General features: G+C 73.1%; 35 protein-coding genes and 1 pseudogene (1 of these 36 running past the window's edge). 20 read left to right on the forward strand and 16 right to left on the reverse strand.

Annotation, left to right across the window (positions count from 1 at the left end):
• Nucleotides 1-262 precede the first annotated feature (262 nt).
• The 7 genes from ACFWRO_RS17575 (at nt 263) to ACFWRO_RS17605 (ending at nt 7572) form a co-directional block, all read left to right on the forward strand.
• Complete coding sequence (locus ACFWRO_RS17575) at nt 263-772, forward strand: GNAT family N-acetyltransferase (RefSeq protein ID WP_384510922.1); 510 nt, start codon at nt 263-265, stop codon at nt 770-772.
• 143 nt (nt 773-915) lie between these two features.
• Nucleotides 916-2259, forward strand: a complete 1344-nt coding sequence (locus tag ACFWRO_RS17580; RefSeq protein WP_384510925.1) for a hemolysin family protein — start codon at nt 916-918, stop codon at nt 2257-2259.
• Complete coding sequence (locus tag ACFWRO_RS17585) at nt 2256-3272, forward strand: hemolysin family protein (protein WP_384510928.1); 1017 nt, start codon at nt 2256-2258, stop codon at nt 3270-3272. Before ACFWRO_RS17580 ends, ACFWRO_RS17585 begins: the two co-directional genes overlap by 4 nt.
• A gap of 157 nt (nt 3273-3429) precedes the next feature.
• Nucleotides 3430-4230, forward strand: coding sequence for an SGNH/GDSL hydrolase family protein (locus tag ACFWRO_RS17590; protein ID WP_384510930.1), 801 nt, complete (start codon nt 3430-3432; stop codon nt 4228-4230).
• A 70-nt stretch (nt 4231-4300) separates the two neighbouring features.
• Nucleotides 4301-5743, forward strand: a complete 1443-nt coding sequence (gene purB / locus ACFWRO_RS17595) for an adenylosuccinate lyase (protein ID WP_384510933.1) — start codon at nt 4301-4303, stop codon at nt 5741-5743.
• Nucleotides 5740-6306 carry a G/U mismatch-specific DNA glycosylase gene (gene mug / locus ACFWRO_RS17600; protein WP_384511254.1) on the forward strand — a complete coding sequence of 189 codons (567 nt, stop codon included), beginning with the start codon at nt 5740-5742 and terminating at the stop codon, nt 6304-6306. Before purB ends, mug begins: the two co-directional genes overlap by 4 nt.
• A 108-nt stretch (nt 6307-6414) precedes the next feature.
• On the forward strand, nt 6415-7572 hold the full coding sequence (locus ACFWRO_RS17605; RefSeq protein ID WP_384510936.1) for an ROK family transcriptional regulator: 1158 nt from the start codon (nt 6415-6417) through the stop codon (nt 7570-7572).
• A 91-nt stretch (nt 7573-7663) separates the two neighbouring features.
• On the opposite strand, the gene ACFWRO_RS17610 is transcribed toward ACFWRO_RS17605, so the two are convergent.
• Together ACFWRO_RS17610 and ACFWRO_RS17615 are read right to left on the reverse strand one after the other, a co-directional pair.
• Nucleotides 7664-8404, reverse strand: a complete 741-nt coding sequence (locus ACFWRO_RS17610) for a GntR family transcriptional regulator (protein WP_384510939.1) — start codon at nt 8402-8404, stop codon at nt 7664-7666.
• 258 nt (nt 8405-8662) lie between these two features.
• Nucleotides 8663-9547, reverse strand: a complete 885-nt coding sequence (locus ACFWRO_RS17615) for an RNA polymerase sigma-70 factor (protein WP_384510942.1) — start codon at nt 9545-9547, stop codon at nt 8663-8665.
• Between the two features lie 130 nt (nt 9548-9677).
• Between ACFWRO_RS17615 and ACFWRO_RS17620 the strand changes: the two genes are divergently transcribed.
• Nucleotides 9678-10511, forward strand: coding sequence for an alpha/beta fold hydrolase (locus tag ACFWRO_RS17620; RefSeq protein ID WP_384510944.1), 834 nt, complete (start codon nt 9678-9680; stop codon nt 10509-10511).
• A gap of 42 nt (nt 10512-10553) precedes the next feature.
• Here ACFWRO_RS17620 and ACFWRO_RS17625 read toward each other — a convergent pair.
• Nucleotides 10554-11390 (reverse strand): annotated as a pseudogene (locus ACFWRO_RS17625) (EamA family transporter); the annotation flags it as partial.
• A 47-nt stretch (nt 11391-11437) separates the two neighbouring features.
• Here ACFWRO_RS17625 and ACFWRO_RS17630 point away from each other — a divergent pair.
• From ACFWRO_RS17630 to ACFWRO_RS17660, 7 genes are all read left to right on the forward strand, one after another.
• Nucleotides 11438-12967: a PLP-dependent aminotransferase family protein gene (locus ACFWRO_RS17630; RefSeq protein WP_384510947.1), complete on the forward strand. Its 1530-nt coding sequence runs from the start codon at nt 11438-11440 to the stop codon at nt 12965-12967.
• 112 nt (nt 12968-13079) lie between these two features.
• On the forward strand, nt 13080-14693 hold the full coding sequence (locus ACFWRO_RS17635) for an alkaline phosphatase D family protein (protein ID WP_384510950.1): 1614 nt from the start codon (nt 13080-13082) through the stop codon (nt 14691-14693).
• A 72-nt stretch (nt 14694-14765) separates the two neighbouring features.
• Nucleotides 14766-16199: an SWIM zinc finger family protein gene (locus ACFWRO_RS17640; RefSeq protein WP_384510952.1), complete on the forward strand. Its 1434-nt coding sequence runs from the start codon at nt 14766-14768 to the stop codon at nt 16197-16199.
• Nucleotides 16196-18928: a DUF6493 family protein gene (locus ACFWRO_RS17645; RefSeq protein ID WP_384510955.1), complete on the forward strand. Its 2733-nt coding sequence runs from the start codon at nt 16196-16198 to the stop codon at nt 18926-18928. The genes ACFWRO_RS17640 and ACFWRO_RS17645 overlap by 4 nt, the downstream gene beginning before the upstream one ends.
• 76 nt (nt 18929-19004) lie before the next feature.
• On the forward strand, nt 19005-20420 hold the full coding sequence (locus ACFWRO_RS17650; RefSeq protein ID WP_384510958.1) for a GNAT family N-acetyltransferase: 1416 nt from the start codon (nt 19005-19007) through the stop codon (nt 20418-20420).
• 475 nt (nt 20421-20895) lie between these two features.
• Entirely contained in the window at nt 20896-22602 is a 1707-nt protein-coding gene (locus tag ACFWRO_RS17655) for a DUF885 domain-containing protein (RefSeq protein WP_384510961.1), read from the forward strand.
• Nucleotides 22603-22697: 95 nt separating this feature from the next.
• Nucleotides 22698-23153, forward strand: coding sequence for an Lrp/AsnC family transcriptional regulator (locus ACFWRO_RS17660; RefSeq protein WP_384510963.1), 456 nt, complete (start codon nt 22698-22700; stop codon nt 23151-23153).
• Nucleotides 23154-23224: 71 nt separating this feature from the next.
• On the opposite strand, the gene ACFWRO_RS17665 is transcribed toward ACFWRO_RS17660, so the two are convergent.
• The 5 genes from ACFWRO_RS17665 to ACFWRO_RS17685 form a co-directional block, all read right to left on the reverse strand.
• Nucleotides 23225-23962 (reverse strand): hypothetical protein, encoded by a 738-nt coding sequence (locus ACFWRO_RS17665; RefSeq protein ID WP_384510965.1) that lies wholly within the window; start codon nt 23960-23962, stop codon nt 23225-23227.
• A gap of 41 nt (nt 23963-24003) precedes the next feature.
• Nucleotides 24004-27006 (reverse strand): AAA family ATPase, encoded by a 3003-nt coding sequence (locus tag ACFWRO_RS17670; protein WP_384510967.1) that lies wholly within the window; start codon nt 27004-27006, stop codon nt 24004-24006.
• The gene (locus tag ACFWRO_RS17675) at nt 27003-28181 is read right to left on the reverse strand and encodes an exonuclease SbcCD subunit D (protein WP_384510969.1); all 1179 of its coding nucleotides are present in this window, start codon (nt 28179-28181) and stop codon (nt 27003-27005) included. Before ACFWRO_RS17675 ends, ACFWRO_RS17670 begins: the two co-directional genes overlap by 4 nt.
• Before the next feature lie 138 nt (nt 28182-28319).
• Nucleotides 28320-28946 carry a YigZ family protein gene (locus tag ACFWRO_RS17680; RefSeq protein WP_384510972.1) on the reverse strand — a complete coding sequence of 209 codons (627 nt, stop codon included), beginning with the start codon at nt 28944-28946 and terminating at the stop codon, nt 28320-28322.
• 9 nt (nt 28947-28955) lie between these two features.
• Complete coding sequence (locus ACFWRO_RS17685) at nt 28956-30383, reverse strand: PucR family transcriptional regulator (RefSeq protein ID WP_384510975.1); 1428 nt, start codon at nt 30381-30383, stop codon at nt 28956-28958.
• A 173-nt stretch (nt 30384-30556) separates the two neighbouring features.
• Here ACFWRO_RS17685 and ACFWRO_RS17690 point away from each other — a divergent pair, with 173 nt between their 5' ends.
• Nucleotides 30557-32059 (forward strand): long-chain fatty acid--CoA ligase, encoded by a 1503-nt coding sequence (locus tag ACFWRO_RS17690; RefSeq protein ID WP_384510977.1) that lies wholly within the window; start codon nt 30557-30559, stop codon nt 32057-32059.
• A gap of 3 nt (nt 32060-32062) precedes the next feature.
• A complete protein-coding gene (locus tag ACFWRO_RS17695; protein WP_384510979.1) occupies nt 32063-33565 on the forward strand; it encodes a carboxylesterase/lipase family protein in 1503 nt (500 codons plus the stop codon).
• A gap of 11 nt (nt 33566-33576) precedes the next feature.
• Here ACFWRO_RS17695 and ACFWRO_RS17700 read toward each other — a convergent pair whose 3' ends face one another.
• From ACFWRO_RS17700 to ACFWRO_RS17710, 3 genes are all read right to left on the reverse strand, one after another.
• Nucleotides 33577-34692, reverse strand: a complete 1116-nt coding sequence (locus ACFWRO_RS17700) for an AI-2E family transporter (protein ID WP_384510982.1) — start codon at nt 34690-34692, stop codon at nt 33577-33579.
• A gap of 141 nt (nt 34693-34833) precedes the next feature.
• Nucleotides 34834-35904: a C40 family peptidase gene (locus ACFWRO_RS17705; RefSeq protein WP_384510984.1), complete on the reverse strand. Its 1071-nt coding sequence runs from the start codon at nt 35902-35904 to the stop codon at nt 34834-34836.
• 49 nt (nt 35905-35953) lie between these two features.
• Nucleotides 35954-37057, reverse strand: a complete 1104-nt coding sequence (locus tag ACFWRO_RS17710) for a hypothetical protein (RefSeq protein ID WP_384510987.1) — start codon at nt 37055-37057, stop codon at nt 35954-35956.
• 320 nt (nt 37058-37377) lie between these two features.
• On the opposite strand from ACFWRO_RS17710, the gene ACFWRO_RS17715 reads away from it, so the two are divergent.
• Both ACFWRO_RS17715 and ACFWRO_RS17720 read left to right on the forward strand, forming a co-directional pair.
• Nucleotides 37378-39633, forward strand: a complete 2256-nt coding sequence (locus ACFWRO_RS17715) for a BTAD domain-containing putative transcriptional regulator (RefSeq protein WP_384510990.1) — start codon at nt 37378-37380, stop codon at nt 39631-39633.
• Between the two features lie 56 nt (nt 39634-39689).
• Entirely contained in the window at nt 39690-40088 is a 399-nt protein-coding gene (locus ACFWRO_RS17720; protein WP_384510993.1) for a DUF3592 domain-containing protein, read from the forward strand.
• Here the strand turns inward: ACFWRO_RS17720 and ACFWRO_RS17725 are convergent.
• From ACFWRO_RS17725 to ACFWRO_RS17735, 3 genes are all read right to left on the reverse strand, one after another.
• Nucleotides 40081-41151: a hypothetical protein gene (locus ACFWRO_RS17725; protein ID WP_384510995.1), complete on the reverse strand. Its 1071-nt coding sequence runs from the start codon at nt 41149-41151 to the stop codon at nt 40081-40083. The genes ACFWRO_RS17720 and ACFWRO_RS17725 overlap by 8 nt on opposite strands.
• Before the next feature lie 82 nt (nt 41152-41233).
• Nucleotides 41234-41893, reverse strand: coding sequence for a sigma-70 family RNA polymerase sigma factor (locus tag ACFWRO_RS17730; protein ID WP_384510998.1), 660 nt, complete (start codon nt 41891-41893; stop codon nt 41234-41236).
• Nucleotides 41894-42118: 225 nt separating this feature from the next.
• Nucleotides 42119-43354 (reverse strand): cytochrome P450, encoded by a 1236-nt coding sequence (locus ACFWRO_RS17735; protein WP_384511001.1) that lies wholly within the window; start codon nt 43352-43354, stop codon nt 42119-42121.
• Nucleotides 43355-43735: 381 nt separating this feature from the next.
• Here ACFWRO_RS17735 and ACFWRO_RS17740 point away from each other — a divergent pair, with 381 nt between their 5' ends.
• A complete protein-coding gene (locus ACFWRO_RS17740; RefSeq protein WP_384511003.1) occupies nt 43736-46561 on the forward strand; it encodes an AAA family ATPase in 2826 nt (941 codons plus the stop codon).
• A gap of 19 nt (nt 46562-46580) precedes the next feature.
• Here ACFWRO_RS17740 and ACFWRO_RS17745 read toward each other — a convergent pair whose 3' ends face one another.
• Nucleotides 46581-47411 (reverse strand): type VII secretion system-associated protein, encoded by an 831-nt coding sequence (locus tag ACFWRO_RS17745; protein WP_384511006.1) that lies wholly within the window; start codon nt 47409-47411, stop codon nt 46581-46583.
• Nucleotides 47412-47440: 29 nt separating this feature from the next.
• Nucleotides 47441-57671 carry the end of a DUF3626 domain-containing protein gene (locus tag ACFWRO_RS17750; RefSeq protein ID WP_384511008.1) on the reverse strand. The gene runs 13826 nt beyond the window's last position, so the window shows 10231 of its 24057 coding nt (coding positions 13827-24057); its start codon lies beyond the right edge, outside the window; its stop codon occupies nt 47441-47443.

The following is a 57671-nucleotide window of genomic DNA, read 5'->3' on the forward strand; positions in this document are numbered from 1 at the left end:
GCCCATTACGGAGTCCCCGAGAAGACCATCCACCGCTGGCACCAGACGCAGGTCTGCGTCGGCCCGCTGATGTTCCGCGTCGGCAAATACCTGCGAGCCCGCTGGGATGACATCGACCGCTACGACGCCGAACAGGCGGGGAGGCGGCACGCAGCATGATCAAGAACGCAACGAATCCCGAGCAGGTCGTAACTGCTCGGTCCTGGCCCGCCCTCGGGGGGGGGCCTGGACGTCCGTCGTTCCGCGTCCTTCGTCGTTCCGCATGCCGAAACGCGGTCGACGCGCCGCGGAACCCGGTGGTGGGATTCCGGTCATGACCGCACCGCACATCCGGGCCGCCTCGCCGGCCGACCTCGACGCCGTCCTCGCCTTCTGGAAGTCCGCCGCCGAGGGCACGAGCATCAGCGACGACCGCGACGGGATCGAGCGCCTCGTCGCCCGTGACCCCGAGGCCCTGATCCTGGCCGAGCGCGACGGCGAGCTCGTCGGCACGGTGATCGCCGGCTTCGACGGGTGGCGCTGCCACCTCTACCGCCTCGCCGTGCACCCGGACCACCGTCGCCGGGGCGTCGGCGGCGCGCTGCTCGCGGCGGCGGAGGAACGTTTCGTACGCCTGGGCGGGCGGCGCGCGGACGCCATGGTGCTGGACCGCAACACGCTCGGGCAGCACGCCTGGCGGGCCGCCGCGTACGGCCCCGAGGAGCAGTGGACGCGCTGGGTGAAGCCGCTGACCAGCACCCCGGCGCCGCTGCCCGCCGCCCCTCGCCCGTAACCCCGCTTTTGCACGTCCTTTACGATGGGTCATCCCATACCCAGAACGATCGAAAGGTGTGAGCGTCCGCCCATGGGCGAGCCTCCCAGTACCAAGCGAGCGATCTCTCCGTCCCTGACTGATCATGGAACGGAGGTGAACCGATGATCGAAGTGCTTCTGCTCGTGGTGGCGCTCCTGCTCTCGCTCGCCTGCGGTGCCTTCGTCGCGGCCGAGTTCTCGCTCACCACCGTCGAGCGGTCCGATCTCGAACGGGCCGTCGAGCGCGGCGAGCGCGGCGCGGCGAGCGCCCTCAAGGCGGTCAAGTCGCTCACCTTCCAGCTCTCCGGCGCCCAGCTCGGCATCACGGTGACCAACCTGATCGTCGGCATGCTCGCCGAGCCCTCGATCGCCGCGATCCTGCGCGGCCCCTTCGAGGCCCTCGGCCTGTCCGCATCGGTGGCCTCCTCCGTGGCCCTGGTCGTCGGCACCGCCCTGTCGACCGTCGTCCTGATGGTCGTCGGCGAGCTGGTGCCCAAGAACTGGGCCATCTCCTCGCCGCTGGCGGTCGCCAAGCGGGTGGCGACCCCGCAGCGAGTCTTCACCGCCGCGTTCAAGCCGCTGATCAGCCACCTGAACAACACGGCCAACCGGATCCTGCGCCGGCTCGGCATGGAGCCGACCGAGGAGCTGGCGTCCGCCCGCTCCCCTCAGGAGCTGGTCGCCCTGGCGCGTCACTCCGCCAAGGTGGGCGCCCTGGAGGCGGACACCGCCGAGCTGTTCGTACGGACCCTCAACCTGGCCGAGCTGACCGCGGAGAACGTGATGACCCCGCGCGTGCAGGTCACCGCCCTCGAGGTACAGGCCACGGCCGAGGACGTCGCCAACGCGACCCGGGCGACCGGCCTGTCCCGCTTCCCCGTCTACCACGGCAACCTCGACACCGTCGTCGGCATCGCCCACATCAAGGACGTCCTGGCGATACCGGCCGACCAGCGGCGCCTGCGCCGCATCGGCGACATGCTCCGCGAGCCGCTGCTCGTCCCGGAGACGCTGACCGTGGACCGCCTCCTGGACCGGCTGTCCGGCAAGCAGACCATGGCCGTCGTCATCGACGAGTACGGCGGCACCGCCGGCGTCGCGACGCTGGAGGACATCATCGAGGAGGTCGTCGGCGAGGTGCGCGACGAGCACGATCCGCACGAGACCCCCGACCTCGCCAGGGCGGGCGTGGACGCGGACGGGCGCGAGCTCTGGTCCGCCGACGGCGCCGCCCGCACCGACCAGCTGGAGGCGATCGGGCTGCGCATCCCGGACGGCCCGTACGAGACGCTGGCCGGTGTCATCGCCAACGAACTGGGACGGATCCCGTCGGTCGGCGACCGCGTGGAGCTCGCCGACTGGCAGCTCGACGTCGTGGACGCCTCCGGGCGCCGGGCGGCGCGGGTGCTGATGCACATGCCGCCGCACGTCGAGGAGTCCGGTACGACCCCGGAGGCCGGCCGATGATCGCGATCCAGTTGCTGATCGGCGCGCTGACGCTGGTCGTGAACGCCTTCTTCGTCGGTGCCGAGTTCGCCATGATCTCCGTGCGCCGCAGCCAGATCGAGCCCGAGGCCGAGGCCGGGAACCGGCGGGCGCGCAGCGTCATCTGGGGCCTGGAGCACGTCTCGGCGCTGCTCGCCGCGGCCCAGCTCGGCATCACGCTGTGCACCCTGGTGCTCGGCATCGTCGCCGAGCCCGCCATCGCGCATCTGCTCGAACCGGTCTTCGACGCGGTCGGCGTGCCGCACGGTCTCGTGCACCCGATCTCGTTCGTCATCGCGCTGTCCCTGGCGACCTATCTGCACATGCTCCTTGGCGAAATGGTCCCGAAGAACATCGCGCTCGCCGAGCCGACCCGCTCGGCGCTCGCCCTCGGCCCGCCGCTGGTCGCGATCGCGCGGGCGCTGCGCCCGGTGATCTTCACGATCAACGCCTTCGCCAACACGCTCCTGAGGCTGATGAAGGTGGAGGTGAAGGACGAGGTCTCGGCCACGTACTCGGACGCCGAACTGGCCCGGATGGTGACCGACGCGGGCCTCGCCGGCCTGCTCGACGACCGGGCGGCGGAGCGGCTGAAGGACGCCCTGGAGCTCGGGCGCCGACCGGTGCGGGACGTCGTCATGCCGGTCGAGAAGGTCGTGTACGCGGCGGTCGGGACGACCCCTGAGGAGCTGGAGGCGCTCTCCGCCGAGTCGGGCTTCTCGCGCTTCCCGGTCGTCGACACGGGCCGCCGGATCCTGGGCTACCTCCATGTGAAGGACGCCCTGGACGTCACGCCGAGGGACCTGCCCTTCCCGGTCTCGGCGATGCGGCCGATCGCCCGCGTCCGGGCGGCCACGCCCATGGACGACGTCCTGACGGCGATGCGCCGCGGCCGTACGCACCTGGCGGCGGTCCTGGACGACGACGGCAAGCTGGCCGGCCTCGTCACCATGGAGGACGTGCTGCGAGAGCTGGTCGGCAGGCCGGCGACGTAACGTTTCGGAAGGACAGCCGGACGGACGGTCGAACGGACTGCCGGACGGGCGAGGGCCCCGGGGCGCGGTGTGCGCCCAGGGGCCCTCGTCGTCCCGCTCGGCCTCGACGGTCCCCCGCCACCCCACCCGCATACCGCGCGGTATGATCTCTTCCGCCATGCAGATGAATGCCACCTACACCAGTCTTGTCGCCGTCGGCGACAGCTTCACCGAGGGCATGTCGGACCGACTGCCCGACGGTACGTACCGGGGGTGGGCGGACGTCCTCGCGGCCCGCCTCGCCGCCCGCACCCCCGACTTCCGGTACGCGAACCTCGCCGTGCGCGGCAAGCTCATCGGCCAGATCGTCGAAGAACAGGTGCCCACGGCCGCCGCGATGAAGGCGGACGTGGTGACCCTGGTCGGCGGCCTCAACGACACGCTGCGGCCGAAGTGCGACATGGGGCGGGTACGGGACCTGCTCACCGAGGCCGTCGAGACCCTGGCGCCCTCCTGCGGGCAGCTGGTCCTGATGCGCAGCCCGGGCCGCAACGGCCCCGTCATGGAACGCTTCCGGCCGCGCATGGAGGAGCTCTTCGACCACGTCGAGCAGCTCGCCGCCCGCCACGGCGCCCTGGTGGCCGACCTGTACGGCGCGCCCGCGCTCGGCGACCCGCGCATGTGGGACGTCGACCGGCTCCACCTGACCGACGAGGGCCACCGGCGGGTGGCCGAAGCGGTGTGGCAGACGCTGGGCCTGGACCCGGAGCACGACTGGCGGACGCCGCTGCCGCCGAGCGCACCCCCGGGCTGGCTGGAACGCCGCCTCGGGGACGCCCGGTTCGCCAAGGAGTACCTCGGCCCGTGGATCGGCCGCCGCCTGACCGGGCGCTCCTCGGGGGACGGCCGGCCGGCCAAGCGCCCTGACCTGCTCCCGTACGAGCCTTCGGGGTCCGACCGCGTGACGGACGTCTCGTAGCGGTCTCGTAGTAAGAGACGAACCCGACCCTGGCGCTGGCCTGCAGAAATCGCCAGTAGAATTCGGTCACGTGACTGCTGTGACTGCGAAGCCCCGCATCCCCAACGTCCTGGCCGGCCGCTACGCCTCCGCGGAGCTCGCCGTCCTCTGGTCCCCCGAGCAGAAGGTGAAGCTGGAGCGCCGGCTGTGGCTCGCCGTGCTGCGTGCCCAGAAGGACCTCGGGATCGAGGTTCCGGACGCCGCCCTCGCCGACTACGAGCGCGTGCTCGACCAGGTCGACCTCGGCTCCATCGCCGAGCGTGAGAAGGTCACCCGGCACGACGTGAAGGCCCGGATCGAGGAGTTCAACGCCCTCGCCGGCCACGAGCACGTCCACAAGGGCATGACCTCGCGCGACCTCACCGAGAACGTCGAGCAGCTGCAGATCCGGCTCTCGCTCGAACTGATGCGGGACCGTACGGTCGCCGTCCTGGCCCGCCTCGGCAAGCTGTCCGGCGAGTACGCCGAGCTGGTCATGGCCGGCCGCTCGCACAACGTCGCCGCCCAGGCCACCACCCTCGGCAAGCGCTTCGCGACCGCCGCCGACGAGCTGCTCGTCGCCTACGGCCGTCTTGAGGAGCTGCTCGCCCGCTACCCGCTGCGCGGCATCAAGGGCCCGGTCGGCACCGCCCAGGACATGCTCGACCTGCTCGGCGGCGACGCCGGGAAGCTGGCCGACCTCGAGAACCGGATCGCCGGTCACCTCGGCTTCGCGCACGCCTTCACCTCGGTGGGCCAGGTCTACCCGCGCTCGCTCGACTACGACGTGGTCACCGCGCTCGTGCAGCTGGCCGCCGCGCCGTCCTCGGTCGCCAAGACCATCCGGCTCATGGCCGGTCACGAGCTCGTGACCGAGGGCTTCAAGCCGGGCCAGGTCGGCTCGTCCGCGATGCCGCACAAGATGAACACCCGCTCCTGCGAGCGCGTCAACGGCCTCATGGTCATCCTGCGCGGGTACGCGTCGATGACCGGCGAGCTGGCGGGCGACCAGTGGAACGAGGGCGACGTGTCGTGCTCGGTGGTCCGCCGGGTCGCGCTGCCGGACGCGTTCTTCGCCCTGGACGGCCTCCTGGAGACCTTCCTGACCGTGCTCGACGAGTTCGGCGCGTTCCCGGCGGTCGTCGCCCGCGAGCTGGACCGGTACCTGCCGTTCCTCGCCACCACCAAGGTCCTGATGGGCGCCGTACGCGCCGGTGTGGGCCGGGAGATCGCCCACGAGGCCATCAAGGAGAACGCCGTCGCCTCCGCCCTCGCCATGCGCGAGCAGGGTGCCGAGCGCAACGAGCTGCTCGACAAGCTGGCCGCCGACGAGCGGATCCCGCTGGACCGCGCGCAGCTCGACGCGCTGATGGCGGACAAGCTGTCGTTCACCGGTGCCGCCGCCGACCAGGTCGCCGCTGTGGTCTCCCGGATCGAGGAAATCACCAAGCAGTACCCCGAGGCCGCCGGATACACCCCCGGGTCGATCCTCTGACCCGGTTCACCCCGCAGGAGCTCCAGGCCGCCCGCGACCGCGTCATTCCCGACGTGGCCTCGGGCGGCCTTTCGGTCCTCTTCTGCGGGATCAACCCCGGTCTGATGTCGGCGGCGACGGGCCACCACTTCGCCCGCCCGGGCAACCGCTTCTGGCCGGTGCTCGCGCGTTCCGGTTTCACGCCCCGGCTGCTGATCCCGGCGGAGCAGGACGAACTCCTCTCGTACGGTCTCGGCATCACGAACGTGGTCGCACGGGCGTCGGCGCGGGCCGACGAGCTGGGCGACGAGGAGTTCCGGGAGGGCGGCCGGCTGCTGACCGGCCGGGTGGAGGGGCTGCGGCCGCGCTGGCTGGCGGTGGTCGGGATCACTGCGTACCGCACGGCCTTCGGTGAGCGGCGCGCGGTCGTCGGGCCGCAGGAGCGCACGATCGGCGCGACGCGGATCTGGGCGCTGCCCAACCCCAGTGGCCTGAACGCGCATTGGACCCTGGAGACGATGGCGGAGGAGTTCGCGCGGCTGCGCGAGGCGGCGGGGGTGCCGGACCGGCGTACGGACCTCTAGCCGACGGTGTCCGGACCCGTAGCCGGCCCGTGTCCGGGCAGGCCTCGCCGCACTCCTGTCCATTGAGTAACATCCGGCACACATGTGCACGAGCTGGGAGGACACACGGTGGGGCGGCTGACCGGCGGGGATCCGTCGCTGCTGCGGCGGATCAATTCCGCGGTGGTACTCCATGCTCTGCGGGGCGCCGACGCGCTCACGCTCACGGACCTGACCCGGATCACGGGTCTCTCCCGGCCGACCGTCGAGGGCGTGGTCGAAGGGCTCATCGTCGGGGGCCTCGTCGTGGAGGTCGCGCCCGAGGAGGGCGAGGCGAGGCGGCAGGGCCGGCCGGCCCGGAGGTTCCGCTTCCGCGCGGAGGCGGGGCATCTGCTCGGCATCGAGATCGGCCCGCACCGGGTCGCCGCGCTGCTCTCGGGCCTGGACGGCCGGATCATCGGCGCGGGTTCCCGCGAGGTCTCGGAGACCGCCCCGGAGGACGAGCGCCTCGAACGGGTCCGCACGGTCGTCGCGGACGTGCTGCGCAGGGCCGGGGTCGCCCGGTCGAACCTGCGGGCGGTCGGCGTCGGCACGCCCGGCATCGTCGAGGCGGACGGCACCGTACGGCTCGGCACGGCGCTGCCCGGCTGGACGGGCCTGGCCCTCGGGGAGCGGCTGCGCCGGTCGTTCAAGTGCCCGGTGCTCGTGGAGAACGACGCCAACGCCGCGGCGGTCGCCGAGCACTGGAAGGGCGCGGCGACCGACTCCGACGACATCGTCTTCGTCCTCGCCGGGCTGAGCCCGGGCGCCGGGTCCCTGATCGGGGGGCGCCTGCACCGCGGGTACGGCGGGGCGGCGGGCGAGATCGGCGCGCTGCACCTGTTGGGGCGCGGGGTCACCCCCGAGCACCTGCTCTCGACCACGGACGAGCCGCTCCACCCGCTGGACGAGCAGGCGGTGGCGGCGGTCTTCGCGCTTGCGCGCGGGGGCGACGCGCGCGCCGAGGCCGCGGTGGAGCGCTTCACGCAGCGCCTGGTCCACGACGTGGCGGCGCTGGTGCTCGCCCTCGACCCGGAGCTGGTGGTGATCGGCGGCTGGGCGGCGGGCCTGGACGGCGTCCTCCAGCCGCTCCGCGACGAACTGGCCCGCTTCTGCCTGCGCCCGCCGCGCGTGGTCCTGTCGATGCTGGGCGAGGCAGCGGTGGGCACGGGCGCGCTGCGCCTGGCCCTCGACCACGTGGAGGAGCAACTCTTCGCGGTGGAGGGCACGGTCACGGCCCGGCGCTGAGCAGCCCCGCTGACGCGAAGAGCCCGGAGTGTGCCGCCGTGGCAGCACACTCCGGGCTCGTGCTCTTTGAAGTCTTCCGGTGGGGCGTCGGTCAGGACGCCATGACCAGGTCGCCCGAGTCGCCGAAGGTCAGGCGGCAGGTGTCGGCGCGGTACGTGGCGACGGAGACCGCGGCCGTGCGGCCCCCGGAGAGGTAGCGGGTCGTGACGACGAGGACCGGGGCGCCCGGGAGGCGGTCCAGTTCCTTGGCGTCGTCCACGCGGGCCGAGCCGAGCTCCACGGAGCGGTCCTGGCCGTCGAGGGCGAGGCGCTGGAGTTCACGCAGGACGCTACGGGCGCGGGCCGGGCCGTTCGGGGTGTCGATCGCGGTCAGCTCGGGGACCGAGCCGGACGGCACGTACAGCAGCTCGGCGGCGACGGGCTGGCCGTGCGTGACGCGCAGCCGGCGCACGACGTGCACCTGCTCGTCGGGGGCGAGGTCCAGGAGCCGGGCGACGGCCGGCGGGGTCGTGTCGAGGGTGGAGTCCACGGACTGCCAGGTCTCCTCGGCGACGCCGGGCCAGACGTGCTGGGTCGTGGAGACGTCGACGCCCACGCGCGGCGGGGCGACGGTCGTACCGACACCTCGGCGGCGCTGCAGGCGGCCTTCCAGCTCCAGCTGCTCCAGGGCCTGGCGGAGCGTGGCCCGGGCGACGCCGAAGCGCGCGGCGAGTTCCCGCTCGTTGGGCAGGATCTCGCCGACCGCGAAGTCGGAGTCGAGCGCCTCGCCGATCACGGTCTTGAGGTGCCAGTACTTCGGCTCCGGCACCGATTCCAGCTGCGTGGTCCCCACCCTGATCCTCCGCAATTCGCCGTGTCCCGCGGCGGTTTTCCGCGCCCTTGTTTATTAAAGGTTCCTGCACTAACTCTGCGACCATAGGACGGCGCACCCACTTGGTCAAGACCAATCCTGACCCCGATGCCCCCGAATGCGGGCCTCTGACGTAGATCGTTCACAGGACGTTCGCACCGTTGTGTGCCCTGCGCAGCAAAGTGCCCCGCCTCCGGGCGGAGGCGGGGCGGCGAGGGGCACGGCGCAAGCGGAACCGGGTCAGGCGGGCGCGACCGCGTGGAGCTTGTCGGGGTTGCGCACGATGTACACGCACTGGATGCGTCCGTCGCGCACCTCGATCTGGAAGACCGAGTCCGGCTTCCCGTCGGCGAGGACGACAAGCCCGGGACCGCCGTTCACCTCCGCGAAGCGGAACTCGAAGGCCGACTCGATGCCCGGCGAGACGGCGACCAGGAAGCGGCCGACCTTGTCGGCGCTGTCGATGACGCGCAGCGGCGCCTTGGACTTGCCGCCGCTGTCGCCGACGAGCCTGACGTCCGGGGCGAGCAGGGCCATGAGTCCGGCCAGGTCGCCGCCGGCCGCCGCGGCGAGGAACCGCTCGGTGAGGTCGCGGCGTTCGGCCGGGTCGACGTCGTAGCGCGGCCTGCCCTCGTCGACGTGTCGGCGCGCGCGGCCCGCGAGCTGGCGGACGGCGGCCTCGGAGCGGTCGAGCGTGGTGGCGATCTCTGCGTAGGGGAAGCCGAAGGCCTCGCGGAGCACGAAGACCGCGCGTTCCAGCGGGGAGAGGGATTCGAGGACGACGAGGACGGCGAGCGAGACGGAGTCGGCGAGCATGGCCTGCTCGGCGGTGTCGGGGACGGCCGGCCCGTAGTCGGTGAGGACGGGCTCGGGCAGCCACGGGCCGACGTAGGACTCGCGGCGCGTCTGGACCTGGCGCAGCCGGTCGAGGGCGAGCCGCGTCGTGATCCGTACGAGATAGGCGCGGGGCGCCAGGACGTCCTCGCGGTCCGCGGCGGACCAGCGCAGCCAGGCGTCCTGGACCACGTCCTCGGCGTCGGCGGCGCGGCCGAGCATGCGGTAGGCCACGCCGTGGAGCATGGGCCGGTGTTCCTGGAAGACGTCGGTCAGCGTTTCGGTCACCACTCCCCCATCCCAGCCGACCGGCCGGACCCTGTCCAGTTCCTTTCCGCCGCGCCCTTGCCGGGACACTTGAACTCGCATCTACTGAGCGGTAATTCTTGCTGACAGGGTGTCTAAGTCAAGGAGCGCGCGTATGTCCGCACAGATCTCGTTCTCATTCGAGACCCCCGGGGGTCCGCGCACGTCCTCCGTGACGTACGAGCGCAGGGGCGCGGGCGAGCCGCTCCTGCTGCTGCACGGCATCGGCCACCACTGGCAGGCCTGGGAGCCGGTCCTCGACATCCTCGCCGCCGAACGCGACGTCGTCGCCGTCGACCTGCCGGGGTTCGGGACCTCCCCCGCGCTGCCGGAGGGCTGCGCCTACGACCTGTCGACGGTCGTTCCCGTGCTCGGCGCCTTCTGCGCGGCCCTCGGCCTCGAACGCCCGCACGTGGCGGGCAACTCACTGGGCGGGCTCCTCGCCCTGGAGCTCGGCCGGGAGAAGCTGGTGCGCTCGGTCACCGCGCTCTCCCCGGCCGGCTTCTGGTCGGAGGGCGAACGGCGGTACGCCTTCGGGACCTTGCGCGCGATGCGGTCGATCGCCCTGTCGATGCCGGTGCCGATGATCGAGCGGCTGTCCCGGAGCGCCGCCGGGCGGACGGCGCTGACGAGCACCATCTACGCGCGCCCCGGGCGCCGTTCACCCGAGGCGGTGGTCGCCGAGACCCTCGCGCTGCGGGAGGCCACCGGCTTCCGCGAGACCCTGGAGGCCGGCCGGAGCGTCGTCTTCGGCGAGGACGTCACCGCCGTGCCCGTGACCGTCGCGTGGGGTACGCAGGACCGGCTGCTCCTGCGCCGCCAGGGCGTCCGGGCCAAGCGCACCGTCCCGGGCGCCCGGCTCGTACGGCTGCCCGGCTGCGGGCACGTCCCCATGAGCGACGACCCGGCTCTCGTCGCGCGGGTGATCCTCGACGGCAGCAGTCGCTGACCGCTCACGCCTCGTGAAGAGTCCCGTCCCGAGGGCCGCTCCGGCACCCACGAGGAGGCTGCCGGCGGCCTGCGGGAGGCCGAAGCCGCCGGTCGCGACCAGCGCGGCGCTCAGGGCGGCGGCCACCGGGATGGCGCCCGTGAAGAGGGTGGCCCGCTCCATGCCGATCCGCTGGACGCCCATGTAGAAGAGCACGAACCCGACGACCGTGGCGAGGACGGCCTGCCACACCAGCGCGCCCGTCTCCACGGCCGTCGGCGTCCGCAGGAACGCGCCGCCGTCCACGACAAGGCCGAGCACCGCCGACTCGACGGCCGCGATCCCGCAGACGGCGGCGGTCAGCAACTTCGGCCCGAGCGGACGGAGCACCGGTACGGCGAGCACGGTGAACCCGACTTCGCCCGCCAGTGCTCCTACGGAGTAGGAGAGTCCCGCCAGGTCGGTACGCCCCCACCCCTGGACGGTGAAGGCCCCGGCGGCGACGAGCAGGGCTCCGTAGAGCACCGGTCGCGACGGCCTGCGCCCGTCGAGCAGCGGCACGAGCACGGCCACCACCACCGGGGCGCAGCCGACGAGGACACCGGGGACGGCGGGTTCGGCGGTCCGCTCCGCGGCGAGGACGGCAAGGTTGAATCCGACCATGCCCACGGCGGCGAGCACGGCGAGCCGCACCCACCCCCGGGCGCCCAGCGCGCGGAGTGGCGCGAGCCCGCCGGCCCCGAGCAAGGGCAGCAGGAGGAGACACGCGGCGCCGTACCGCAGCGCCTGCCCGCCCGCGTACGGATAGTCGCCCAGAAGGCTGTTGGCGGTGAAGGATGCGCCCACGAGGGCATAGGCGACGGTCACGAGGAGGGGCCCCCGCAGCGGGTTCACGTTCATGCACCCGACGCTAGAAACGGACCCGGCCCGGTTTAAGGTCCACTTCCATGACGTCTTCGGGGACCACTTCGCACCCGGCGGGCGGGCGGCCGGAGCCTTCGGCGGCCTGGGAGTTGTTGGTGTCCGCGGCCGACGCGCCGGTCAGGGGGCGGGGGCGGGCCCTGCAGGAGGCGTTGCGGGACGCGGTGCGGGCGGGGCGGTTGACGGCCGGGACGCGGTTGCCGTCGAGCCGGGAGCTCGCGGTCGATCTGGGGGTCTCGCGGGGGCTCGTGACGGAGGCGTACGAGCAGCTGACCGCCGAGGGGTACCTGCGCAGCGACCGCGGTTCGGGCACCTGGGTCGGGGAGACGGCGCGGGCCGCAACCGGGCGGGCGGTACGGGGGCTGGCGCCGCGCGCGGCCGGTGCGGCGGGTGGGACAGGTGCGGCGGGTGCGCCGGATGGGATACGTGTGCCGGGTCCGGTAGGTGCGCCCGCTGTCCAGGTGGACTTTCGGCCCGGGACGCCCGATCTCGCGCTCTTCCCGCGGGCGGCCTGGGCGGCGGCGCAGCGGTCGGTGCTGGCCTCGCTGCCGCACCGGGCGCTCGGCTATCCGGATCCGCGCGGGCTTCCGGAGCTGCGGAGCGCGCTCGCCGGGATGCTCGCGCGGCGGCGCGGGGTGGTGGCCGATCCGGAGCGCCTGGTGGTCTGTTCGGGGGTCGCGCAGGCGTCGACGCTGCTCGGATTCGTGGCGCGGGCGCGGGGGATGCGGACCGTCGGCATCGAGGACCCCGGCAGCCCGGAGCACGGGCGGCTGTTCGCCTCGACCGGCCTCGACACGCGGTGGCTGCCGGTGGACGAGGAGGGGCTGCTGCCCGGTCCGCTCGCCGCGTCGGGGGTGCGGGTGGTGGTCACGACGCCCTCGCACCAGTTCCCGACCGGTATCGCCTACTCGGCGGGGCGCCGGGCCGCGCTCCTCGACTGGGCGCGGGCGGTCGACGGCTACGTCCTGGAGGACGACTACGACGGCGACTTCCGCTACGACCGGGCTCCGGTGGGCGCACTCCAGGGCCTCGATCCGGAGCGGGTCGTCTACACCGGCTCGGTGAGCAAGTCGCTGGCCCCGGGGCTGCGGCTCGGCTGGATGCTCGTACCGCGCGAGCTGGTCGCGGAGGTCGTGGAGCGGAAGCGGACGATGGACCTCGGGAACCCGGCCCTGGACCAGGCTCTGCTGACCGAGTTCGTGACGCGCGGCGCCTACGACCGGCACCTGCGCCGGTGCCGGCGCGCGTACCAGGAGCGGCGGGACGCGCTGGTGGCCGCGCTGACGGAGGCCCTTCCGGGGACGACGGTGAGCGGGATCGCGGCCGGGCTGCACATCATCGCGCGCGTGGAGCCCCGTTACGGCCCCACGGAGCGCTTCGTGGAGCGGGCCGCGTCCGCCGGGGTGGCCGTGCGCCCGCTGGAGGAGTTCGGCACGTCCCGGCCGGCCGACGGCGCCGTCCGCCTGGTCCTCGGCTACGCCCATCTGAAGCCGTCCGCCATCGCGCGCGGGGTGCGGCTCCTGGCGGATGCCTGCGGGAGGGGCGGGGAGGGCTGAACGGGGGGTGGCTCCGGGGTGTTCACCCCGGGTTCGTGTGCGCGCCGCCCCCGGCCGTTAGGGATGGGACGGCACAACGACCCCGTCCGGCACCGTACTTGGAGGCGCTTCGATGTCCCACTCCGTCCCCGGCCCGACCCCCGCCCGCCGCAGCGTGCTGCGCGGCTCCCTGGCCGCCTCGGCGGCGCTCGCCGTCGGCGGTGGCGTCGTCGGCGGTGGCGTCGTAGGTTCGTCCGCCCCCGCGCTCGCGCTGTCGGGACGGCCCCGGGCCGCCTGGGGCGTGCAGACGGGCGACGTCACGGCCTCCTCGGGCCTGGTGTGGGTCCGTTCGGACCGGCCGGCCCGGATGATCGTGGAGACCTCGGCGAGCGAATCGTTCCGCCGCGCGCACCGCCACCACGGGCCGCTGCTCGGCCCGGGCAGCGACTTCACCGGGACGACGGCTCTGCGTGGACTGCCCGCGGGCGAGCAGATCCACTACCGGGTCACGCTCGCGGACCCCGCCGACCCGCGCCGTACCGGCGAGCCGGTCGTCGGCACCTTCCGTACCGCTCCCGCACTGCGGCGGGACGGTGTGCGGTTCCTCTGGTCGGGCGACATCGCCGGGCAGGGCTGGGGCATCAACCCCGACGTCGGCGGCTTCCGCGCCTTCGAGGAGATGCGCCGGCTGAACCCGGACTTCTTCCTCTGCAGCGGCGACACCGTCTACGCGGACGGCCCGCTCCAGCCGAGCGTCACGCTGCCCGACGGCCGGGTCTGGCGGAACCTGATGACCCCCGAGAAGGCGAAGGTCGCCGAGACCCTGGCCGAGTACCGGGGCCAGTTCCGGTACAACCTGCTCGACCACAACGTGCGGGCGTTCAACGCCCAGGTCCCCTCGATCGTGCAGTGGGACGACCACGAGGTACGGAACAACTGGTACCCGGGCCAGATCCTGGAGGACGCCCGCTACACGGAGAAGAACGTGGACGTCCTCGCCGCGCGCGCCTCCCGCGCCTTCGCCGAGTACTTCCCCGTGTCCACCCTCCACGCGCGCGGTGACGGCCTCGCCACCAAGGGCCGGATGCACCGGGTCGTGCGCTACGGTCCCCTGCTCGACGTCTTCGTCCTCGACATGCGCTCGTACCGCAACGCCAACTCCCCCGGCCGGCAGGCCGACGACACCGACGGCATCCTCGGCGCGGAGCAGCTGGCCTGGCTCAAGCGGGAGCTGAGCCGCTCGCGCGCGGTCTGGAAGGTGCTCGCGGCGGACATGCCGCTGGGGCTCGTCGTCCCGGACGGCGCGACGAACATCGAGGCGATCGCCCAGGGCGACCCGGGCGCGCCGCTCGGCCGCGAGCTGCAGATCGCGGAGCTGCTGCGGTTCGTCAAGCACCGCCGGATCACCGGCACGCTGTGGCTCACCGCCGACGTGCACTACACCTCGGCGCAGCACTACGCGCCGGAGCGCGCGGCGTTCCAGGACTTCGCGCCGTTCTGGGAGTTCGTCTCGGGCCCGCTGGCCGCCGGCGGCTTCCCCGCGAACGCGCTCGACGCGACGTTCGGCCCCGAGCGGGTCTTCGTCCGGGCGCCCGAGCGGGCGAACGTGTCGCCGATGGAGTCTCCGCAGTACTTCGGCGAGGTCGACATCGACGGCGGGAGCGGGGAGTTGACGGTCCGGCTGCGCGCCGAGGGCGGAACGGTGCTGTTCAGCAAGGTGCTCCAGCCGGGGCGCGTCGGGCAGTAGCGGCGCCGATTCCTCGGGTGCGCCGGAGGTCTCCGGAGCCGATTGTCAGTGGTGGGTCCTAGCGTTTTTCCCATGACGCGATCCGTACAGGCGCTCGCCTACTCACGCCCGTCCGCCCTGCGCTCCTCCGGGGACGGGCGGCTCCTCGGCCTGGAGACCTCCGGCGGGCTCACGCCCGCCGGGGCCGAGGCCCATCCCCGGTTCTTCAGCGGGTTCCTGACGTCCCCGCAGGTCGCCGCGCGGGGCCTGCTCGCGGTGGCGGACGTGGCGGCCGCCCGCTACTACCAGCGGATGAGGCCGGGCTCGCTGGATCCGGTCGTGACCGGGAACGGCGACCGGCTGCGGTTCGAGTCCTTCTCCGGCTGCGGCGGGGTGTACGCCCGGCTCGACGTGCTGAGCGAAGGCCTCGACGGCGCCGAGACCGGACACGGCACGACGAATGTCGACGTCAACAACCCGCTGCGCGAAGCCCTGTCGCGGATGACCGGGAGCGATCCGCTGCATCTGCGGGTCGGCCCGGAGGAGCTGGCCGTGACGACGCTCGGGGGCGCGGTCGTGGAGAAGAAGGTTCCGCTGCCGGACCGCTGGCTGCGCGGTTTCGCGGAGGCCCAGGTGGCCTCGGCGGGCTTCGATCTGCGGGCGGAGCTGACGGGCCCGGAGGCCGTGCGGTTCCTGCGCTCGCTGCCGCGCTCGCAGGCGGCGGGGCGGCGTGCGCCGCTCTGGGTCGTCCAGGCGGGACGGACCCTGCGGCCGACGACCCGGCCGGTCCCGGGCGCGGTCTGCCTTCCGGGACCCGACCGGCTGGTGGCCCTGGAGCGGGTGCTGCGCCACGCGACGGCGCTGCGGGTGTACGGGCCGGTGCCGGACGGCGTCGCCACGGCGAGCGCCTGGGAGGTGACACTGCCCGGGATGCGGCTTACGCTCACCCTCTCGCCCGACTCCGCGCGCGGGTTCTCCGGCGAGGGCGGTGTTCTGGAGGCCCTGGCCACGGAGGAGGCCGCGCAGGACGCCGAGCTGATCTCGGTGCTGCTGGCCTGGGAGCCGAAGATCGACCCGGCGGAGCTGGGCGAGCAGTCGGGGTTGACCGTGGACCGGGTGCGGGCGGCGCTGACCCGGCTCGGCACCGCCGGGCGCGTGGGGTACGACGTGGCCGACGCGGCCTACTTCCACCGGGAGCTGCCGTACGACGCGGACCGGGCGGAGCGGCACAATCCCCGGCTCGTGGCGGCGCGCGCCCTGGTCACCGAGGGGGCGGTGGTCCTCGACGGGGAGCTCGCGACGGTCGCCTCGGGCGAACGCCGCTACCAGGTACGGGAGTCGGGCGGGGTGCTGAGCTGCACCTGCCAGTGGTGGGCGGACTACCGGGGCCGGCGGGGCCCGTGCAAGCACGCGCTCGCGGTGCGGATGACCCGGCGCGGCGCCGTGGCCGGCGTCGCGACCGGCGTCGATGTCGCGACCGGTGCCGGTGCCACCGACGGAGTCGTGGCCGCCGGGGGTGCGCGATGAGCGAGGCGATCGAGGAGAACGTGGTGGGGACCGTGGGGAAGACCGTGGTGGAGAAGCTGCTGACCGGCGTCCGGGCGGGGCGGTTCGAGGCCGTGCCCGTGCTGCTGAAGGAGCTGGGGCCCGGCGAGCGGAAGACGGCCCTCGCGGAGCTCAAGGCGCTGCGGACAGAGGTACGCCGCTGGGGCTGGGAGCGCTGGAACGAGCAGGTGCCGATCCAGAAGGCGCTGCGGGTCGCCGGGGCCGGGTGTCACACGGGTGCGGCGGCGGCCGCCGCGTGGATCGGTGGCCGTGACCTCTCCGACTGGGGCCGGACGACGACCTCGCAGGTCCTTCAGGTGCTGGTCGACCGGGACCCGGACTGGCTGGCCGACGTGGCGCAGCGGCTCGCCGAGCGGCCGGCGGTGGCGGAGAACGAGTACGGGCTCGTACGCGAGCTCGTCGTGCGTTCGGGCTGCGCCGTGCCCACGACGGAGGGCTATCTCGTCGGCTGGACGGCCGCGGTGACCGGGCGACGGCTGGTGGAGGAGCTGCGAGCCGACCCGCAGACGCCGGTCCTGGTGCCCCGGATCCTGGATCTGATGGAGACCCCGGACCGGCTCACCTGGGCCGTCGGCCCCGAGGCGCCCACCCACTGGCCGACCGCGCTCGCGACGCTCGCGGCGGACGGCGTGCTCGACCGGGCGTCCCTCGTGGACGGCTGTGTGGCACGGCTGCTGCGCGGAGGCCGGCCCCGGGACCTGCGTTTCCCGCTGGCGCTGCTCCAACTCCTCGATCCGACGTCCGAGGAGCGGCGCGGCCGGACGGCGGACTGGATCGGGATGGCCGCCGACGCGCCCTCGCCGGTCGCCGGGTACGCCCAGGAGGTCCTGGCGGGCCTCGCCGCCGGGGGCGAGCTGTCGACTCCGGAGCTGGCGGAGATGTCCGCCCAGGTGCTGTTCCGCCCGGAGAAGAAGCTCGTACGGGCCCAACTGACGCTCCTGACGAAGGAGTTGCGGCGGGACCCGGGCGAGGCGGCCGAGCTGCTGCCCGTGGTCGCCGACGCGTTCGGCCACGAGGACACCGGGATCCAGGAGCGGGCCCTGAAGCTCGTGGAACGGTATCTGCCGACGGTGGACGAGCAGGTGCGGGAGGAACTGGCGGGCGCCGCGGTCGCGTTGAGCCCCACGCATCGGCAGACGGCCGAGGAGCTGTTCGGCGCCGCGGAGCTCGACGATGACCTTCCGTACGAGGAGACGCTGCCTCCCGCGCCCGAGCCGAGGCGGGTGGCGGGCCCGGCCGCCACGGTCGCGGAGCTGGTCGCGGACCTGGTGGCCGTCTCCAAGGGCCGCCCGGAAGCCGCGTCCGAGGAGTTCGAGCGGGCCCTCGACGGGCTCGTCCGCCACGCGCACCTGCACCGCGAGGAGCTGACGGCGGCGGTCACGGAGGCCTTCGCCGACGTGTGGTGGGCGGGCGAGGACAGCCACCGGCGCGACCTGTTCGCCCACGGGACGTACGGCGTGGACGTGGTGACGGCGGCGGTCATGGGCCACGTCCGGCCCTCCCGGCTGCACGACGCCCGGGTGCGGGGCCATGCCCCGTCGGCGTGCGTGCACGAGGCTCTGGACGCGGTGGTCGACGCCCGACTCTGGGAGGTGGCGGCCCTCGTCGGTACGGACAGGCTGCCGTTCCTGCTCGCCGCGCCCACCTGGCACACAGGAGCGATCGAACCGTCCGTGCTGGTGGAGCGGTTGCGTGCCTACCGGGACGCGGGCGTCGAGCCGGCGCCCGTCGACTTCGCGCAGGCCCTGCTGCGGCTCCGCAAGGGCGACCCGTCGGCGGCCGGGGCGGCCGCCGAGGCCGCCGCGCTGGGCACCCGGGCCGGGGAGCGGCTCGCGGACTGGCTCACCACAGACGCCTCCCTCGCCCCGGGGCTGCGGTTCCTCGCTCGGGAACAGGAATCGAGTGGCGGCACCGGCTCACTTGCCGACCGGCTCGTCCTGAAGATCCGTGAGCTCCGGGCCGTACGGGACGAGTTCCCGCCCGCGTTCCGATGGCTGGGCGGTGCCGAAACCCGGGCCGAGAGCCGGTGCCATCGCTGGTTCGCGGAACGGCGTCACTGGTCCGCCGTCGTGCCGGACGACCGGGAGGCCCTGGCGACCTGGCTGCTGCCGGTCCTCGCCGGCGGAGTCGACTGGGGCGAGCGCGGGGTCACCTGGGGTCTTACGGCCCTGGCCGAGTCGGACGGGCCGGTCGGCGAGGCGACCCACCTCGCTCTGGCCCTCGCGCTCGGTTGCCGGCACACGGAGGACCGGCTGACCGCCGTGGACACGCTGCTCGTCCTCGCCGCGCGGGGCGATCTGGACCCCCGCCTGCTGGGCGCTTCGCTGACCCGCCTGGTCGGCGAGGGCACGGTGAAGCCCAACCGGCTCGCGGACGCGGCCCGTACGGCGGCGGCCACGGGCGCGTACGGCACGGCCTGGGCGGTCCTCGCGCCCGTGCTGCCCGAGTTGCTCGCCGCCGAGAAGCCGGTGCGCGGGCTCGGCGAGCTGCTGGCCGTCGCGGCGGACTGCGTGGAGCGGTCCGGGGCGGCCGGGGAGATACCGGGTCTCGACGCTGTGGCGGACCGGCGCGGTTCCTCGCAGCTCGTCGTGCAGGCCGGGCGGCTGCGCAGGGCGCTCCGGACCGACTCGGCAGGACAGATCACGGGGGCCGGTCAGGATTCGACACAACCAGTCGAAATCGACCAGTAAACCCCCAGATCAGCGCTTAACCCGTCAGTCACAAAGCGTTCGTGATCACGCAACACCACTGGGTCACAGTGAGGTCATGACCGATGTGACGTCCGCGAAGACCGCCCGCCGCCCCCACCACTGGCGGCGGGACCTGATCGAGCTCGCCGCCCTCTTCACGGCCGTGGTGGTGGCCGACACGATCGCCAAGACTGTTGTCCGCGGCGCCGACGGCCCGTACATGCTCGTCTTCTCCGCGATCGCGCTGATCGCCACGGCGACCTTCCACACCTGGTGGGCCAGGCGCCACAGCCATGCTCCGCCCGCCGGTGATCCCGGCGGCAGCGGGTCCGCCCCGCTGCCGCCGGCCACCGACACCTCGACGGAAGGAGACGGAGACACGTCCGGCGGGGCCGGCGAGACGGCCCTCTGGCGGATGCGGACCACGGTCCGCGACGCCCCGGGCAGCCTCGCCGCGCTGTGCACGGCGCTGGCCCGCCACCGGGTCGACATCCTGACCCTCCAGACCCACCCGCTCGCCAAGGGCACCGTCGACGAGTTCCTGCTGCGTGCCCCCGCCGCCCTACAAGTGGGCGAGCTGACCCGGGAGATCGCCGCGGCCGGCGGCCGGAACACCTGGATCGAGCGCGCCGACGCCCACGACCTGGTGGACACCCCCACCCGGCTGCTCGGCCTCGCCACCCGGACCGCCCTCGACGCGGCCGAACTCCCGCTCGCCCTGCGCCAGCTCCTCGGCCGCTGCCGGATCCACTCCCTCCCCGCCGTCTCCCTGACCGGCCGCCCCACCGGCGAGACCGCTCCCGTCGAGGGCGTCCTTGAGGAGACGGTGATGAGGCTGCGCGACCCGAACGGCGGCGTGCTCACCATCGAGCGACCCCATCTGCCGTTCACCCCGACCGAGTTCGCCCGCGCCCGGGCGCTCGTCGAGCTCGACGCCCGCCTCGGCCCGCGTATCCCGCGCAGCCAGGACGTCCTCACCCTCCCCGAGGGCAACGAGATCACCGTCCGCCGCGCCGACCAGCGCGACCTCGCGGCCGCGCGCGCCATGCACGACCGCTGCTCCGCCCGGACGCTCGCCCTGCGCTACCACGGCCCGGTCGGAGACGCCGACCGCTACCTCGACCACCTCCTCAGCCCCCGCTTCGGCCGCACCCTCGCCGTGCAGACGACCTCCGGCCGGCTGGTCGCCCTCGGCCATCTCCTCTGGGACGGCGACGAGACGGAGGTCGCCCTGATGGTCGAGGACGACTGGCAGCGCCGGGGCATCGGCGCCGAACTCCTCGGCCGGCTGGTCGCGATGGCCGTCGAGGCGGGCTGCGCCAGCGTCTACGCCGTGACACAGTCGTCCAACACCGGCATGGTGGCCGCGATGCGCGCCCTGAACCTCCCCCTCGACTACCAGATCGAAGAAGGCACCCTGGTCATCACCGCCCGCCTCGCCACGAAGCCGGCCCCCGCGGCGCTCCGCCGCCTGCAGCTCGGCGAGCGCTGAGGCGGCCTGAGGACCGAGGTGAAGCGGACGCGAAGCGTACGGGCGACAGGTGGGGAACGGGAGCACGAAGGGCGGACGTCGGCCGGACCACGGCCAGAAGTTGGCCGAATCCTTCGTACCCCCGCCCGGCCAGTCCGCCCCTTCCCCGCCTCCCGGGCAACGGCGCCCGGGAGGCCGCCCGCCAACCCACCCCCGAGGTGGGCGTGGCGCCACGAGCCCCCTGGGGAACCGCCTCCGACGGGATCCGGCCAAACTCGGCCTGGGGCTTGATGCTCGACCGCCGGTCATGCGGTACCCGTACCGGCGCGAACTGTTCGGCCCGTCCATCGAGCACATGCGCGAAGTGACCCGCGTAGACCCCGCGCGGACCCTCTCTCCGGGGGCGCGCGGGCCCTCCTTCCGCGCGCTCATTTGTCAGCCTCATGAGATCGATTGAGGATGACGCGAGGACCGCGGAGGCACGAGGATGACCCCCATGCCAGAGACTTCCAGCAGCCCGCTGCCCCGCCAGGTCGCCGACAGCTTCGTCGACGCAATCATCGAACTCGACCCGATCACCGGTACATACCTGGGAGTCGAAGCGAGCGCAGGCCTCCTTCCCGACTTCTCGCCGGCCGGTCAGGAGGCGGTGGCCGAACTCGCCCGCCGCACCCTCGCGCGGCTCGAGGAGGCCGAGCGGCTTCCGGGCGCGGACACCGACGCCGAACGGCGCTGTGCGCGGCTGCTGCGGGAGCGTCTGACGGCCGAACTCGCCGTCCACGACGCCGACGAGGGCCTCTGCGCGGTCGGCAACATGCGCTCTCCGGCGCACAGCGTGCGGATGGTGTTCACGGTGGCGCCGACGGAGACCGAGGCGGACTGGGAGGCCGTCGCGAAGCGGCTGCGCGCGGTTCCGGCGGCGCTCGACGGCTACCGCGAGGCCCTCGCGCTCGGCCTCGAGCGCAAGCTCCTGGGCGGGCCCCGGGCGACCACCACCTTCGTCGGCCAGCTGACGGAGTGGGCGGGCGGGGACGACGCCGAGGCCCGGGGCTGGTTCGAGGAGTTCGCGGCCACGGGTCCTGAGTCCCTCCGCCCCGAGCTGCGTACGGAGCTGGCCTCGGCGGCCCGGGGGGCGACGGATGCGGTCGTCGCGCTGCGGGACTGGATGCGCGACGTGTACTCGCCCGCCGTCGCGGGCGCGCCCGACACGGTGGGCCGCGAGCGGTACCGGCGCTGGTCGCGCTATTTCAACGGCACCGACCTGGACCTCGACCAGGCGTACGCGTACGGCTGGTCCGAGTACCACCGTCTCCTCGGCGAGATGCGCACCGAGGCCGACCGCATCCTGCCCGGCTCCGGCCCGTGGGAGGCGCTCGCCCACCTCGACGTCCACGGCACCCACATCGAGGGGGTCGAGGAGGTACGGGTCTGGCTGCAGGACCTGATGGACGAAGCGATCGAGGCACTGGACGGCACCCACTTCGAACTCGCCGAGCGGGTACGGAAGGTGGAGTCGCACATCGCCCCGCCGGGCGGCGCCGCCGCCCCGTACTACACGGGCCCGTCGGAGGACTTCTCCCGGCCGGGCCGCACCTGGCTGCCGGTCGACGGCCAGACCCGGTTCCCGGTGTACGACCTGGTGTCGACCTGGTACCACGAGGGTGTGCCGGGCCACCACCTGCAGATCGCCCAGTGGGTGCACGTCGCCGACCAGCTCTCCCGCTACCAGGCGACGATCGGCGGGGTCAGCGCCAACGCGGAGGGCTGGGCGCTCTACGCGGAGCGGCTGATGGACGAGCTGGGCTTCCTGCCCGACGCCGAGCGGCGCCTCGGCTACCTGGACGCGCAGATGATGCGGGCCTGCCGGGTGATCGTCGACATCGGCATGCACCTGCGTCTGGAGATCCCGGCCGACTCGCCGTTCCACCCGGGCGAGCAGTGGACCCCCGAGCTGGCCCAGGAGTTCTTCCAGCGGCACAGCAGCCGGCCGCCGGCCTTCGTCGAGAGCGAGATGACCCGCTATCTCTCGATGCCGGGGCAGGCGATCGGCTACAAGCTGGGCGAGCGGGCCTGGCTGCTCGGCCGCGAGAACGCGCGGGCCGCGCACGGTGACGCCTTCGACGCGAAGGCCTGGCACATGGCGGCGCTCTCGCAGGGCCCGCTGGGTCTCGACGACCTCGTGGAGGAGATCTCGCGGCTCTGACCAGCCGGGATCTCCCGCCAGTCGCGCGTTCCGGACGGTGAGAACTCCCCGGGGATCGCTTGATCGCCCGGGGATTCCCCTGCACCATCACGGTCATGACCGCCTTGACCGGATACACCCCGGACGCCACCGACTGGCGCATTCTCGACGCCCTGCAGAGCCAGGGCCGGGCCAGCTTCACCGAACTGGCCCGCGCCGTGTCCATGTCGGCCTCCGCCGTGACGGAGCGGGTCCGCCGGCTTGAGGAGGCCGGGGTGATCACGGGCTACGCGGCCGTCGTCGACCCCGAGCGGCTCGGCCTTCCGATCCTCGCCTTCGTCCGGCTGCGCTACCCGAACGGCAACTACAAGCCGTTCCACGATCTGATCGCCTCGACCCCGGAGGTCCTGGAGGCGCACCACGTGACCGGCGACGACTGCTTCGTACTGAAGGTCACCGCGCGGTCCATGAAGCACCTGGAGGAGATCTCCGGCAAGGTAGGCACGCTGGGTTCGGTGACGACGAGCGTGGTGTACTCCTCGCCGCTCCCGCGGCGGGCGATCGGCCGCTGATCCGCCTCCCGTATCGCAGGCTTGTCCCGGCAGAAACGGTCCGTCAGAAGCGATCCGTCAGCATTGGTCCGTCAGAAGCGGTCCGTGCCGAACGCGTTCCGCGCGGCCGACACCAGCTCCCGGCGCGCCAGGTGGTGATCGTCCTTCCGCGACTCCCTGTCGTGGGCGGCCTCGTCCCACTGCTGTCGCGTCCTGCTCAGCAGGAAGGCCGCCTGCTCGCCGCCGAATCCGGGCAGGCCGTCGAGGGCAAGCCCCGCGTCCACGTACTCCGGAGACGAATCCCGCTGTGCGCGGGCTATGCCCTCACCCGCCGCCCACAGTCTCTCGACCGCCTCCCGCGCCCCGACCGCCGCCACGTCCCCCTGCTCCGCCCGCCTGCGCAGCTCCTTCAGGGCCCGGTGGGCGGGGGCGGCCCGCTGGGCCGTCCAGTACGTGCGCCCCACGGCCTTGCGTAGTTCGTCGATGGGAGCGAGGAGCGCCGCAGGCGCGGCCAGTTCGGCCTCGGCGTGGGCGAGCGTGAACGCGTGCCAGCGCCGCCGGACCTCCGGCACGGAGTCCGTGGTGTAGAGCTCGTCGGCAGCCTCCATGCACTCGCTCGCGGCGCGCAGATAGGCGGCGAGGAGCGACCAGCGGCGGTCGAAGAGCGCCTGCTGGTGTGCGGCCTCCGCCGATATCTGGGCGGCTTGCTGGGCGGCCTTGGCCTGGGCCTGGCCGCCGCGTGCCTGGACCCAGCCGCCGAGCACCGTGCCAAGGGCCGTGCCGCCCACGGCGACGGACCCGATGACGGCCGACGTGACACTCGCGTCCATGGGACGCCCCCCTGATCCGAGTTGTCGATGGAACCGGCGCGTCAGGCGCCCGTCCCCTTCTGTCGTACGGCTGATCCCGTCCGCTCCTTGACGACCTCCAGCTGGGCGGGGATGCGGCGGCGCAGGTCGGCGACGTGGCTGACGATGCCGACGCTGCGGTCGCGTTCCCGGAGGGAGTCGAGGACGTCGAGGACCTCGTCCAGGGTCTGGTCGTCGAGGCTGCCGAAGCCCTCGTCGATGAAGAGGGTGTCGAGGCGGACTCCGCCTGCCTCGTCGGTGACGACGTCGGCGAGGCCGAGGGCGAGGGACAGGGAGGCGAAGAAGGTCTCGCCTCCGGAGAGGGTGGCGGTGTCCCGCTCGTTGCCCGTCCAGGCGTCGACGACGTGCAGGCCGAGGCCGGCCCGCTTGCCGCCGGAGCGGGCGTCGGAGTGGACGAGGGTGTAGCGGCCGGAGGACATCCGCTGGAGCCGGGCCGTCGCCGCGGCCGCGACCTGTTCGAGGCGGGCGGCCAGGACGTAGGACTCCAGGCGCATCCTGCGTTCGTTCTCCGCGGAGGTGCCCGCGGTCAGTCCGGCGAGCCGGGCGACCCGGTCGTACTCCGCGCGCAGCGGTCCGAGGCGGCGGGCCTCGGTGTCGGCCTGCCGGGAGAGGCGGGTCAGTTCGGAGTCGCGCTCGCGGACGGCGGCGAGGGCAGAGGTGGCCTCGCGCAGGGCGCGTTCGGCGGCGGTGTGCGCCGTCTCGGCGACCTCCGGGGCGGCGGGCGGGTGTTCGGCGGCGGCCCGGGTCTCCGGCTCGGCGAGCCGGTCGGCGACCGCCGCGGCCTCCGCCTGCCAGGCGTCGAGCCGGTGCTGGAGCGTGCGGTGTTCGCCGTCCTGGAGGAGGGCTGCGGCGGCCTCGTCGGGGGTGTCGAACCCGGCGCGGAACGCGGTGTCGGCGAGCTTGCCGTCGGCCTCCTTGAGACGTCGGGCGGTCAGCTCCACGGAGCGTACGGTCTCGGCGGCCTCGATCAGGACGGCGATGTTCCGCTCAAGCCGTGAGGCCTGCTCGGCGACGCTCGCGGACGCGCCGCGCCCCCGGGCCACTTCGGCGTCCAGGGCGGTCTGCTCCCGGTCGAGCGCCTCCCGCTGCGAGGTCCGCGCGGCGACGCGCCGCTCGGCGTCCCGCTGCGCCGCCACCCGGCTCTCGTACTCGCGCTCGGCCCGCGCGAGGTTCTCCCGCGCGCCGTGTGTCTGGGCGGCGAGCGCGTGCGCCTCGGCGTGTCGGAGTGTCAGCTCGTCGACCTCGGCGGCGAGTTCGCCCGCCGAGGGCTCGGGGCCGGAACCCTCGCGGACCTCCTCCCGGGCCGCCGCCCATGCCTCGGCGGTGGCGGCCGTGTCGCGCTCCGCCGCCGTGCGGTCCTCCTCCGCGCGCGTGAAGGCGGCGTACGCGGCGTCCTCGGTGGCCCGGTCGACGTGGTCGGCGCCCGTGCGGGCCGGGGCCGGATGGTCGGCGGAGCCGCACACCTGGCAGGGGTCGCCGGGGGTGAGGGCGGCGGCCAGTTCGGCGGCGATGCCCTGGAGGCGGCGGGACTTGACGTCGAGCCAGCTCTCGTGGGCTTCGTTGCGCCGCTCCCGGGCGGCCGTCAGGCGGGACTCGGCGCCGGCCGTCCGCTCGGCGAGCGCGTCCCTGCGCCGGGCGGCGTCCAGCCGGCGGCGGGCCGGTTCGAGCCGCCCGGCGAGCTGTTCGGTGCGGGCCGCGGCCTCCTGGGCGGCTTCGATACGGGACGCGAGCTCAGCCCGGCGGGGCTCCCAGCCGCTGAGCCAGCCGCCCGCGTCCTGGAGGATGTCGTCGTCCGCGCGGGCCTGCCGGTCGAGGTCCGCGCGCTCCCGCGCGATCTCGGCCGCGCGCCGCTCCGCGCGGCGCGCGGACTCGAGTCCGCCCAGCTCCTCGGTCAGCCGTCGCTCCCGGGCGGACAACTGCTCCGCGCCCTCGTCGGCCAGTTCGGGGGGCAGGAGGCCGAGGCTCTGCTCCCGGGCCGTCCGCGCCGCCGCGTGGTCGCGCTCCGCGTCGGCGCGCAGGCCGAGGGACGGGGCCACGAGGTCGGCCTTGCGCGAGCGGTCGAGCAGCGCCTGGAGGCGGTCCCGCTCGGGCCTGCCGGACTCCAGCGCCTCCTGGCGGCGCACGGTCTCCGCGTACCGCGCCTGACGGGCCGCCAGGTCCCGTTCCAGGTCGAGGGTCCTGCGGGCGGCGGCCTGCCGGGACTCGGCGGCCGAGACGGCCGCGTCGGCGATGTCGAGGGCCTCGCGCGCCTCGGAGCGGGCGACGGCCGCCTGGGTCAGGACGGCCTGGGCGAGGCCGGGCTCGCCCGGCCGCTCGTCGACGACCGCGCCGCCGGTGACCTGCGACGTCCGGTGGGCGAGCGCGAGCAGCCGCTCGTCCCCCTCCCGTACCCGCAGCTCGGCGGCGCGCCGCAGATCGGCCAGGCGCTCCTCGACGGCCGCGAACCGGCGGGTGCCGAAGAGCCGGCCGAGCAGCTTGCCGCGGGCTTCCGCGTCCGCCCGCAGGAAGCGCGCGAAGTCGCCCTGCGGCAGGAGCACGACCTGGCAGAACTGCTCCCGGCTCATGCCGACGAGCTGGGTGATCTCCTCGCCGATCTCCTGGTGGGAGCGGCTGAGCGCGGCCCATTCACCCGTACCGGAGTCGTACTCGCGCAGCCAGCTCTGGGCCTTCTCGGTGGTGAAGCCGCCGCCCCGCTTCTTGGGGCGCGGCTGTGCGGGCCGCCGGGTGATCTCCAACCGCCGCTCCCCGACGGTCAGTTCGAGCAGGACCTCGGTGTACGTGCCGGCCGTGGCGTGGTCGCTGCGGAGCGAGGTCCCGGGCGACTGCCGGGCGCCGGGCACGGCTCCGTACAGCGCGTAGCAGACGGCGTCGAGGACGGAGGTCTTGCCCGCGCCCGTGGGGCCGTGGAGCAGGAAGAGGCCCGCGTCGGAGAGCGCGTCGAAGTCGACCTCCTGGGTGGCGCCGAAGGGGCCGAAGGCGGTGACGGAGAGGCGGTGGAGTCTCACCGGGCGCCCACCTCGCGCTCCGTGGCCGCCGCGTCCACCCGTACGTCGTCGAAGGCGCCGTACAGCACGGTCCGTTCGGTGTCGTCGGGTCCGGCGCCGCCGCGCACATGGGCCACGAAGTCCTCCGCGATCTGCTGGTCGCTGCGGTCGCGCAGCCGCTCCGCGTACGAGGCGGAGGGGTCGTCCTCGGCGCGCTCGGGGTCGAAGACCAGGTGCAGGGTGTGCGGGAAGCGCTCGGCGAGCCGGACCATGGGCTCGGAGGGCCGCACCGGGTCGGTGAGCGTCGCCTCGACCCACGCCTCCTCGTGCCGTACGAGCGCGGGGTCGGCCAGCAGGTCGTCGAGCCGGCCGCGGATGCGGGCGAGGGCGCGGGGCGCGGGGCAGTCGATCCGCTCGGCCGCCTCGATCGCGCCGTCGGGACCGAGGTCGATCAGCCACATGGTCTTGCGGTGGTGGACCTCGGAGAAGGAGTACGCGAGGGGCGAGCCGGAGTAGCGGACGCGCGGGGTGACGGTCTGGCTGCCGTGCAGATGGCCGAGGGCCACGTAGTCGACGCCGTCGAACACCCCGGCGGGCACGGCGGAGACACCGCCGACGGTGATGTCCCGCTCGCTGTCGCTCGGTTCGCCGCCCGCGACGAAGGCGTGCGCGAGGACGACCGAGCGGGTGCCGGCGGGCCGGGCGGCGAGGTCGGCGCGGACCTGGTCCATGGCGGCGGAGAGCACGGACTCGTGCCCGGCCTTGGCGGCGCCGAGCCGCTCGCGCACGAGGGCCGGTTCCAGATACGGAAGGCCGTAGAGCGCGACGTCGCCGTGGGCGTCGGCGAGCACGACGGGCGTGCCGATGCCGGCCGGGTCCGTACGGAGGTGGACGCCGGCCCGCTCGATGAGACCTGCGCCGACGCCGAGGCGGCGGGCCGAGTCGTGGTTGCCGGAGATCATGACCGTCGGCACTCCGGCCTCGGCGAGCCGGTGCAGGGCGGTGTCGAAGAGCTCGACGGCGGAGAGCGGCGGCACGGCCCGGTCGTAGACATCCCCGGCGACCAGGACCGCGTCCACGTCACGCTCGCGCACCGTGGCCACGAGGTGGTCCAGGAACGCGGACTGGGCGTCGAGCAGGCTCACCCGGTGGAACGACCGTCCCAGGTGCCAGTCCGACGTGTGCAGGAATCTCATGATCCAGGAGCGTATCGGTGGGGTCGGACAACGGCCGTGGCTTCGGGAAATCCCGAGGATTCCGGGGATTCCGGGGATTCGGGAAATCGGAGGGGTTCCGGGACTTCGGGAAATCTGGGGGATTCCGGGAGCTTCCGCTCACGCATCGCCGTACGCCTCGCCGCCCAGTTCCAGGGTCGCGGTGCCGGCCGTCGCGTCGGCGAGCCAGGCCCGGAAGGAGTCGACGTCGGCGTCCGGAAGCCCGATCTCCAGGGCGACGGCCTCGCCGTACCGCACGTCGCGCACGTTCCGGCCGGTCGCCCGCAGGTCGTTCTCCAGCTTGCCCGCGCGCTGGTGGTCGACGGTCACCGTGGCGAGGCGGTAGCGCTGCCGCGTGAGGGTGCCGAGCGCGTCCAGGGCCTCGCCGACCACGCCGCCGTACGCCCGGATCAGTCCGCCCGCGCCGAGCTTCACGCCGCCGTAGTAGCGGGTGACGACGGCGGCGACGTACCGCACCTCGCGCCGCAGGAGCATCTGGAGCATGGGGACGCCGGCCGTGCCGCCGGGTTCGCCGTCGTCGCTCGCCTTCTGGACGGAGGCGTCGGCGCCGATGACGTACGCGAAGCAGTTGTGGCTGGCGGTCGGGTGCTCCTTGCGGACGCGTGCGACGAAGTCCTGCGCCTCCTGCTCGGTCGCCACCGGCGCGAGGGCGCAGATGAAGCGCGAGCGGTTGATCTCGGTCTCGTGCACGCCCTCGCGGGCGATCGTGCGGTACTGCTCCTGCATCCCGCCACCCTATGCGCCCGGGAACGCGCCCCTGTCCCCCGCCGTCCGCTCCTGCTCGTCGCCGAGGTCCGCGAGCGGCAGGGCCCGCAGGGCGAGGGCCCAGCCGAGGCGGGTCTCGCCCGATTCACTGGAGCGCCCTGTGAGCTCCGCGATACGGCTGATGCGGTTGAGGACCGTGTTGCGGTGGCAGTAGAGGCGCTCGGCGGCGCGGGCGGCGGCGCAGCCGCAGTCCAGCCAGACCCTGAGGGTCTCCAGGAGGGCGGCGCGCTCGCCGGTGGTGGCGAGGACCGGTCCGAGGTGGACGGCGACGATCCGGTCCATGATGTCGCCCCGCCCGCTGAGCAGCACCTCGGTGAGCCGGTCGTCGAACGCGGCGGCCTCGCCGCTGCCGACGGGGAGGGTACGGAGGGTCTGTTCGGCCAGCCGGAGCGCGCGGCCGGCCTGGGCGAGCCGGTCGAACTCAGGGGAGACCCCGGCGGTGGTCCCGGTCTGCCTGCGGAGCAGGTCGAGCAGGCCGCGCGGGGCGTCGGCGCCGCGCGGCAGCCGGACGATCCCGGCGTAGCGGCCGGCGCGGGGGCGCCAGAAGGACCACAGTCCCGCGGCCTCCAGGACCGGCGCCGGGTGGGGCGGTGCGGCCGGGTTCTGGGCGGCGACCACGACGACGTACCGGTCGCTCAGGGGGACGCCGAGGGCGGCGGATGCGGCCGCGGCGACGGCCGGGTCGTCGGCACGGCCGTCGAGCAGCGCCTCGAAGAGGGCGACGCGGCGAGTGTCCTGGCGGCTCCGCAACTCCAGCTGGGTGAGCCGGTAGGCGTCGGCCATGGCGACCGAGTAGCGGTCGATGGTCTCCCAGAGGGCGCCGGCGACGTCGAGTTCGGTGTCCCTGGTGTCGGTGTCCCGGCCGGGACGGGCGCGCAGGTACTCCGCCATGACCTGCCAGAGCACCCTGCCGCCCCGGCGGTAGGCGCGCAGGACGGTGTCGAGCGGCACGTTCTGCTCGGCGCGGCGACGGCCGGTCTCGCGGGCGGCCTGCTCGAAGTCGACGGCGGTGGGGGCGAGACCGCCGAAGTCCTGGAGGGCCCGCAGCAGGTTGTCCCGGCAGATCTCCCACAGGTCCTCGCGGGTGACCGGGGTACCGGAGGCGTACGTACCGGAGTGGGCGCGGATGTCGTCGACGGCACGGTCGGTGAGCCGGGCCAGGTCGCCGATGAGGGAGGTGGCGAGGGTGCGGCGCAGGGTCGCGCCGGCGCTGGCACCGGCGCCTGTGGCGGGGGCCATGGCGGGCGCGGGGGGCGCGCCGGGCATGGGGGGCGCACCCGGGCGGCCGGGGCCCGCGCCGGTGACATGGCCGGTGCCGGTGCCAGTGCCGGTGCCGTGGCCAGTGCCCGTGCCGGTCCGCGGGCCGCGGCCGGGCGTCGCCGCCGGAGTGAGGGTCATGGGCGCACCGTAACGCCGCCGTTTGGCGGATGCCACGTGTCGGACACCTCGGAAAGGCCGCTGCCCACTGCGCGACGGCACATGGTGGGCAGACGCACATGGTGCCGGACCCGTGCCAGGAACGATTCTGTGCCGTGTCGGGCCCGTCAACGCAGCGTTTCCTGGAGCGTGCCATGTCACTGAGCGTCGCCAACGTCCTGGGCGAGTCCGCCCGCCAGTTCCCTGACCGGATCGCGGTCGTCGAGGGGGCGGTCCGGCTGACCTACCGGGAGCTGTGGCACGACGCCCTGCGCTGCGCCGCCGGGCTGCGGGCCTCGGGGGTGAGGCCGGGCGACCGGGTGGCCGTGCTGCTGCCGAACACGACGGAGTTCCTGCGGGTGTACTACGGCGCCCTTGCCGCCGGGGCCACGGTCGTCCCGGTCCACGCCCTGCTGGTCGCCGAGGAGGTGCGGTACGTCCTGGAGCACAGCGGCGCGGTCGCGCTCGTGAGCGGCGGCCCCCTGTGGGCGGTGGCCGAGGAGGCGGCCCGGAGCGCCGGGGTGCGCGCGCTCCAGGGTGCGCCGATGGCGGCCGAGCCGCTGCGGGCCGCCGAGCCGGCCGCGCCCGGCGACACGGCGGTCATCCTTTACACCAGCGGGACGACGGGCCGCCCGAAGGGCGCCCGCCTCACCCATCTCAACATCGTCCTCAACGCCTCCGTCACCTCGCAGGACCTGCTGGGCATGGGCGCGGAGGACGTCGTCCTCGGCTGTCTGCCGCTCTTCCACAGCTACGGGCAGACCTGCGCGATGAACGGGACGCTCCGGGCCGGCGCGACGCTCGTCCTGATGCCCCGGTTCAGCGGCCCGGCGGCGCTCGCGGCCCTGGCCGACGAGGGCGTCACCGTCTTCATGGGCGTACCGACGATGTACCACGCGCTGGTGGAGGCGGCGGCCTCCGACGCCCGGCGGCCCGTGGCCCTGCGGGCGGCCGTATCGGGCGGCGCGGCGCTGCCGGTCGCCGTCCTCGAACGGTTCGAGGAGACGTTCTCGACGCAGGTCCTGGAGGGGTACGGCCTCACCGAGACCTCTCCGGTCGCCACCTTCAACCAGCCGCACATCGGGACGCGGCCCGGCACCGTGGGGCACCCGGTGTGGGGCGTCGAGGTCGGGGTCGCGGACGCGGCCGTCGAGGAACGGATCGAGCTGCTCGCGGACGGCGAGATCGGCGAGGTCGTGGTGCGCGGGCACAACGTCTTCGCGGGGTACCTCGACGATCCGGAGGCGACGGCCGCGGCGGTGGTGGACGGCTGGTTCCGCACCGGGGACCTTGGTGTCCGCGACGGCGAGGGCTTCCTGAGCATCGTGGACCGGAAGAAGGACCTGGTGATCCGGGGCGGCTTCAACATCTACCCGCGCGAGGTCGAGGAGGTCCTGGTCCGGCACCCGGCGGTCTCGGAGGTCGCGGTGATCGGCGTCCCCGACGAGGCGAAGGGCGAGGAGGTCTGCGCCGTCGTCGTCCTGCGCCCGGGGGCCGGGGGCGTCGATGCGGCGGAGCTGGTGGAGTGGTCGAAGGAGCGCCTGGGCCGGCACAAGTACCCGCGGCTCGTACGGTTCGTGGACGCGATGCCACTCGGCCCGACGGGCAAGGTCCTCAAGCGGGCCCTGGTCGCGGCGGGTTCGGGAAGGGAGGGCTGACCCATGCCCGAGGTTCGTGAGCCGCTGGTGTCGGTGTCCACGCGGGGTGGGGAGCTGCGGGGGTTCCTGGTCGAGGGGGCAGCCCCCGGCCCCGTCGCCGCCTTCCTGGGTGTGCCGTACGCACAGGCGCCCGTGGGGCCGCTGCGGTTCCGTGCTCCCGAGCCCGTCGAGGCGTGGAACGGAGTGCGGGACGCCCTCGGCTTCGGGGCGACGGCGCCCAAGCGCCCGTACGCGGCCCCGCTCGACGCGCTGCTCCCGGACCCGGACGTGGCGGGGCGGAACTGTCTCAACCTCAACGTCTGGGCGCCGTGGCCGCCACCGCCCCCGGGCGAGCCGGGAACCACCGGCCGGCCCGTCATGGTGTGGATCCACGGCGGTTCCCTGGTCCACGGCTCGTCGGCCGTCCCCGTCTACGACGGGGAGGCGTTCGCCCGCGACGGTGTCGTGCTCGTCTCCCTCAACTACCGGCTCGGCATCGAGGGGTTCGGGGTCTTCCCCGACGCCCCGGCCAACCTGGGGCTTCGCGATCAGCTGGCCGCGCTGACCTGGGTACGGGAGAACATCGCGGCCTTCGGCGGCGACCCGGAGCGGGTCACCGTCTTCGGCGAGTCGGCCGGCGCGATCTCCCTCGCGGCACTGCTCGCCTCGCCGCTCGCCAAGGGCCTGTTCCACCGGGCCGTGCTCCAGAGCGGGGCGCCGATGGCGCTGCCGCTCGACCGGGCCCGCCGGACGACGGAGGCGATCGCCGCGCACCTGGGCGTCGCGGCGACGGCCCGGGCGCTGTCCGCCGTACCGGCGGAGCGGCTGCTCGACGCGCAGACCGAGGTGACGGGGAAGGGGTCGCCGCTGACCGGCGGGCACTCCTTCCAGATCGCCGTGGACGGCGAGGTCCTGCCCCGCGATCCGTTCGAGGCGCTGCGCGAGGGCGCGTCGGCGGACGTGGACCTGCTGATGGGCACGAACACGGAGGAGTACCGCCTCTGGTTCGTGCCGAGCGGGCTCACCGAGCGCATCGGCCGACTGGCGCTGCGCGCGGCGGCCTGGAAGACCAAGGTGCCGGCGCGGACCGTACGGACGTACCGGACGCGCCGCCCCGGGGAGAAGCCGGGCGAGCTGCTGGGCGCGCTCGCCACGGACAAGCTGCTGCGGGTGCCGCAGAACCGGCTGGCGGACGCGCGGGCGGCGGGCCCGGGCGCCACGTACGTCTACGAGTTCGGCTGGCGCTCCCCGGTCCTCGGTCTGGGCGCCTGCCACGCCCTGGAGATCGGCTTCGTCTTCGACACCCTCGACCGGCCCGGGACGGAGGCCCTGACCGGTCCTGACGCGCCGCGGCCGCTCGCCGACGCGATGCACTCCGCGTGGGTGCGGTTCGCGGCGACGGGCGATCCGGGCTGGCGGCCATGGGACGGGTCACGGCCGGTGATGACCTTCGGCCGCCCCGGCGACGACGGACCGACGGTGGTCGAGTCGCCGCGCGAGGAGGAGCTGCGGGCCTGGGGGGTCTGAAGGGCGTACGACTACGACGCGACGGGGGCGTCGAGGAGCACGCCCTCGGTCTCCGGCTCCTGCGGCGGTTCGCTGAGCTGTTCGCGCAGGTAATTCCAGACGACCGCGATCAGCGCGGCGATCGGTACGGCGAGGAGGCTGCCGACGATGCCGGCGAGGCTGCCGCCCAGGGTCACCGCCAGCAGGATCACCGCGGCGTGGAGGCCGAGCCCGCGGCTCTGGATCATGGGCTGGAAGACGTTCCCCTCCAGCTGCTGCACCACGACGATGATGGCGAGGACGATCAGCGCGTCCGTCGGACCGTTGGAGACCAGCGCGATGAGCACGGCGACCAGGCCGGCGAACAGGGCTCCCACGATGGGCACGAAGGCCGACACGAAGGTCAGCACCGCCAGCGGGAGCACCAGGGGTACTCCGAGGATCCACAGGCCGATGCCGATGAAGACGGCGTCGAGCAGTCCGACGAACGCCTGCGACCGCACGAACGCGCCCAGGGTCTCCCAGCCGCGCGCGGCCACGACGGGGACGTCGGTGGCGAGGCGGCCGGGGAGCTGACGGGTCAGCCACGGCAGGAACCGCGGGCCGTCCTTGAGGAAGAAGAACATGAGGAAGAGCGCGAGGACGGCGGTGACGACCCCGTTGAACACGGTGCCCACGCCCGTACCGACGGCGCTGACCAGGCTGCCGACGCTGTTCTGGACGCGGTCGACCGCCGTGTCGAAGGCGCCGGAGATCTGCTCGTCGCCGATGTTCAGCGGCGGTCCCGCCGCCCACTCACGCAGCTTCTGGATGCCTTCCACCACTCCGTCGGCGAGCTCCCCCGACTGGGAGGAGACCGGCACCGCGATCAGCGCCACGATGCCGGCGGCGACGAGGAGGAAGAGCACAGTGACGGCCGAGGCCGCCAGAGCGGGGGGCCAACCCCACCGGCGGAGGTGTCGGGCGAGGGGCCAGGTCAGTGTGGTGAGGAGAAGGGCCACGATGAGGGGCCAGACGACCGACCACATCCGGCCGAGCAGCCACAGGGCGACCGCGGCCATGACGAGGACGACGAGCAACTCGGCGGATACGCGGGCGGATCGCCGGAGCGCGGCGGCGGCCTTCGTGGAACTCAGCGTGGCAGGCATGGGATAACCCTATGACCTGTCACCGTGGGCGAACTCAGCCCCCTCAGCCGGCGTCGGCCGCCGTAGGAGGAAGCTCTCCGACAGAGTTCACGGCGGCGCCGGACACGGCGCCGCCGTTCCTTGTCCTGCGTGGCCGGGGCGTCAGCCGACGCGGCCGTACAGGTTGGGGTTGTAGGAACTGAAGGAGGAGACCCGGACGTTCCTGCCGGGGCGCGGCGCCTCCAGGTACTTGCCGTCGCCGAGGTAGATGGCGACGTGGTGGACGCCGGAGACCGAACCGCCGTCCGTCCAGAACACCAGGTCCCCTCGGCGCAGTTGACCGCGGGTGATGGGTGTGGAGGCGCGGTACTGGTCGACCGCGACGCGCGGCAGGGTGATGCCCGCCTTGCGGTAGGCCTCCTGCACGAGGCCCGAGCAGTCCCAGCCGTTGGGGCCTTCGCCGCCCCAGACGTACGGTTCGCCCAGCTGGGCCTCGGCGAAGGCGATGACCCTCTCGAGGCCGCGGGGCGGTGCGACCCTCCGGGGGCCGGCGGTGTCCTTCTTGCGCTTGTCCGTGGCGCCGTTCGCGGTGCCGTTCGCGGTGCCGTTCGTGGCGCCGTTCGCGGTGCCGTTCGCGGTGCCGTTCGCGGTGCCGTTCGCGGTGCCGTTCGCGGTGCCGGCGGCGCGGTTGGTCGGCTTTGGCGTCGCGGGAGCGTCCGTGGAGCCGCGTGTGGCGGTGGACCTGGTCGGGGTGTGGCGTTGCTCGAACTTCGAGCGGTGGCTCGTCCATCGCCACCGGCCGGTCTCGTCCCGGTACCAGTACACCCGGTCCACCGGATCCCACCCGGAACGCCCTCGGAACACCGGCTCCCCGCGCCCCGCCGACGACGCGTCCCCGGCGCGAGCCAGGGCCGGGGCCTGGGTCCGTGCCTGGTACTTCGCATGATGTCGAGTCCAACGCCACCAACCGGTCTCGTCCTTGTACCAGTAGCGCGTACCGTCCCATCCGGCCCGCGCGGGAGCCTGTTCCGCCTGGGCGTTGGCCGCGCCGACGCCGGTCAGGACCGCGGCGCCGACGGCGACCGCCGCGGCGCGCGCGGCCCAGCCTCGGGCACCGGGAACGGAGGGTGCGGCGGGTGCGGCAGGTGCGGGCGTGCCGCCCTGGCGCTCCAGGTGCCTGCGGAGTCGTGCCGCGCGGAAGCTCAGCACCACCTGCGCCAGCCTGTCGTCCATGGTCATCTTCATCACTCTTTCCCGTAGGTCGGTGGATCGAAGGGGACGCTCAGAGGTTGAGGAGGAGCACAGCGGAGTCCGGTGAGCGCGCGGGCCGCACGCTCAACACCCGTACGCTGCTTCGCAGTTCGACACGATCCTGTACGTCGGCCAGGGCGCCGGGCCGGCGGCCGGGCACCAGCCGTCGTAGCTCCAGGAGCCGCGGGGCGAGCCGGACGATCTCCGGTGCGCTGCGGATGCGGTGCCACTGGTGGTGGGCGCGGTCGACGCAGGCCTCGACCTCTGCCGCGTCGCAGCCCTCGCCCCGGTCCAGGCGCGCCTCGGCCACGGTCAGCCAGTCCGCGCAGCTGCGTACGGGGTCCGCCGCCAAGTGGGCGAGTTCGGCACGTACTTCCATCCAGAGGACGGTCTCGGGCGTAAGGCTGCCATCGACGTCGAGCGTGCGGGCGTGCGCGACGGCCGCGGCCTCCGAGGCCTGTTCATGGCGGCCCTCGCGGGCGGCGTCGAGGATGGCGTCGAGCGAGTCGAGTCCGTATGCGACCGGGGCGGCCGGGGCGTCATCGGCCGGTGCGTCATCGACCGGGGCTTCCGCCCGCTCCTCGACCGTCGCTTCTCCACGCGGCGCCGGCCCGCCGGACACCGCCAACACGCCCTCCTCCCCCGCGCAGGCCAGGGCCAGCCGATGCAGCTCCGCGGGCTCCGGACGGCCTCTCCTGCCCCACAGCGTCAGGCACGCGTTGAGGTAGTCCGGAGTCGCGGTGCGCCCGCGCTGCGGCGGACCCGTCACCCGGCCGTACAGGCCCACGTCCTGGCCGAGCGACAGTGGAGACCGCTGAACATGCCGCCAGGCCAGGGGGTCGGCGACGAGGTCGACCAGCGCCGTCACGGTTCCCGCCGCCCCCTCGACGGCGGCGGCCAGCTTCCGCCACGGCACGGCGGTGTGCCGGACCGTGCGCGGCGTGGAGAGGGCAAGGGCCAGATACGGTTCCTGGGTCTTGCGGTCCAGGTGCAACTGCCCCGCGAGGACGAGCGTGAGCGGGCCCGCCGACTGTGCGGCGGCGCGGACCCGGTCGAGTACCAGGCGGGGTTCCACCGGATCGAACATCTCGATGACGGTGGCCTCCCGCGTGCCGGTCAGCTCGCTGGGAGACACCGCGGCACACACCCGGGAGACCGGGGCCACATCCATCAGCCGCCACCGGCCGACCGGCGCCGCCGCGAGTAACAGCACCGATCCACGCCCACCCACTGCCGTACCCGTACCCGTACTCGCACTCGTGCCCATCCCCACCACCCCCTCCTCCTGCTGCCTCACACCACACCTCTACGGGCTTCGATCACCCCGGGTTCACGCGCGGCCGAGAAGTACGGGGCGTTCCTCGTCGCCACAGACGCGAACCCGACCCGCGAACCGTCCGTAGTAGGTCGCGAAACGACGTCTGGACTCCACGGCTCCTATTGATCGGGGAAGACGTGCAAAGCGCCGCAATACGCTTCGGGCTTCTGGGACCTGTCGAGGCCTGGTCGGGTGATACGCCCGTCGACCTGGGCCCGCGCAAACGCCGGGTCCTGCTGGCCCGGCTGCTCCTCGACAGCGGGCGCCCGGTGTCGGTGGACCGCCTGTGCCGGGACCTGTGGCCCGCCGACCGCCGGCCCGCGGGCGCGGTCTCGACCGTGCACGCCCACATCAGCCGGCTCCGTACCGCGCTCGAACCGCGGCGCGCCGCGGGAGAACGGGCCACGCTCCTCGTCCGCGAGTCCTCCGGCTACACCCTGCGCGCGCCCCTGGAGACGCTGGACACCGCGGTGTTCGAGAGCCGCCTCGTGGAGGCGACCGACCTCTTCCGCGGCGGGCGGGCGGCGCCCGCGCACCGGGCGGTCGACGAGGCGCTACGGCTCTGGCGCGGCCCCGCGCTTCACGAAGCGGCCGAGCACGTCTTCGCCGCGCCCGAGGTCAACCGCCTCCAGTCGCTGCGGCAGACCGCCCAGGAGCTGAAGGTCGCCGTGCTCCTGGAACTGGGTGAGGCGGCGACCGCGGCCACCTTGGCCGAGGCGCTCACGGTCTCCGCTCCGCTGCGCGAGGCCTCGTGGGCGCTGCTGCTGAAGTCCCTGTACGCCGCGGGCCGTTCGGCCGAGGCCCTCCAGCAGTACGAGCGGTTCCGGGTGTCGCTGGCGGACGAACTCGGGGTCGACCCCGGGCCCGCGCTGCGCGACCTCCATCTGGCGCTCCTCAACGAGGACTCCGACGCGATTCTGCCCAAGCGGACCAGCGGGCCCGTCATCGACGTCACGGCGCCCGACCCGCAGCTCTGCGCCGCGCCCGACGGCCGCCTGCCGATGGTGGGGCGTCGGCACGAGCTGGAGCTACTGCAGCGGTCGATCGCCCGGGCGGCCGCCGGTGGAGTGCGCTGGGCCGTGGTGACCGGGCCGCCCGGCTCGGGCAAGACGCGCCTGTTGGACGAGGTGGCGCAGCACGCGGCGCGGCGGGGGTTCACCATCGCCCGCCTGCGCTGCTGCGGGAGTGTGGACGACCGCCGTAGCAGCGCCGTCTTCGGACCGGCGGCACGGCTGCTCGCGCAACTCGGCGGCGAGGCCGATGCCTCCCTGCCCGCTCGGGCCGGTGAGGAGTGGTCCGAGGAGTCGGCGCTGACGACGGTGCTCCAGAAGCTCCGTGACGGGACCACGCTGTGCCTGATCGACGAACTCGACACCTTCTGTCCCGCCTGCCGCCACCTGTTGCGTCATCTCTCCGTCCTGCTGCGCGATGAGCGGGTGGCGCTGGTGTGCGCCCTCGCCGACGTGGACGAGGCGGAGACGGCCGCACTCCTCGCCGGTCTCCCCCGCGACCATGCGATCCGCCTGCCGTTGCCTCCCTTGACCCCCGAGGATGTGGCCGGCCTGCTGAGTGACGCGTACGTCGGCGGCGTCGAGGACGTCGCGGAGCACGCACGGGCCCTGTGCGAGAGAAGTGACGGCAATCCCTTCATGTTGACCGAATTGCTGCACCTTCCGCCGGACGCCCGCGTGGGTTCGGCCACCCGTGTACCCGCGGCGGTCGCGAGCGTCGTCCAGGCCCGCCTCGACACTCTGCCGCCACAGGTGCGCACGCTGGTCGAGCATGCGGCCGTGAGTGGTGAGCGGGTGGACGTCGACCTGCTGGTCGAGGTGATGGGTCTGTCCCGACAGGACGTGCTCAAACTCATCGACAAGGCCGTGCGCTCGCACCTGATGTGCTGGGAGGAACCGGCCGAGGCGCCCCGGCGTCCGGACACCGCCGCCGGCGGCGGCACGGCTGGTCTTGGCCACTACCGGTTCCACGGCGTGCTCCGCGACGCGGTGCTCTCCTCCCTCACCTTCGTATCCCGTCAGCTGCTCCACGCGTCCATGGCCACCGCCCTCGGCGTCCTGCCGGGCCGCCACCCCGCCGAGATCGCGAGCCACATGCTTCAGGCGGGCCCCACGGTCTCCAGCGAGGAACTCGCGCCGGCCTGCCTCCAGGCCGGCTTCGGCTGCGCGCAGGAGGACCGGACCGAGAGCACGTGGTGGTTCCGGATCGCTGCGGACCTCGCGGGCGACCGGAATCCCCATGTCCGCCGGGAGGCCCTGCGCGGTCTGCGGACCGTACAGCGCCAGGCGACGGAAGCGCCGTCGGGCCGTCCCGGCCCGGAGCGCTCCCTCCACGCTCCGCTGCGCGGTGCTGTCGTCATGCCACATCGGACCTGCGCGTAGTCTGCAGCGGCGATCGATCACCCACCGGTTCGAGCACGAACGAAAGAGACTGAAGCATGTCCGAAGGCATAGGGATCGCGCTGTGCGTCGTTGCCTCTGTGGCGCTGCTCGGCGCCGCCCTCCAGGACGGACTCACGGTGCGACGGTTGCGCCTGCACGGAGTACGTACGCACGGCATGGTGGTCGACAACGTACGCGCCGACACCGACCAGCCCATGTGGATACCGGTGATCGAATTCACCGACCAGCAGGGCTACCAGGTGCGGTTCACGCCGAAAGGCCAAGGAACCGGCATGGGCATTCCGACCGGGCGGCGCGTGGACGTCCTCTACATGGCCGACAACCCTCAGACGGCGCGGGTGCTCCAACGACGGCACATGCAGGGGACCGTGTGGTCCCTGCTGTCGGGAGGGCTGATCTTCGCGGGCGTCGCGGTGTGGGTCATCCTCAGCTGAACGCGGGCAGGAAGCCCAGCAGCTTCTCCTCGATCCGGCGCAGCATCGCCAACCGGCTCCGGGCCACGCGCAGTTCGGTGGCGCGCGCCGCCGCCGTCGTCGTCGTACGGGAGGCCGGCTCGGCGGCCACGCGGGCGGCGGCATCGGAGAGCCGTCGGTCCATCTCGTCCAGGGTGAGGAAGACGCCTCGTTCCTCGTACACGCAGCCGTCCCGGGTCGGGTCCTTCTCCTCCACGATCCTGCTGACGCGGGGCAGCGTGTCGTCGAAGTCGTCTACTTGCACGGCGTAGATGAAGTGCTCGATGGGGACCGCCGGGCTGCGCTTGCTCAACGCCATCCCGACGAAGGCGAGGCAGTTCCTGACCTTGGCGCCTTCCTTCAGGAAGTCGAAGCCGTGTTCCTCCCGGGTCTCGCGGACCGCCGTCCGGAACACACTCTCGACCTCGACGGAGTATCCGCGCTCCAGCAGGAGCGTCACGACCTGTTCGTGCAGTGCGTTGATCTCGGCCATCCGGCGCAGGGCCGGATCAATGCCGTGCCGCAGCGTGGGCAGCTCGGGGCGGGCGGCGAAGTCTCGTACGACTTCCATGAGTTGGCGCTTCTGGCCGAGTTCGATCCGTAGGCACTCCCCGTGCCGATGGGCGAGCAGGTCCTGCGTTCCCTTCGGCAGGCTCGGCACCATGATCCCGGTCGGGTCGGTCTCGATGGCCGCGTAGTACAGGGCGGGCCTTCGGCGTGCCTCAGGGTCCCAGTAGGGAACGTCCACGGAGTACGTCCGCGCTCCCGCGACGGGTCGCGTCCCGGGCGTGTGGCGGACGACATGCCCGTCGGGGTGTTGGGTGAACGTCCTCTTCCTCGACGCGTTGGCCATCGTGTAGGCCCACATGCCGCACGGCCGGCCGTTGGGTATGTCCGGGTATCCGGTGTAGGAGGAGAGGACGCGGTGCGCTTCGGAGGGTGGGGCGGGGGCGGCGTCGGGTCCGGTGCCGGGTGTGGTGTCGGATGTGGTGACGGGGGCTGCGTCGGGTGCGGCGTCGGCCAACTGTGTGTTCTCCCTGCGCATGGTCGACGACGTAAACGTCGAGATCGAACGCTCTCCCCACGCTGAGTGGTCTTGCAAGTGCTTAGGCCGGATCCGGCCGCGATCACCCGAGGCCGGCCACCTCAAGGGCGTGCTGCAGGGCCCTCAGGGCGTAGTGGGAGCGCGACTTGACGGTGCCGAGCGGCAGACCGAGCTCCTGCGCGGTCTCCAGGCCGGTCAGGGACCTGAAGTGGAGGCAGTGGATGACGGCACGGTGCTCCTCCGACAGCGAGGCGAGCGCGTCGCGGACCAACTCGACGTCCAGGAGCCGCTCGTAGCCGCACTCGGGCTCGGGTATGAGCGCGAGTACCGCCTCGTCGCACTCCTGGGGCCGCGCCTTGCGCGCCCGCTCGGCGTCGATGGAGATCCGCCGGGCGACCGTGAACAGCCACGGCCTGAACGAGTCGAACCGGTGGCTGTCCGCCATGGCCTGCGGGTTCTTCCACGCCCTGATCAGGGTCTCCTGCTTGATCTCCTCCGCCCGTGAGCGGTCGCCGCGCGTCAGCGACAGGCAGTAGCGGTGCAGGGCGGTGCCGTGCAGCTTGACGACTTCCTCCACCTGGGCGGCGGTCGCCTTCATCGGCGGGACCTCGGGAGGCTTCTCCGTACGGCGTGTGAGGGTGCCGGTGGCCGCTCGGTGTGCACGGGCCGGGCCCCGGGCGGGAGCGGGGGCGGGGGTGTGGAAGTGGGTGTCGCGGTGGCGGGTGAGGAGCGCGGTTGCCATGGTGATCCCCTTCGCTGACGGGCGATCTGCTGTCCTCGAACAGGCTGCTCCGGCCGGTTCTCAGGAACATCGGCCACCTGACGTACGTCATGGAGCGGTGCGCGGCCGCGAACGTACGCCAGGTGGCCGTGACCAGGGCTCCGTCACCGCTCCGCCCATTCCCTCTCCGTCGCCTCCGTCCCCCTCCGTCCCCCTCCGTCGCCCTCCGTCGCCCTCCGTCCTCCTTCAGCGCTCGACGAAGGTGACCTCGAGGCGGGTCGGCCACGCCCCGTTCCCCTGGTGCCGCCAGGTGACGGCGCCGTCCCCGGCGACCGGTCGCAGCGACCCGCAGCGGTCGAGGAGCGCGCCCAGCGCCACGGTCAGCTGCGTACGGACGAGTCCGGCGCCGAGGCAGTAGTGGAGTCCCTGTCCGAAGGCGAGGTGGGGGTTGGGGGCTCGGCGCGGGCACAGCCGGGCCGGCTCGTCGAAGACGGCCGGGTCGTGATCGGCCGCGGCGAGGTCGAGGAGGACGAGGTCGCCGGCGGCGACGGCCACGCCGTCGATCTCCAGGTCCTCCGCGGCGAACCGCACCACGGCGTCCTCGCCGACCGACGTACGGCGCAGGAGTTCGTCGACCACCGTGGCGACGTCCGGACACGGGGCCGTGGTGGGGGCGGCCGCGAGCCGGGCGCCCAGCTCCTCGTCGGCGAGCAGCTGCCAGACGGCGCCTGCGGTCAGGGCGGGGAGCGTGTACGTGCCCGCGATGAGGAGCAGCTGGGCGACGTCGCAGATCTCGTCGTCGGTGAGTGGATCGTCGCCGGTCCGCGACGCCGCCAGGTTCCGCAGCAGATCGGTGTCTCCGTGCCCGACGCCGTCCCCCTCACCCGCCCGCTTCACGGCCACCAACGCGGCGAAGTAGCCCTGCAGTTCGGCGAGGTGCGCCTCCCGCTCCGGGCCCGTGAGGGCGCCGTCCAGCACGTGGGTGGTGAGTCGTTCGTGGTCCTTGAGGGGGACTCCCAGGAGCTCCATGGTGGTGGCGACGGCGAGTGGCCTGACGTACTCACTCACCAGCTCGACCGAGCCGCGCTTGGCGAAGCCGCTGAGGAGCCGGTCCGCTTCGTCCTGGGAACGCGCCCGCAGGCGCAGCAGCACGCGCGGTGTGATGGCCCGGCCCAGCGTGGTCCGCAGCCGGGTGTGCGCGGGCCCGTCGAGTTCGATGAGGGACGCGCGTCGGCCCGAAGTCCCGCCGCCACCGAACATCTCGGGGCATCTGGCGCGCAGGTCGGCGGATGCGGCGGTACGCGCCGAGGTCAGGCGTGGGTCGGTGAGCAGGAGGCGGATCCGACGATGGCCGGTGACGTACCACCCGGAGACGTCCTGCTGTATGAAGCGGCGCACCGAGCCCGTGGCGCCGCCGTCCGGACCGTGCCCTTCCTGCCCTTTGGCGAGCAAGACCTCGTCGAACCATGCGAGTTCATGCACCTTGTGCCCCCATTGCTCCGGCGCCCCGGCCGTCCGCCGGAGCCGTGTGCGCCATGCACTCCCCGTTCGGGCTACGCGGGCGCGAGGCACGGAGTTCGAACCGGGATGGGTGGTGACGGCGCCGGCACCCTTCCACCGTGTCGTCTTCCGGCACGGTCGGCGCGTTCGCGCTCATCGCCTCGGTCGTCTTCAGCGGCATCATCTGGCTCTGGTTCGGCCTGCCGATGTGGCTCCGGCTGCGGTACGGGCGAGCCAATCGCTGGGTAAGCGCTCTCTCACGCGCAGTTGGATCTCCGTCCCGAGATTACCGGTCGGTCGGTCCACCAGCGACGCTACGCTCTGCGCAAGTCGGTGCGGACTTGCGGGGAGTGGGGAGTACAGGTGGAGCAGGGCTGGGTGGGGCGGGCTGCGGAACTTGACGAACTGCGGGGGCTGTTGGCGGATGTGGAGAACGGCCGCGGTGGGGCGCTGCTCGTGGAGGGAGCACCGGGGATCGGCAAGAGCGACCTGATCGCCAGGGCGCTCGAAGGTCTGCCGGACGACCGGGTCACCGTGCTACAGGGCCGGGCCGACGAGTTCTGTCTGAACCTGCCGTTCCAGCTGGTCACCGATGTCCTGCGGCCGGTGCGCCGCGGTGCCGCTGACGTGACGGCGACCGGCCCGCGATCGCTGTGGGCGGCCGGTGCGGGCGACCGGTTCGCGGCGGGCGTGGAGGCCGCCGTGGCGGAGTTCGAACGGGCCTGCGCGGTGCGTCCGGTGGTCGTCGTGGTGAGCGACCTGCAGTGGGCCGACGAGGCCAGCCTCGCGGTCCTGGCCTCGCTGGTACGCCTGACCGAGCAGATACCCCTGCTGCTCCTCGCCGACCAGGTCCCCGGGCGCGAGGAGGTGGGGCAACTGCGGCGCACCATGCTGGGGCGCGGCGGACGCATGCTCGCCCTCCAGCCGCTGTCCGCCGACGAGTCGGCCGGTCTGGCGGGAGAGTTCCTGTCGGCAGAGATCGGCCCAGCGCTGCGCGAGCAGATCGAGCGGGCGGGCGGAAACCCGCTGTACATACGCGAGTTGGCCTTGGCGCTGCGCCGCGAGGACCGCATCCGGATACGCGAGGGCGTGGCCGAACTGCTCCCCCACCCCGACCGGGACCACCCGCTGCCCGGTTCGCTGGGCGCGGCCATCGCCGACCGCATCGGCTTCCTGAACAAGGACACCCTTGAGGTGCTCCGTACCGCCAGCGTCCTGGGCACCACCTTCTCCCTCACCGAACTCTCCGCCGTCCTCGACTGGCAGCCCCAGAAGGTGATCGAGGCCCTTCAGGAGGCGGTGGCGACCGGGATCCTCGCCGACACCGGACAAGGGCTGCACTTCCGCTCGCCCCTGGTCCGCAGCGCGCTGTACGAGTCGATGCCCATGACCGTACGCGGCCTGCGCCATCAGCAGACCGCCCACGTCCTCGCGGACGTCGGCCTCGCACCCGAACGCGTCGCCGCCCAGCTCCTCCAGACGACCGGAACGCTCGACGCCTGGACACTCGGCTGGCTCGGCGAAGCGGCCACCACCCTGCTGTACCAGGCACCGCACCTCGCGGTGGAGCTCCTCGGACGCGTCCTCGGGGATCCCTCCGAGTACACCCACGGGGAGCTGGCCAGGGACGATCCGCGGCGCGAGCCGCTGGAGCCGGTGCTGGCCATGGCCGCCTTCCGGCGCGGCGAGTTCGAGCAGGCGGAGGAGATCGCCACCCGGATCCTGGCCCGCACGGGCAGCGTGGAGCGAGCCGGTGAGATGACCTGGCTGCTCGGCTACACCCTGCTCTGCGTGGACCGCCACACCGAGGCCATCGAGGTCGTGTCCTCGGCCGGCGGGCGCTGGGACCTCGACCCTGTGTGGAGCGCCCGGATCCAGGCGCTCCACGGCCAGTTGCTCTATCACGCCGGCATCGCGGAGCAGAGCAGGGCGGTCAGCGAGAGGGCTCTGGAGCTCGGCCGCGAGCTCGGTGACGCCCCGACCATCACGCGGGCGGCGTCGATGATGGCGACCGAAGCCCGCATCGTGCTCGAATCCGAGCAGGTCCTCCCCTACCTCGACGAGGGGATCGCCGCGTCCGCCGATGTCCCCGAGCTGTCCGACGTCCGCGTCTCGCTGCTCGTCAACAAGATGCTGACGCAGATCGAGCGGGACGAGCCGGACGAGAAGGTCGACGCGACGATGCGCTCGGTCCGTCGGCTGGCGGAACAGACCGGCTCGGCGCGGCTCGGCATCGTACTCGTCTCCGCCTCGGAGTTCGCCTATCGCAGGGGACGGTGGGACGACGCGGTCGCCGACCTCAACGCCTCTCTCGACCTGCCCGACACCACGAAGCTGGCGGTGCTCCAGCACGGGATCAGCGCCCTGATCGCCATTCACCGGGACCAGCTCGAAACCGCGCGCGAGCATCTCGCCCAGGTCCCGGACGACCTCGCCACCATGGACCAGCACACCCGCGCCAACGCCTCGGATCTGCTGCGGGCCCGAGCCCTGCTCGCGGACCGCGAGGGCCGGCGGGACGAGGCCCTGGCCATGTTGGAGGAGACCACCACCGACGCCTACGCGTCCCTGGTCCTCGACCGCCACGACTGGATGCCGTTCCTGACCCGCACCGCGCTGGCCGCCGGCCGCGACGACCTCGCCGCAGCCGCCGTGGAGGCCGTGCGCCAGGACGTGACCAGGTACCCCCGTCCCGACAGCCAGGCCGCCGCCCGGCATTGTGAGGGCCTGCTCACCCGCGACCCCGAACCGCTGCGCCAGGCCCTCGCCTACCAGCGGAGCACCTCACGCGTCCTCGGCGCCGCGAGCTGCGCCGAGGACCTCGCCGTCGTCCTCGCCACCACCGGCAACCCCGACGACGCCCGTACCGCCATGCACGAGGCCGCCACCGCCTACCTCACCCTCGACGCCGTCGGCGAACTCGCCCGCGCCGACGCCCGCTGGCGCGAGGCAGGCCTACGCCGAGGCATCCAAGGCACCCGCAAACGACCCACCACCGGCCTTGCCTCCCTCACCCCCACCGAACACCGCATCGCCCAACTCGTCGCCCAGGGACTCTCGAACCCGGACATCGCCGAGCGCCTCTACTCCTCGCGCCGCACCGTCCAGACCCACGTCTCCCACATCCTGGCCAAACTCGGCCTCCACTCACGCGCCGAGATCATCCGCACCCTCACCACCACAGCCTGACGAGGACGCTCGCCGTTCATCAGTCGGTCAGGCTGCTCGGCAGGTCGACGTCGCCCGGGAGAGCGATGTCGTCCGGGAGAGCGACGTCCTCCATCGCGGGCCGCGTCGCAGTGCCGGCCGCCCGGGGCGGGGCACCCGCGTCCCAGGCCGGGTCGGCGGACTCGGTGGGACGGACGGGCGCGGCCTCGACCTCGTCGCTCCGCGCACCGGCGTCCTCCTCGACCTCGTCGCTCGGCTCACCGGCGTCCCCGTCGCCTCGTTCCCGGATCCCGGCCAGCGCGTCGAGCAGGGTCTCGACCTCGACGATGACGCTGACGGGCGCGGTCGGGCTGAGGAAGTACACGTCGTACCGCTCGGCCGTCAGGTCCAGCAGCTCGGGCAGATCCATGCGCGTGTGCGGATGGGTCGTCTCGTCCACGTCCACACCCGCCGTGGAGACGCTCACCACGTCGGTCCCGTCGGGTGCCTTCACCACGGCCGGCGCCCCGTTCGCGTCCACGAACACCAGCAGGTGGGCGGCAGCCAGCTCCCGGGCCACGACGTCCTCGTCCCCGTGGCCGGTGGCCGAGAGCTGGACGGCCGCGTCCAGCGAGTCGAGGGGTTCGGGCCAGCCGAGGGCGCGGGGTGTGGGGCGGTACTCCTCGTTGATCTCGCCCTCGACGATGTTGCCCTCGGAGTCGGTCCGCCAGGCGCCACCGACAGCCCAGTCGGGCGGCTCGCCCTCCTCGCCCCGCCATGCCGGGTCCACGATCCGGATGATGTGGTCGGGCGCCAACCTGCCCATTTTGACCAGCTCTTCGGGCCACGGCGGGGTGGCCGTGCCGGTCTCTGCGCCTTGCTGCTCGCTCACCTTGATCTCCGGTCCCTTCCTGACGTTACTTAGGTGTCGGCGCCCGCGCCCGCGCCCGCGCCTTCGCCGGTGAGGTGGATGGTCGGGTACTCCTCCGGACCATGCGCGGTGAGGGACGCCTCCTGCGCCTGGCGCCGCCGCGTGATGGCCAGTCGTACGCGGAACTCTTCAGCGATGGCGCGGGCCATGAAGTCCTGCATGGCGTCGTCCCAACGCTGGAGGTCCCGGCCGTGCTGGAGCAGGAGCTGGAAGGCCTGGAGGCGCGTGAGGCCCAGCCCACCGGCGGTCGTCATCCCACCCATCAGCTCGGCTGTGGTGCTCGCCGCAGTGAGCCCGATCGCCGCCAGGTCGCCGGCGGAGACGCTCACGTCGTCCGCGAGGGTGGGCGCGTCGGTGGGAAGATCGGCATCGGTGTGGCGACCTCGCAGCCAGTCGACCAGAGCGGAGGCCGAGAGCGCGTCCCCCGATTCGGACCGCGCGGCGAGCCCCGAGGACGTACCCCGTGCCTCGGGGGCGACCGTCCGCAGCCCGTCGGTGACGGCGGCGAGGAACCCTGTGCCCTCCTCGCTCACCCCATCCAGCCGGTAGCTGCCTTCGTACGTGGCGGGTCGGCCGCCCCCTCCGCCAAGGGAGAGATCGAGCCCGTCGACGAAGTCCAGGACCTCCAGCTCCACGTCCGGACCCGCGCCGCTCGCCGCACTCTCCTCAGCACCGCGCCGCCTTCCGCCGACCGCAGCGGCGGAGACCATCTCCAGGGTCAGCGGTGCTTCGCCACCGCTCGCACTCCGTGCTTCCTTGGCCGCCCGCCACAGCCGTTGGACGTCGGTGGCCTGGTCCGTCGACCGGAACAGCCGCTGTACGCCGGCCATCGCACCGTTGCCCTCGGAGATGCCCGCCCGCCGTGCCAGCCGGTGGAGGTCCTCCTGGCTCGCGGGCCCCGCGAAGGGACCCTCGTGCGCCAGCCGGTCCAACTCCCGTGCGGTTGCCAGGTCTTCCGGGGTTACCGGGGCGTCCGGTGCGAGGCCGAAGGTACGACGCACGCGCTCCGCGACGGCCGCCTCACCGCCGCCGGCGGGGCCGATCTCCTGCCCGAGCCGGACGGTGAAGGCCGGCGGCGCGTCCTCGTCCGCCCGCTGGGAGGCGGCGAACGCCTCCAGGTCCGTGACCAGTCGCTCCGCCTCCTCACGGGTCATCGCCGGGCCCTGCTGCTCCGGAAGGGGTTTGAAGAAGTCGCCCCAGTTGACCACTACGTGGTCGACGTCCCGCCAGTTCAGGTCGCCGTGGATCTGCGCCTCGAGGTACCCCCACGGGTCGAAGGTGCCGCTGTCGACGCGCTGCTTCAGTTCGGGGTCGTAACGGAAGTCGGTGGCTTCGGCGAGGGCGAGCCGTACGTTCTCGTCGTGCCCGTAGGCGAGCAGCGGGAAGCGATGGTTGCCGTCGGTGTACGAGAGCACTCCCTGTTCGGACCACTCACGGAGGCTGTCCCTCGGGGTGTACGTGGTGCGGGCGCCGGTCGCCTTCTTCCAGTGGATCACGACGTTGCCGTACCGGGAGGAGCTGCCCGCGTGCTGGGCGTCGGACACCAGGGCGCCGTACTTGGGCTGTTCGCTCCGACTGAGGGGGTCGAACTGGTGGTCGTCACCCACGCGCCTGCGGTCTCCGCCGACGCGGCGCAGTGAGGAGGCGTAACCGAAGAGCTCCTCCGTCCAGCCGCGGCCGGACGGCGAGGCCGCCGCTTGCGAGGTCCCGGTCTCCCAGAAGTTCTGGAAGCGGCCGTCGGGTGCGGTGAGGTGGTCGGCCAGAGTGCGCGAGGGCTGCCCGCCGTCGGGGCGCGTGATCCGCCGCGTCAGGAAGTAGTTCGTCGCGACGTGCCAGGTGTCGAGGGTGTCATGGGCCGCCCGCACGATCTCCCGCATGGCGTCGGCGTCGGCCACCGGATACGCCGTACCGGCCTCGGAGTTGATCCGCCCGATCCGGTCCAGGGCGGCCTGCCTGTCCCGCTCGTGGTGGAGCGCCCCTCTGGTCTCGGCCGCCATCAACGCCCAGGCCTGGTTGGGGCTCAACTGCGCCCATTCGGCGCGGTATTCAGGACTGTCCGGGTCCATCGCGGCGTGCAGGCGCTCGATGTCCTGGGCATCCGGGACCATCCGGCGGTCCTCGGCCGGGTTCGCCGTGCCCCTCTCGCTGCCGTGCAGGGTGAGGGGGAGACGGCGACCGGGGCCGAGGGGGGCGCTGATTCTCGGTGCGCTCTGGCTGTCGGGCGCGGCTTCGCCGGCGGGCGCCGGCTCACTTCCGGGCGTTGCCTCGCCGTCGGGGCGAACCTCATCCTCCTCTTGAATCGCCGAGAGCGGGGTGCCACCCCGAAGGGTCGGCGTCCTCATCGTGGACATGCGGGCGGGCGGGGCTTCGTCCGTGGTGGAAGGAGGCTCACCGTCCTCGGGAATCGCGGATAGCGGGGTGCCACCCCGAACGGTCGGCCTCTTCTTCGGACGAGGGGCCAGCCGACGGGCGGTCCCGGGGGCGGGTGTGGGTGCGGGGGCGGGTGTGGGTGCGGGGGCGGGAGTGGGAGTGGGACTCGGGGACTCGTCGGGAGTCGGCTCGGGTGCGGGTGCGGGTGCGGGCTCGGGAGTGGGCTCGGGAGTGGGCTCGGGCGACGCAGGTTCAGGAGTCGGGGCGGGCTGAGGGGTGGTGGTGGACCGGGGGATGGCGATCAGGAACTCGGTGCCGCGCATGACGACGACGACGGTGTGGCGCGGGGGCGCGGTGGTCGTGGGCGCGTGGACGGTGTACGTGCCGTCCTCGGCGACGAGCACGATCCGGCTGTGGCTCACGTCGGCGCCGAGTTGGGCGGCGACCTTGGCGGTGTCGTGGTTCCAGATGCGGCCCGACTTGAGGTGCCAGCGCAGGAGTGCCTCTTCGTTGGCCCGGTTGCCGGTGTAGACGGCTGCGGGGACGCGGCCTCCGGTCCGCCCGAGTTCGGCGGCGAGCGCCCTGGACGTGGTGCCGGCCGGCAGCGCCAGGCCGAGGTTCATGACCTCTCGGTAGCGGAACTGCGCGTCGGCGTCGAGCGTGGCCTCCGCGGGCAGGGGCCGGTTGGTGAACATCTCCATCGCGATGGCCCGGCTGCCACGGGTACCACCGCGGGGCTCGGGGGTAGGTGCGGGCGCGGGTGCGGGCACCTCGGGGGCGGAGGCGGGCGCGGGGTCGGCTATCTCGGGGGCGGGGGCGGAGGTTGCGGTGGGCGCGGAGGCGGGCTCGGCCTCCTCGGCTGCCCCGGCTCCGCCAGCCACCTCGGCCACAACAGCTCCCTCTGCCCCGCCAGGCCCCTCGGCCCCGTCGGCCACCTCAGCCGCCTCGGGGGCGGGGGTTGCGGTGGGCGCGGGAGCGGGAGCGGCCACCGCAGGCCCCACGACCCCGCTGGCCACCTCGGCCACAACGGCCCCGTCCGCTCCCTCGACCCCGCCAGGCCCGTCGGCCACCTCGGGGGCGGGTGCGGAGGTTCCGGTGCGCGCGGGAGCGAGTGCGGCCACCTCGGCCACAACGGCTCCGTCGACTCCCCTGGCCCCGCCCGTCCCGTCGGCCGCCGCGGCGCCGTCGGTGCCCTCGCCCGCCCCGGCCGCCACGGCCCCGCCTGTCGTCCCCTCGGCCGCTTCACCCGTCGTCCTCTCCCCCGTCGGCCCTGCCTCCGCGGCCGGCCCTTCGGCATCCGCCACCGCGTCCGCAGCCTTCAGGCCGTCGGCCAGGGCCGGATAGAAGCCGTTGCCTTCGCCGCGCGGTCCGTACAGATCGTAGATCTGGCCGTCCGGGCCAGTCGCGGTCCGGTGGCTGCTCGATGTGTCGAAGCGGTCAACCACCCCGGCCTTGCCGGACTTCCATGGCATGGAGGTGTGGGCGGGTACCTTGCCCTGCGCCTCGGCCGCCTCGGCCGCGCCCCCCGGCCGCGCGTCGCTCTCGGCGTTCACCCTGCCCTTGCCCTTGCCCATCGCGGAGTCGGGCAGGTTCCAGGGGTCCACCCCGGCCGGGATAGCCGCCCGGTAGCGCTGGGCGGTGCGGTCCAGGAAGAGGACGACGTCGGCGTCCGGCATCGTCGGTCCGTCGGTCGGCTCGAAGGTCTGGAAGCGGCCGGCGTTGTCGACGACGGTCACCTTCATGCCGGCCATGCGCGCGACGAGGGCCGCGCGCAGATCCGCCGCCGCGTTGTCCCAGCCGCCGTCGCGGTCGGCGTTCCCCGGGCGCATGATCTGCTCCAGCGCGAGATCGAGCTTCTGCGAGCGGCTGAGCTCGGCCCAGTGGTGCACGCTGCCGATGCCTTCGAGCTCACGCTGGTGCTTGCTGCCGACACCGAACTCCACATTGGCCGAGGCCAGTTCACCCGAGGTGAACGCGTCCGTCTCGTCCGGCGCGAAGAAGTCGAGGAGGTCGGCGTTGGCCGGGTCGGCAAGCGTGTTGGCGATCGCCAGACGCAGCGAGTCCGCGTCGGTAAGGTCCCGCGCGATGTCCGGCGCGGCGACCGCAAGTGCGGCGCGCACGGAGTGGAAGAAGCCGTCTCCGTCGTCCCGTACGGCGTGGACGGTGTAGGCCTCGCCGTCGGGTGAGGTGATCCCCAGCCCCTCGGGGCCGGGCTGCATGGTGAACACCGGCAGGGCGGGGGACGGCGCCGGGTCCTTGAACGCGACCTCGTCGGGCTCCTCCATCCCGGCGAGAGCAGCCTGGCCTTCCGGGGTGGCGTTCATCGCGTGCCAGCGCGTCAGGCGTTCCGTGGCCAGCCGGACCCGCTGGTGTTCCTCCGCGATGGCCTCGGCGGTGTCGAGCAGCGGCTGCAGGCGCTCCCGCTGCGCTTCCAGCGCTGCGCGTGCCTGGTTCAGATCGTCCTGCGCCCTGGTCAGCTCCGCCTCGGCCTCGGCGAGCCTCGCGTCGTCCGCGATCCCCTCCGCCCGAAGGGTCCCCTGAACCGTACGGGCCGCCTCGACCCGGGCCTCGGCCTCCTCGATGCGGGTGAGGGGTTCGGAGCCGGCGGCGCGGCGGGCGTCCCAGTAAGCCTTGTCGGCCTTGACCCAGGCCTTGGAGGCCGTACTGACCGCGCTCCACGCGGAGGCGACCTTGGCCGGGAACTCCTGGTCGGTGAGGAGACCGAGGTCGCGGGCCACGGGCTCTGTGATCCACACCAGCATCGACGCCTGCGTCTGGTACGCCTGTTGCCCCGCGCTACCGAAGTGCTTCGGGGCGAGGGTCTGCAGGGGAGAGCCGAAGAAGCGGCCGAGCCTGCTGTCCTTGATGGTTCGGTGGACGTGTGCCACCGACAACCAGTCCGCGGGGATCGCGAACAGGAAGCTGCGCTCGGGCGGTACGTCGGCGATGCCGAGAGCGTGCCACCCGGCCCCCTTGGCGCCGTCGGCGAGCTTGTCGGAGCCTCCGGCGTTGGAGCCGGACGCGGGCAGCGCCGGGGTCGGCGTGCCGATGTCGGTCCTGGTACTTCCCGAGAGCCCGTGGACCTCGGCGACATGCTGCACGTACCCGAAGTCGGAGCGCTTCCATTCCTGCCGCTTGGGCGTGGGGCCGACGTGCCGGGCGTCGTCGACGACGGCGAGCAGCGTGGACTGACCGAGGTCCGGGCGCGCGTACAGGGTGAGCGAGCCCCGGGCCCCGCCGATCAGGTTGTCCTCGACCAGGTCGGGCGGCCGGAATCCCTTGCGGGACAGGGCATCGGGGGCGAACGCGGTCAGCGACGCGTCCGCCGTCGCCGCTCGCAGGGTGTTGTCGCTCGGCGTGGCGGCCGCGGTGAGGCCGGTCCTGTCGATCCACTTCGGCGCCGTCGTACCGCCGTCGTCACGGAAGCCGATGTCGCCGGCCTTGGCGAGGGCGCGGCGGGCACTGTCCTGTACGGACCGGGCGCCCACGACGTCGACGATGGAGAAGCCGTGCTCCGGCACCTCGAACGTTCCCCGGCTGCCGTCGCCCAGTGTGACGTGGCGCCAGTCGTGCGCGCCGCCCGAGAAGGACGGGAGCGGGGCGTTCCGGACCGGCCCGGCCTCCGACACCGCCACGGGCCGGTCTAGTACGGAGGCGGAAGGCGGGGCCGCCGGCAGGCTCAGGCCCAGCGAGGTGTGCGTCACCAGCTCGCCGGCATCGCCCTCGAAGTGGAACGGCTCCAGGCCCCTGAAGTGGGCCAGCGTGTGCCGGTTCCTGTGGCCAGCAGGCTCAGCTGGTGCCGAACCTGCACGGTCCGCATCCGCATCCGGCTCCGACTCCGTGACGTCCTCGACCCGGGATCCGCTCTCCCCCTCGAAGTCGGAGTTGTCGACCTCCAGGGACAGCTTCAGCCGGTAGGGAGTGATGTGTTCGGCATAGGCACCATCCAGGGTGACCCCCCAGCCGTTCTCCTCCTCCTCTGTCTCGTGGGAGCTCCGCACAGTCCCGCTGGCTCCGGCGGACGTGTACGTGGCGCCCAGGTCGCCGGGGGTGGTCTGCTCGAACTGACCGCGCTGGGTGGTGAAGACGCCGAGCTGTGTGTCGTGCTCGACGACCGTGCCGTTCTCCCTGGTCACCTTGGACTTCACGGAGTCGGTGAGCCAGACGCTGTGGTCGAGGCCGTTGAATCGCGTCGTACCGGGAATCAGCTCGGCCTTCATCCGGACCGTGCGGCCACCGATGCGTACGGGGTCCCAGCCCCAACGCCCGATCCTGGCCGGCAACGTGGCTCCACCGCCCGCCGTCATCTCACCGCGGAGGGCTCGCGTGACGCGACCGGTGACCAGCTTGCGTACCGCCTCTAGGTCCGACGTGCGGACGAACAGCTTCGCGAGCCTCACTTCGAAGTCGGCGAGCACCTCTGACGCGTCGAGTGAGTTGACGACGAAGGTGCCCAATCGGCGTCCCTTCAGCCATGGTTGCGGCATCCACACGAAGCGCATGTAGCGCGGGACGGGTCCGAGGCCGTCGCGCAGCAGTTCCAGCTCGAAGGCGGTCTTCTCGCCGACCATGCCCGTCCAGCCGGCCGGGACCGTCACCTCGTACCCCGCGGAGTCCGCGAGATAGCCGGGGACGTAGGAGGCGTCCACCGAGGACATGGTGCCCGTCGTGGTCGACGCGGCGGCCAGTTCGTGCCCGGCGTCCGCCGTCACCAACGCCCCGCGGCCCAGATCCAGGCGTATCACGCCCGCGGTCGCGGACATCGGCGTGTGGTGCACCTGGGTCTTGACCCGCTGCCACATGGCACCGATGCCCGTCATACCGCGCCCGTGCTCGCCCACGCTGTGCGACGACAGGCCGAAGCCACGGGCGGAGGCCACGATGCTGTGTCCGGTGTGCTGGGTGCCCCCGAAGCTCATCGCGGTGAGGTTTCCCTGCATCACCTCCGCGACGTCCCGGGCTCCGGTGACGTGCATTCCGGTCAGGTGCAGCCGGTGCAGGAACACCGTTGTCCGGTTCAGGTACGGGCCCGATGCCCACAGCACGCCGCTCCGGTAGCCACCCGGAGTCATGCTCTGGTCGGAGTTGGCGGTGATGTAGGGGGCCTGGAGGATGGAGAGAGCCGAGTCGTGGCCTGGTGCTCCCTCGAGCGAGAAGTGCCATGAACCGTGCGAGGAGTCCGACAGGGCCCGCTGCCCCGCCGAGGCCACCGCGCTGTGTGCCGTCACCGCGACGGTGAACAGGAGGTGGCGGCTGAAGTCCGGCGCGGGACGCCGCGCCTCCGGCACCGCGGGCCGCGCGACGGAGCGGCGGAAGGCGTCCAGGGCGTTGAGGGGTTGGACGGTGGCCTCGCCGCCGGCCAGGTACCGGTTGGTGGGCTGGTCCGGGTCGGTGAGCGAGACGTGTTCGTTGGTGGTGCTGAGCAGGACGCGCCCGGAGAAGACCGACACGACCTCCTCCTCGGCCGCGTCCGAGCCGTCGGAGCCGTCGGAGCCATCGGCCGCGTCCGCCGCGCCATTGGCGGGCTCGACGACCTCAGCGGCCCCGTCCGCGACATCCGCCCCCTCCACGCCGTCCGCCACCTCCGCGCCCTCCCCGGGACCCGCGGCATCCCCGGCAGCCCCGGCAGCCGCCGGCAGCGGCGTGGCGGAGGCGTCGCTGCCGAAGGTGAGGCCGCGGTACGGCTTCTTGAAGACGAAGGGCTGGGCGCCGAGAAGGCCGACCGTAGCCACACCCCGCACGATCGACGGCAGCCGCCAGTACCCTCCACGGCTGACGGTCAGGTCGATCTCGTAACTGTGCATGTGCGCCGGCTTCGTCGCGTCCGTGAACTGCTTGAACGACGCCGTCGGCCCGTACTGGTTGCTCTTCTCCCACCGGGGACCGCCGATCAGGCCCGCCCAGAGGCCGCCGCCGCCCTTGGGGCGGCCCGCGGCGGTCTTGCTCGTACTCGTCCCGGCGAAGTTTCCCTCGATGCCGCCCTGGATGCTGTGGGTGACCGTGTCCTCCGAGCCGAGCAGCTCGTCTCCGCTGATGTTGTACTCGAAGCGGTGACCGGTCTGGGTGCCTTCGTAGCGTCGCCCCTTCAACTCGGCGTGCACGAACAGGTACTTGTACCCCCGCTTGACGCCGACGTGTTCGCGCAGCGCGATGCGCAGGCCCCGCGGCGGCTCGCCCAGGTCGCCGCCCGTCGCCTGCGCGTGCAGCAGCATCTTCTCGAGGTTGATGGCGATGCTGCGCTCGCCGAGGACGCGCAGGACCGTCATCGTGTTCATCACCACGAGCTCGAAGTGCCTGCGGCTGCTCCACGGGCCCTTCGGATCAAGGTCACCCAGGGAGGCGGCCACCAGCTTCGGGTACGCCCTGGCCGCGCCCGCGAGCACTTGGTCGGCGAACTCCTCCGCGAAGGTGCGTTGCGAGCCGTCCGGTGCCGGCTTGGAGTGGGAGCCGTCGCTGAAGAAGAAGTTCTGCACCCGTGTCGACGCCAGCGTGGGCGGCCGGTCGAGGGTGAGGTACGGCGGGGCGAAGGGCTCGCCGGCGCCCGACTGCAGCCTGATCATGCCGCCGTCGTCCCAGCCGGCCAGGCGGCGGGCCTCGGCGTGGGTCAGCCGTTCCACCGCCCAGGTGGTGAAGGTCCTGGGCTCGTACGACGGGTGGAGCCCGTCGGGTCCGGCCGGGCGTGAGCGGTCCCTTCCGCTGCGCTGGACGGTCACGGCCTTCCGCATGAGGTAGAGGCTGCTTCCGCCCTTGGCGGGGGCCTGGTCGGACAGGATCTCGACTCCGGCGGTCCCGCCCATGGCGGTCACCCGGGAGCGGGCGTGGAGGGCTCGTACCACGCCCGCGAGGATCAGACGGAGGTTCGCTGCGCCCTCGAGCTGGTCCATCCACTGGAAGGCGGGGCCCAGGCTGGCCGTGAACGTCTGTGCGTTGGCCTTCGTCAGCGACCGGGAACTGCCGGACGTGGACAGCTCGTCGCCCTGCTTGAGGCGGGTCATCATCGAGTCCGACAGCCAGAGTCCGCGCTGCGACACCGCGGACACCGTGAACACGCCGAGCGGGTCCTTCCCCTTCTTGCCGCCGTAGAGGGGCTCGGTCACGACGCGGCCGACGTTCAGGCGGTAGCCGTCCTTCTCGAAGTTGCCCGAGGAGAAGAAGGTCCCGAGGTAGTCGTGGAGCGCGGTCCCCTCGACGGCTCCCGTCTCGTCGATGGCCCAGTCCCGTACGGCGGTCAGCGGACCGAAGCGTTCGGTGATGGCCAGGCGCAGGTCCGGGCGCTCGGCGAGAGTGAGCTCCTGCGGGACGCGCCGCCTGCTCTCCTCGCCCTTGTCGCCCTCGTTCATCAGGGTCAACAGTCCGTTGCGCACGGCGAACCCATCAGCGGCCAGCTCGGCGCCCGATTCGTCCACCACCTGTATGTCCAGCCAGGCGTGATCCAGGTGCACGTCCGGGTCGAGGCGGCCCCTGTTGTCCGAGGATCCGGCGACGTCGGAGGTGAAGTGGTAGGCCATGGACCTGCTCTGGCCGAAACGCAGCCCGACCCGGGCGAACGCGTAGAACGGCAGGAGCAGCGGAGCCAGCGGAACCATCGGGCTGATGGCTCGCGAGGCGTTCACACCCGCCTGGGTACCGGTCGTCTCGACGCTCTTCCAGCGGAGACCGGTCCGGTCGACCATGGCGGCGCCCGGCGTGAATTTCTCACCGCGCCCGAAGGGCCGCAGCCGCAACCGCAGCTTCCGCGGCGCCTTCCCCGCGCCCAGGTACGTGAACTCGCGGCCCTCCCGCAGGAGGTCCTCCGCGTCCTTCGTCAGGGCGTGCCCCAGGGCCTCGCCGAGCCTGACGGCCTCGTCGCCC

This window comes from Streptomyces sp. NPDC058579, assembly GCF_042718575.1.
GTDB lineage: Bacteria > Actinomycetota > Actinomycetes > Streptomycetales > Streptomycetaceae > Streptomyces.

Coding starts and splice junctions, on each gene's coding strand:
- ACFWRO_RS17575 (WP_384510922.1), top strand. CDS start 263: ATGCCGAAACGCGGTCGACGCGCCGCGGAACCCGGTGGTGGGATTCCG.
- ACFWRO_RS17580 (WP_384510925.1), top strand. CDS start 916: ATGATCGAAGTGCTTCTGCTCGTGGTGGCGCTCCTGCTCTCGCTCGCC.
- ACFWRO_RS17585 (WP_384510928.1), top strand. CDS start 2,256: ATGATCGCGATCCAGTTGCTGATCGGCGCGCTGACGCTGGTCGTGAAC.
- ACFWRO_RS17590 (WP_384510930.1), top strand. CDS start 3,430: ATGCAGATGAATGCCACCTACACCAGTCTTGTCGCCGTCGGCGACAGC.
- ACFWRO_RS17620 (WP_384510944.1), top strand. CDS start 9,678: ATGTCCGCACAGATCTCGTTCTCATTCGAGACCCCCGGGGGTCCGCGC.
- ACFWRO_RS17630 (WP_384510947.1), top strand. CDS start 11,438: ATGACGTCTTCGGGGACCACTTCGCACCCGGCGGGCGGGCGGCCGGAG.
- ACFWRO_RS17635 (WP_384510950.1), top strand. CDS start 13,080: ATGTCCCACTCCGTCCCCGGCCCGACCCCCGCCCGCCGCAGCGTGCTG.
- ACFWRO_RS17640 (WP_384510952.1), top strand. CDS start 14,766: ATGACGCGATCCGTACAGGCGCTCGCCTACTCACGCCCGTCCGCCCTG.
- ACFWRO_RS17645 (WP_384510955.1), top strand. CDS start 16,196: ATGAGCGAGGCGATCGAGGAGAACGTGGTGGGGACCGTGGGGAAGACC.
- ACFWRO_RS17650 (WP_384510958.1), top strand. CDS start 19,005: ATGACCGATGTGACGTCCGCGAAGACCGCCCGCCGCCCCCACCACTGG.
- ACFWRO_RS17655 (WP_384510961.1), top strand. CDS start 20,896: ATGCCAGAGACTTCCAGCAGCCCGCTGCCCCGCCAGGTCGCCGACAGC.
- ACFWRO_RS17660 (WP_384510963.1), top strand. CDS start 22,698: ATGACCGCCTTGACCGGATACACCCCGGACGCCACCGACTGGCGCATT.
- ACFWRO_RS17665 (WP_384510965.1), bottom strand. CDS start 23,962: ATGGACGCGAGTGTCACGTCGGCCGTCATCGGGTCCGTCGCCGTGGGC.
- ACFWRO_RS17675 (WP_384510969.1), bottom strand. CDS start 28,181: ATGAGATTCCTGCACACGTCGGACTGGCACCTGGGACGGTCGTTCCAC.
- ACFWRO_RS17680 (WP_384510972.1), bottom strand. CDS start 28,946: ATGCAGGAGCAGTACCGCACGATCGCCCGCGAGGGCGTGCACGAGACC.
- ACFWRO_RS17685 (WP_384510975.1), bottom strand. CDS start 30,383: ATGACCCTCACTCCGGCGGCGACGCCCGGCCGCGGCCCGCGGACCGGC.
- ACFWRO_RS17690 (WP_384510977.1), top strand. CDS start 30,557: ATGTCACTGAGCGTCGCCAACGTCCTGGGCGAGTCCGCCCGCCAGTTC.
- ACFWRO_RS17695 (WP_384510979.1), top strand. CDS start 32,063: ATGCCCGAGGTTCGTGAGCCGCTGGTGTCGGTGTCCACGCGGGGTGGG.
- ACFWRO_RS17700 (WP_384510982.1), bottom strand. CDS start 34,692: ATGCCTGCCACGCTGAGTTCCACGAAGGCCGCCGCCGCGCTCCGGCGA.
- ACFWRO_RS17705 (WP_384510984.1), bottom strand. CDS start 35,904: ATGGACGACAGGCTGGCGCAGGTGGTGCTGAGCTTCCGCGCGGCACGA.
- ACFWRO_RS17720 (WP_384510993.1), top strand. CDS start 39,690: ATGTCCGAAGGCATAGGGATCGCGCTGTGCGTCGTTGCCTCTGTGGCG.
- ACFWRO_RS17725 (WP_384510995.1), bottom strand. CDS start 41,151: ATGCGCAGGGAGAACACACAGTTGGCCGACGCCGCACCCGACGCAGCC.
- ACFWRO_RS17730 (WP_384510998.1), bottom strand. CDS start 41,893: ATGGCAACCGCGCTCCTCACCCGCCACCGCGACACCCACTTCCACACC.